The organism is Lentimicrobium sp. L6, assembly GCF_013166655.1.
Taxonomy (GTDB): domain Bacteria; phylum Bacteroidota; class Bacteroidia; order Bacteroidales; family UBA12170; genus UBA12170.
Window position 1 is genome coordinate 1 of the sequence record NZ_JABKCA010000015.1, and the last position, 57,671, is coordinate 57,671.

Genomic DNA, 57,671 nt, shown 5'->3' on the forward strand with positions numbered 1-57,671 from the left:
AGTCTAAACTGTGATAATTATTGATGAATACAAAATCAATTCCCCCAGAATTTTGCCTTGACCTGTAGAACATCTCTCAAATATAAACAAAAAAAGCTATAAAACTTTACGTTTTGTAGCTTTTAGTACTCAAGGCGGGACTTGAACCCGCACGATCGCGATGATCATTGGATTTTAAGTCCAACGTGTCTACCAATTCCACCACTTGAGCATCGAGAATCTAAAATGAAAACCTGTAGACCTGTTTCCATTATATTTAAAGAACGTATTCTAGAGTTTTTACTCTAAAAAATAAAAGCTTTTGTTGATACAAAAGCTCTGAGAGCGAAAGACGGGATTCGAACCCGCGACCCTGACCTTGGCAAGGTCATGCTCTACCAGCTGAGCTACTTTCGCAGTGTGTACCCAGGGCGGGACTTGAACCCGCACGATCGCGATGATCATTGGATTTTAAGTCCAACGTGTCTACCAATTCCACCACCTGGGCATTAGATTTAACCTGTGTGGTGGGAGCTCGTAAACTCGGTTCCACCACCTGGGCATCTACCTTTATATTCTGATGGAATCGGTAAACTTATTCCATCTAAGGCCATATAAAAGAACTTTTGAGCGAAAGACGGGATTCGAACCCGCGACCCTGACCTTGGCAAGGTCATGCTCTACCAGCTGAGCTACTTTCGCGTTTTGCGGTTGCAAATATACATAATATTTTATTTAGTAAACAAGAAAAAATGAGCAATTAATTTCCTAAAAGCTTTTTGATCTCATTTAGCTTCATAAGGGCTTCCACTGGGGTTAACGTATTAATGTCCGTCTTTAAGATGTCTTCTTTAATTTGGTATAATAACGGGTCGTCCAATTGTATGAAACTGAGTTGATAATCGTCTTTCTTCTTTTTCTTGTTTGCCAATTTCTTGCTCGTACTCTCTAATGCTCCTTGTTTTCTGGTCTCCTCTAGCTGTTCTAAAATTTCATGACTTCGGTCTAAAACCCAGGTTGGCATTCCAGCCATTCTAGCTACATGTATTCCAAAACTATGCTCACTACCTCCTTTTTTCAGCTTCCTCAAGAATAAAACCGTGTTCTGAACTTCTTTTACAGTCACGTGAAAATTCTTGATTCTTTTCATGGTATTGGCCATTTCATTCAGTTCATGATAATGGGTGGCAAATAAAACCTTTGGATGATATAGCGGATGTTCGTGTAGGAATTCCGTAATAGCCCAAGCTATACTGATTCCATCATAGGTGCTGGTTCCGCGGCCAATCTCATCGAGCAAAATCAGGCTTCTATTACTGATATTATTCAAGATGCTAGCGGTTTCGTTCATTTCCACCATAAATGTAGATTCTCCCGATGAAATATTATCGGAAGCGCCAACACGTGTAAATATTTTATCTACCAAACCAATATTAGCAGCCTTTGCAGGAACAAAACTGCCAATTTGAGCCATTAAGACTATAAGCGCAGTTTGTCGCAAGAATGCTGATTTACCACTCATATTTGGCCCAGTGATGATCATGATTTGTTCACTCTCATGGTCTAGATAAACATCGTTAGAAATATAATCAACACCGGGTTCTAATTGTTGCTCAATCACCGGGTGCCGACCTTCCTTGATATCAATGTTAAGAGAATTATCAATAACAGGTTTGCTATAATTATTCTCATCTGCAATTTGAGCAAAGGCTAATAAAACATCTAGTTGGGCCAGAAGAAAAGCATTATTTTGTATGGGTTGAATATAATCGTGTAGCGCAAGAACAAGATTATGATAGAGCTTGAATTCAATGGCTAAGATTTTCTCTTGTGCAGAAAGAATTTTTTGTTCTAATACTTTTAATTCTTCGGTAATATAGCGCTCCGCATTGGTTAAAGTTTGCTTTCGATGCCATTCCTCTGGAACTTTGTCTTTATGCGCGTGAGTGACCTCTAAATAATAACCAAACACATTATTGAAACCGATTTTCAAACTCGTGATACCCGTTCGCTCACATTCTCTTTCTTGAATGCCTTTGAGGATGTCTTTGCTTTTAAAAGCCAACTGGCGATATTCATCGAGCTCCTCACTAACGCCATCTGCAATGACATTCCCTTTGATAATAAGTGCAGAAGGATCGTCTTTTATTTCTGTTTCTATCCTAGTTCTTAGGTTAGGACAAAAGTTAAGCTGTTCTCGAGTTTTCTCCAATGCTGGAATCGGAATTTCTTTAATCAGTTCTTGGATTTTCTCCACTATAATTAAACCATTTCTAAGCTGTAAAACCTCTCTGGGATTTATTTTCCCTGTGGCCGCTTTTCCTACTAATCTTTCTAAATCACCTAATTGATTGACTTCATGAAATAAACGGTCTCTGAGTTTCTGATTATTATAAAAATAATCAACTATTTCTAAACGCTCCTCAATCGGTTGCTGATTTTTCAAAGGAAGAACTACCCAACGTTTGAGCATTCTGGAGCCCATGGGAGAAACAGTTCTGTCAATAACATCGAGTAAGGTTTTAGCATTTTCGTGAGGAGAATGTATCAATTCAAGGTTTCTAATGGTGAACCTATCTAGCCAGACATAGTGGTCTTCCTCTATTCTAGTGACCTTATTAATGTGTTCCACCTCTCGGTGATGGGTTTCGAAAAGATAATGCATAGCCGCTCCAGCAGCAATGATTCCATGGGCCATATTTTCTATACCAAAACCTTTGAAAGAAGTTATTTTGAAATGTTTGAGCAAAATATCGTTGGCAAAATCTTGAGAAAAAACCCAATCATCAAAGGTAGTAGAGTAATACTTACTACCAAAAAGTCCGTTAAACTCGGTCAGCTTATTTTTCTGAACGATGATTTCATTGGGTTGAAATCCTTGAAGTAATTTATCGATATATTCATTATTTCCTTGAGCGATAAAAAACTCACCAGTACTCACATCGAGAAAGGAGATACCACTAGTCTTCTTATGGAAATCGATGGAAGCCAAGAAATTATTTTTCTTGTTTTCTAGAACCTGGTCATTATAAGAAACGCCAGGAGTAACGAGTTCTGTAACGCCTCTTTTTACGATGGTTTTGGTGGTTTTTGGGTCTTCAAGTTGGTCGCAAATGGCGACTCTTTCACCAGCTTTCACCAGTTTTGGTAAATAAGTATCTAAAGAATGATGTGGGAAGCCAGCTAAGTCCACATAAGCCGCTTTTCCATTGGCTCTTTTGGTAAGAACAATGCCAAGAATTTTGGAAGCTCTTACTGCATCCTCATTAAAAGTTTCGTAAAAATCGCCCACACGAAAAAGTAATAAAGCCTTTGGGTATTTCGCTTTTATGGCATTATATTGTTTCATTAATGGTGTTTCTGCAACTTTCTTCGACACTTTTCCTCCGTTTTTTTTAATAGCCGATAAAATTACAGAATTGTTATGGAATAGCAATCTTTAAATTGTCATACATTTGTGGCAAATAATTAGAAAAATGCATATCATAGACTTAAGTCATAAGATTGAGAATGGAATGCCTGTATTTCCAGGGACTCCTGAAGTAAAGATTGAGCAATTATATAGTGTGGAAAAAGATGGCTTTGCAGAAAAAGCTTTAGGCTTGGTCACCCATGTGGGAACACATATGGATGCACCTGCGCATATGATTGGAGGAGGGAAGACCTTAGACGATTACCCCATTTCTAAATTCTCTGGTAAAGCTTGTCTCATTCCTTTTTCTTGGGAGGATATAGATGAACAAGCTCAGGATGAGTATTTGAGTGAATTTGAGTCTATTATTAGAGATTGTGACTTTGTTATTCTTAATACTGGCTGGTCGGAGAAGTGGGGAAGTCCAGCGTATTTTAAAAAATATCCAGCATTAGATATAAAAGGCGCCGAATATTTATCAGGTTTTAGACTAGGTGGAATCGGAATTGATGCTATTTCTATTGATCAAGAAGAGAATACGAAGTACGAAGTTCATCATGAAGTTTTAGGAAATGATATCGTTATTATTGAAAACCTTTGTCACTTAGATACCATTAGGTCTCAAATATTTCGTTTTAGTGCTTTTCCACTTTTTATTAGCGATGCTGATGGTTCTCCGGTTCGTGCAATTGCTGAGTATTAGGGTGTTTAATGATTGAATGATAGAATGATAAAATAGTTTGTTTCTTCTTCGATTTGATATTTCTGCCATTCCTTAGACTTTCGTCCTATTTTGTTTAGATTGATGTTTTTTTTGCTCCCTTTAGGGTCGGGGCAAACAAAAAAAAATAATAAACAGGGTTTTGCAATTAATTAATTCGATTTAATTTAAGTATTATTTGAACACCTCAAAATAATTTTTAGCACGCTATTGATATTTTACAATTCTTTCCTACCCTTTACAATTTCTTACAACACTTTACTTCTTTTCCTTTGCTTGGCCATTTCAAGCTCGAAGAAGGTGTTCTTTTTCAATTTGTAGATTCCTAAAATACGTTAAATCCAGATTTATTTTTGATTCCCATTAAACTTTTCTCTTTCATCTTTATCAAAGAAGCAAATAAAAAAACAACATTAAAAAATTGATAATATGAAAACAAGAAAATTAATTGCCCCCGTATTAGTACTTTTAATCTTTGCTGGGAGTTTCCAAGTATTTGCTCAGAATGGAAATAGAGATGGAAATAGAGATGGAAATAGAGATGGCAGAAATTACAGAAATGCAGATCGTCTAGCCTGTTTAGATTTAACAGCAGAACAAGATGAACAAGCAAAGGCTATTTTCACAGGCATCATGGATAAAACAACACCTATTAACGCCGAAGTAAAAGTAAAGCAAGCTGAATTGGACAAATTGATGATTGCTGATAGTCCAAATGAAAAAGCCATTTATGCTAAAGTTGATGAAATTAGTCAGCTAAGAACAGAGGTGCAGAAACTTAGAATTGAAGGCAAGCTAAAAGTGAGAACTATTTTAGATGATGAGCAAAAAGCGAAATTCGATGCCAATCAGGTAAGAGGAAAAAAAGGAAATAAAGGCAAAGGTCAAAGGTCTTCAAGGGGCCAAAGAGCAGAATGTAAAAGGTAGATTTTAGGATGATGAGATGATGCGGTATTCTATAAAGAATCCGCATCCTCGTTTAAAGGAAAATCATTACGCAAGGTTCGGAATATTTTTCTAGCCTCATTGGTATAAATACTCGCTGGATAATCGGTGAGTATTTTTTTATACCATTCACTTGCCTTTTCTTCATTATTAAAATGAGACCATTCAATATCTGCTAAAGCCCATATCGCATCGTCGGCCAGCAATCCATCAGGATATTGGTCAATAATCTTTTCTAGAAGTTCTTTGGCTTCCTCGTATTTGTATGAAGCTAAGAGAATCTCAGATTGACGCATCCAAACATTATCAAAAATATCATGATATAGGCTGAGCATAAAAATGCTATCTAGTGTTTGCAGAGCCAAGCTGTCTTTTTTCCTTAAATAGAGAAGGTCAGCTTTTCCATAATATTCTAAAGCTCTAGTACTGCTATCGGCATCTAAATTCTCAGCAATGAAAAGTGATAAATTCATCGCATCGTTGGCAATTCTTTTTCCAGTGGCCGCTTTTAAAATATCCAATTGTGCCTTTGACCAATCAAACTCTCCAATATAAAAAGAAAGTTTGGCATTTTTTAGTCTGGCATCGAAACCAATTTCATCGTTTTTAAAATCCTTTTCCACCTGAGAAAAGAGGAGGGTAGCCTCCCAAGGATTGTCGTTTAATAAATAAATATCACCTAATAATAATTTCACTGGAGCCTTTTCGGCCTTATTGAGGCCAGGATGTTCAACAAGTATATTGAGTTCTTCAATCGCTTTTTCGGCTTCGTCTTGATAATAGGTGAGTAGTTCCGCATAATTCATCACCATGGGTATGGTAAATCTAAATCTACCCATATCATCTAATGTACTTAAGAATTCTTGGCTTAGTTTGTCAACTTCTTCATCACTAGGATTGTTTTTAGATCTCAAATCGCCATATTTAGCAGATAAAAGAGACTGTCTGGCTTCTGGATAATAAACTTGATCTTTAGCTCCTGTTCTTGAAACGATATAATCTAAAGCTGAAATACTTTGTGTATAGGCTCCATTATTCATCATCACCTTTGCTAAATCGAAAACTCTGAAATACTCTCCGCCATCTCGTCTATCTAAAGCTTTGGCTTGTATTACTGCTATATTAAAATCTTTTCGTTGGATACTTAACCATAATAGGAGCTCACTATATTGATTGGCATCCTCATTCTTTTTAATCCTTGTCAGTAATTCTTGTTTTAAATATGGATAGATTTGGTCCTCTTTATCTCTTCTAAAAGCGGTTTGAATGCGGTATTGAACAATTTTCATTTGCTCGGGCTTTATCTCTAGAAGATCGAGATAAGCATCGGTCATTTTATCGTATTGTTCCAAATAATAGTAAAGATATCCCAGTTCACTTTCGAAGCCATATTCTTCTCCTAGCAATTTTTGTCCAGCAAAATAGGTTTCTTCAGTCAAATCAGATTGTCCTCTGCTTCTGAAATCATTGGCAAGTTGTAGGATGGCTCCTTTGTTGGCTGGTAATTCTTTAATGGCTTTAGCAAATAGCTTATTGGCTTTTTCTACATTGCCCTTTTTTTGCTCAATATAACCCATATCTGAAAACTCTTTATAGGCTTTACCGCTTTCTTTTTTGGCCGTTTTAACTAAACGTTCTGCCTTACGGAACTCTTCTAATTGCACATAACAATAGAGTAGGTATCTGTAATAATAATCGCTGGGGTTTTCTTCGTAGAGCTCCTCAAAAACCTGAGTTGCTTTATTGTATTCTCCATCTATATAAAACTCTGTAGCTAGTTTTTGTTTGGTCTTTTTAGGTTTTTTCTGACCACTAGTGGCAGGATCAAAAAGTTTTAATTCTTGGCTATAGGATTCTATATTTATTCCCATGAGGAACAAAACAAGAAAAGTGATATATAATGCGTTTTTCATCTGAATGCAAATTTAATCATATGTTTGAATCCATTGACTTTTTAAAATCATTTAGCATTTCGGAAAGGAGACTGTATATGAATGCTAATTATTTAGGTAGAAATAAAAAAAATGACTATTTTTATTCTTCGGAAATACAAAATACAACTATATGAAATTCAATAGAATACTTTTAAAATTAAGTGGTGAAGCATTGATGGGTGAGCAGCAATATGGTATCGACCCTCTTCGTTTAGGCGAATATGCTTCAGAGATAAAAGAAGTGGTAGATGCTGGAAAAGAAGTTGGAATTGTAATTGGAGGAGGTAATATTTACCGCGGATTACAAGGTGCTGGTGAAGGAATGGATAGAGTTCAAGGTGATTATATGGGGATGCTGGCTACGGTTATCAATTCCATGGCATTACAAGGTGCTTTAGAAAAAACAGGATTAAAAGTGAAATTGCTTTCTACATTAACTTTGAAACCCATGGCGGAGGCCATGAGCCGAAAAATTGCCGTTGATTATTTAAAACAGGGCTATGTGGTAGTGATTGCTGGAGGGACTGGAAATCCATTTTTTACCACTGATACCGCTAGTGCATTAAGAGCAGTAGAGATAGAAGCCGATGTGATTATGAAAGGAACGCGTGTAGATGGCATTTATACTGCCGATCCAGAAAAAGATCCAACCGCCACAAAATACAGTGAGATTTCATTTGATGAAGCCTATGAAAAAGGATTAAAAATTATGGATTTAACCGCTTTTACCCTCTGTAAAGAGAATAGTCTTCCTATCTATGTTTTCGATATGAATACCAAAGGCAATTTATTGAAAATTGTAAATGGTGAGCATTTGGGAACTATTGTGAGGTAGCTGGTTTAACTGAAGAATAAAAAAAGGATGTTATCACTTCATGTGATGACATCCCTTTTTTATTTCTTCATCACTTCAGTTTAATTTCGAACATCTTAGGCCAATTTTTACCTGTGATAATGAAAGTCTCATTTTTGTGATGATAAGCGATGCCATTTAATACACCGTGGCTTTTATAAGGTTCACAAATATCCTTTAAGTTAATGATACCCAATACTGCACCATTTTTAGGATTAATCTTAATTATTTTATCAGATTCCAAGATATTGGCATAGATATAATTGTCAACATACTCCAATTCATTTAAGAAGTTATATACTTTTTTATAGCCTAAGACTTCTGTTTTTCTGGATACTTTTGATAAACTTTCTTCTTCAATGAAATAGATTATATGACTACCATCGGATAGGATTAGTTGCGTCCCATTTGTTGTTAAGCCCCAACCTTGTTTGATCTGCTCTGGGTATAAAAACTCTCTAGTTTTCTCAAATGAACTTTTCTCATAAATAAACCCTTTTCGATTGAGCCATGTTAACTGATATATCCTTCCATTTAAACTAGCAACACCTTCACCAAAATAGTTATCTGATAATTTTACCTCCTTAATATTGGCTTCACTTCCTAAATTATACTCAAGCAATTTGGAAGCTCCAAATTCACCTGTACTTTCAATTATATTGCCTTCTTTGTTACATATTAGGCCTTGGGTGAAATGTGATGGGTCATGAGGGTATTCGTTTATAATTTCATATTCAATATCTTCTTCCATAGTGGAAGGATGAATAGTTATAACACTTCTATAGGTAATATTTCTATTGCGATAGTCTTTTGTAAAATAGACTTTTTGAATGATTCTGTTTTTTCCATATTTAAGATCAGTTGAATCAAGTAGTATATTTAGTGGACCAGAAATTCTTTTGTTTCCTATTTTGGTGACTATGGAGTCAATCGTATATGGAGAATTTGTATTTATTTTCAGAGAGTCTCCAAAATGATATATTTCATTAGTGATGCTATCGAAATTGGAACTTAAATTTTTTGTACTTTTTTCTGAACATGAGAACTGAAATAGCAAAATAGTCAAGATCAACACTAAGGTTTTTATTTTCTCTAGTATCTGTTTTTTCATATTTACTTAAATTGGATTAATACCTAAGGATTAAGTATGTTATCAATCGCTTCCACAAATATATTGAAAGAATTTTAGAAAGGAAGAAAAGGAAATAGAAAAAAAGGATGACATCACTATAAGTGTTGCCATCCTTTTTTATATTTCTTAGAAAGCAATTATCCTAAAAACTCAATGTTCAAGCCGTCATCAGTTTTAGTGACTTTAGCTAGTTTGTTTTTGGTGAGTCCTTTGATAGCGGTATCCCACTTTTTATTACTTAAACCAGTTTTCCCTTTTAAGTCAGCTAGTTCTACTGGAGATTTAGCTTTCAATAAATCAAAAACGATTTTTTCTTCTTCAGTCAATTCTACTTTTTTCTTCTCTGGTTTCATCTGAGGGAAGAATAATACTTCTTGAATAGAAGAATTATCGGTCATAAACATCACCAAACGGTCGATTCCAATTCCCATTCCCGATGTAGGAGGCATACCATATTCCAAAGAACGAACAAAATCCATATCAATAAACATGGCTTCATCATCACCTCTTTCGGCTAGTTTGTTTTGGTCTTCGAATCTTTCTAACTGGTCAATGGGGTCGTTCAATTCAGAATAAGCATTGGCCAATTCTTTACCGTTTACCATCAACTCGAAACGCTCAGTTAAACTCTCATCATCTCTATGTCTTTTACAAAGAGGAGACATCTCAACAGGGTAATCAGTTATAAAAGTAGGCTGAATATAAGTATGCTCACATTTCTCTCCGAATATTTCGTCTATGAGTTTTCCTTTGCCCATATAATCATCTACAGCGATTCCCATTTCACGAGCAGCTTCGCGAATTTCATCCTCAGTTTTACCATTTAAATCATGGCCTGTATGGGTTTTAATGGCTTCTAAAATAGGTACACGAGCATAAGGAGCCTTAAAGTTGATATCGTTTTCACCAAATTTTACTGTTGATTTACCATGCACATCATTGGCAATGGTTTCCAACATTTTTTCGGTGAAATTCATCATCCACTTATAATCTTTATAAGAAACATAAATCTCCATTTGTGTAAACTCAGGATTATGTGTTCTGTCCATTCCCTCGTTTCTGAAGTCTTTGGCAAACTCAAAAACACCTTCGAAACCACCAACGATGAGTCTCTTTAAGTAGAGTTCATTGGCAACTCTCAAATACATTGGAATGTCGAGAGAGTTGTGGTGAGTGATAAAAGGACGAGCCGATGCGCCACCTGGAATAACTTGTAAAATTGGGGTCTCTACTTCTAAATATCCATGAGAGGTAATGAAATTACGCATGCTCTGGATAATCTGACTTCTTTTGATAAAGACATCACTTACCTGGTCGTTTACAATTAAATCTACATAACGCTGGCGGTATCTTAATTCAGGGTCGGTAAAAGCATCATAAGTTTTTCCATCTTTTTCCTTAACAATAGGAAGTGGTCTTAAAGCTTTAGATAAAAAGGTAAATTCACTGGCATGAATACTAATTTCACCCATTTTAGTGATGAAAACACGACCTTTAACTCCAACAAAGTCACCAATATCAGAATACTTCTTAAACACGTCATTATAAAGAGATTTGTCATCTTCTTTACAAATTTCATCACGTTTTAAATAGACTTGAATTCTAGAGGTGGAATCTTTTAACTCAATAAAAGAAGCTGCTCCCATGATTCTGCGGCCCATAATTCTACCGGCCAAACTTATATCTTGAAATAAGCTATTATCATTAGGGAATTTTTCTTTTATTTCAGCTGCGGTTGCATTCACTGGAAATTCTTCTGCAGGGTAAGGATTTATTCCAAGCTTCCTCAACTCATTCAACGAATTACGTCTTATTTGTTCTTGTTCGCTCAGTGCCATATATTTTAGTTTTTATCGTTTTCAAAAATTTTTGCAAAGATAGTTTTTATTCTCATTTGACTGAGCTTCATCGAGTAACATTTCTAATGTAACCAAATTTCAATAAAATAGTATAATAGCACTAAGTATAAGTATGTTATATTAGAATTGCCTTTTTTGATGAATTGAATATGAAGAATTAAAAATAAAAATATGAAACGATTATTTCCCTTTTTGTTAGCTTTATTGAGTTTGTGGGCATCAGCGCAGGCTCCCGAAGGTATAAACTATCAAACGATTGTTAGAGCTGAGGATGGCTCAGTGATCAGCTTTCAGAGTATGGACTTTAAGGTTTCCATATTACTAGGAAGTACAAGTGGTACTGCGGTTTATTCCGAAGAACATAGTGTAGCTACTAATGCGAATGGACTAGCCTCTTTCAGAATTGGTAAAGGTGAGGTTTTAACAGGAAGTTTTTCTGATATTAGCTGGGGTAGTGATGCTCATTTTGTAAAGCTGGAAGCTCGACAAACGGGAACCAGTACTTATAATTTGATGGGAATTGAAGAATTTGCATCGGTTCCTTATGCTTTCTATGCTGAAACTACTGCAGCAAGTGAGGGTATGTGGCAGCAAAATGGAAACGACATTTATTTTATGGATGGTAATGTGGGCATTAAAACAGATGAACCTACTGAAGCTTTAACTATTGGTACTAATAATAGAATCCAGCTGAGCACGGTGAAAAATTCCTTGACTTATGGTGCAGTGATGAATTTAAGATGGAATAGCCCAGATGCTAAGCCAGGAATACATTTTCAGGATGCTAGCGGGGATTCCAAAATTGCATTATCAGCCTATGAGTATGAGACTTATCCAAGCGATCAGGCCCGAAAATTTAGCATTGCAACAAGCAATCTTTCAGGAGACTTGGTAGAGCGGTTTAATGTGCCTTTTGGTGAGAATGAAGTGGACATTAGTATCACTGATGCCAATTTGAAACTCATGGATGGAAATACTTTCCAAGTGGGAACAGAATCGAATAGTGGATTAGCACTATACTATAGCGATGTTTTTATTCATGGAACCAAAAAAATGGGAATAGGGGATAAAGATTGGGAAGAAGAAGGAACATGGGAAAATGCCCAGCTTGAAATATATCGTGCCAATAGCAATGTAGAATTGTTAATTCATGATGATGCAGGTACCAATGATATTGGTCTTCACTTAAGAAATGGAGAAAATGATTGGAAAATGACTCATGATGGTGACTTTAATATTATTCATGAATCCTCTAATTTCTTTAAAATTACTGGTGATGGTGATGTGGGAATTGATGTGGATGAACCTATTGCTAAATTAGATGTGAATGGAAATATTAATGTTTCCAGTGGTTTTGCCTATTTGGTAGGTGGTGAAGGAAAAGGTTCATATTTACCTGTAAACGATGATGTCACCAATGGCGATGTACTAGGTTTGAATCCTAGCACTGGTCAGTTAAGAAAATTTGAAAGTGGCGATATATACATGGGAATTGCAAGCGCTAAAGCAGGTTTTGTGAGTAATTATGAGAAAGGCCGTGAGGAGGACTCCGGATTTGCATTGGTGGTTTCAAAAGGACAAATAGAAGCAAATTTAACACAGCTTCAGGTGAATGGTAGAATGGTTTTCACAGTTGATGGAGAGTCGATTGGAGTGCTATTAGCAAATGGAAAATTATATTTAAAATAGAGAGCTATGAGACGACTATTATTAATAAGTCTGTTCTTTTGCGCTATAATAAGCGTATGGGCTCAGGCACCAGAAAAAATAAACTTCCAGACGGTATTGCATTATACTGAAGGTTCAGTGATTCCAAATCAAGAAGTGAAACTGATTGTGAATATTCTGGCTGAGGAGCCAGATGGAGATATCGTGTATCGTGAAGAACATAGCATAGAAAGCAATGATTATGGATTAATAAATCTAAAAATTGGGGATGGTGAAGTGCTTTATGGTCAGTGGTCTGATATTGCTTGGAGTGAGGAAGATCAGTTTATCATGTTAGAATTAGATAGCTCCGGAACTGGCTCGTCCTTTATGGATATGGGAGTGACCAAAATGCTTTCTGTACCCTATGCTTTATATGCTGAAACAAGTACTGTCAACGATATCTGGAATGAAAACGACTTAGGTGTTGATTTCGATGGAGATATGGGGATTCATACAGACAACCCTTCGGAAGGTATTGAATTGGGAGAGGATTCTGAGATATTTGTTTCTTCTGATATGACTAATTTGCTGGATAACGATTTAATAAAAATTGGGATGAATGCAGATTCTGCTCAAGCCAATATCAATTGGAGAAGTGCAGATGAAGAATTTGGAGCAGCTTTATCGGCTCGTGAATACACCACCGATCCACTTACATTGAGAAAACATTTTTTGATATCTACGGCTGATGAGAATTCCTCTCGTAATTATAGAATGGAAATAAAGTATGATGAGGATATTGCAGATATTCTTTTTAATAATAGTAATTTAATTATAGATGGAGATTTTATTGTGGGTGATGAATCTCAAAGTCCTAAAACTATTTATTGGTCACATAATTGGGTAAAAAATGAACATGTGTTTGGTTTGGGGGATAAAAACTGGGAAACGATGGGTGTATACGGTGATGCATCAGCAGAGATATATTCCATGGCCTCCTCAAATTTTGTGCTATTACACTCTGCAAGTGAATTAAAGAGAGCTCAATTAAAGTTGCGAAGAGGAAATTCGGAGTGGATTGCTGGAGTGGAAGATATTTTTTACTTCAAGCGTAATGATTCCAAGAAAATGAAAATAATGCCTGATGGGAAAGTGAAAATTGGTTCTAACGATCCTAATTATAAGCTCGATGTTTATGGCGATATTAATATTCCACTGGGATATTCCTATTTGATCGGAGGAGGGAAAAGTAATAAGTATGCGGAGTATTTTGAGTCGGAAGAGCAAATAGAAATAGGTGAACTAGTAGGAATTAATCCTGAAACTGGTTTAGCAAGAATATATCAAAATAATGATGTTTTAGTTGGTATAGCTTGTGAGTCAGAGGGTTTTGTTGGGAACGCTGAGTATGCGAAATATGACAATTATACATTGGTAGGCCTTGAAGGCATGATGGATTTTAAATCCAATAAGGTACAAAGAAGCGGTGTAAAAGTTTATACCCATGATGGACAATTTATAGGAGCCATCATGAATAATCAGATTTATATAAAATAAGATATTTTGTGCTCTTTAGGAGCATTTAATAAATTGAGAAAAGTGCAAAGGCAAAGAACCTGGAATTAATTTCCAGGTTTTTTGTTTTTACTGCTTAAGCTCAATAATGTTAATCCTAAAATGGCAGAAATAAATGAAGCGGCAAAAATTCCGATTTTAGCAGTTTGAATAACATCTTTATCGTCAAAGGCTAATTCTGCCACAAAAATACTCATGGTAAATCCAATACCCGCCATCATAGAAGCTCCAATAAGTTCTTTCCATCCGCTGCCTTCTGGTAGTCGAGCTAATTTGAATTTAATGGCAATCCATGAAAATCCAGTAATACCAATGGTTTTACCTAAAACTAATCCTGCCATAATTCCTAGTGAAACAGGGCTAAATAGTAAATCTACTAAGCTACCTTCTATTTTAATTCCTGCATTAGCCAGTGCAAATAGCGGAAGGATGAAGAAAGAAGTGATAGGGTGGAGGTGATGTTCCAATTTTTGCAATGGGGTATGTGCGTCCTGGGATACGGTATCAATATCCTCAATACAATGAGCTTGTTTTGCAGTGAGTAAAGAATTGTCATTCGCAAGTTGCTGTTCAAATTTATTAATTTTCATTTTTACTTTAGCCACAAATTCTTTTTCATCGATTTTTGGTCGGGCAGGAATGGTTAAGGCAATGAGAACACCAGCAATAGTGGCATGTACTCCTGAGAATAAGAAAGAGGTCCAAACTCCAAATAATCCAACAAGGGCGTAGAACGCTGTTCTTCTAACTCCCATTTTATTAGCTATAGTAAGTATACTTAAGAAAACGCCAGCATTAATTAGTTCATTTAAATTAATATTTTCAGTATAGAAAACAGCAATAACTAAAATAGCTCCCAAATCGTCTGCAATGGCTAAGGCTGTTAAGAAAATCTTAATATTTATATTGACTTTATCTCCCAATAAGGCCATTAATCCTAATGCAAAAGCGATGTCGGTAGCCATAGGAACACCCCAGCCAGAGCTATATTCGGGATTGGAACCATTAATAAAAAAGTAGAAAAGAGCAGGAATCATCATTCCGCCAACTGCTGCTATGATGGGTAAAGAAGCTTTTTTCATGGAAGAAAGCTCACCTCCCATAATCTCCCTCTTAATCTCTAATCCGATGGTAAAGAAGAATATAGCCATTAAGCCATCATTTATCCAATGTCCAATACTGTGTTTAATATTAAAGTCACCTGCTGTGAAACCCACATATATCTCATGCCAAAAATGATGATAAGAATCTGAATTATTCGCCCAGATGACAGCAATAACAGTGGATAAGATAAGTAGTATTCCTCCAAGGCTTTCTTGCTTAATGAAATGCGATATTTTAAAATTGCTAGTCTTCATAATGATTCGTTTCTAAACTATAAATTGCTACTTTTGTAAAAAAAAACAAAAATAAGAAACTATGAGAACAAAATGGTTAATCCTTTTTGTTATATCACTAAGTTTAGTGTTAACTTCTTGTTATAAGCAACAAGAAACGGCTACCTTAGAGGAATATGACATTACTTTTACTAATTACGATACGGAATTTGATTTTAATAGCTACAGCACTTTCTTTGTTCGAGATTCAGTGATGCTATACTCTGATTATCTTGAAGATGAAGAGATTGAAGAATTCTATACAAATGGCACATCTGATGAAATTAGAGAGGTTATTATTAATAAATTTAAATCATTGGGTTATACTGAGGCTGCTGATTTGGAGTCTTCGGACTTTTTAATTAATCCTTCTATTTTAATGAATACACAAACCACTGTAACTTATTACCCATATTATTGGTGGGGATACCCAGGTTATTGGGGATGGTATGGTGGATACTGGAAGAATACTAATGTAGATAAGGGCACTGATTATTACCCTTATTATGGTTGGTATCCAAGTTGGGGAGCTAGCTATTATAGTTATAATACCGGATCTATGGTTATGGATATGGCTGATGGTGAATCTGTAATGGATTATCGTACTTGGTTAGAAAATGCTGGTCCTAATCCAGATCCTAATGATGCTCCTGCTGTTGTATTCCGTTGGACTGCCAAAATAGATGGAATCTTAAGTAACGATGCAAGTTATAATGGCTCCAGAGCTGTAAGAGGATTCAATGAAGCTTTTGAACAATCACCATATTTACAGAAATAACCTAAAAAAACAGAAAATGATGAAAAGATTATTTATAGTCGCAATACTATTTGCTTTTTTAGGTCTTTCTAATCAAGCAAGTGCTCAAAAACCTGATGCAACAGGATTTATTAAAACTTATGCTCAACCTGGTGGAATGTTGACTTTCGATTGGATTATCGGTGTTCCAGTAGGCCAAATGAGTGATAAGTTCATTAGTAAAACATCTACTAGAGGTTTTGCTATGGAATATAGATATTTATTTAACGACCCTATTTCTGTGGGTGGTGGATTTAGCTGGCAAGGATTCTCTGAAAAATTTGACCGTTCCACATATGAAATGGAAGGTGCCGCGATTACTTCGACTCGATTTAATTATCTATATACCTTCCCTCTTTATGTGAATTTCCATTATTATCCATTGAAAAACAATTATATATATCCCTTTATTGGTGTTAATGCTGGAATGTTTAACATCGAGAAGCAAGATCAGATTGGTCAGTACTATGTAGAAGATAAAAGCTGGCAGTTTGGTTTCCAACCTGAAATTGGAGCTTTATTCCAATTAAACCCAGGTTCTGGATTTGGATTTATTGTTAAAGGAAAGTATACACATATTCTTTATAATAAAGGAGAATATAATAGTTTGTCTCATTTTGATATTCATATTGGTGCAACATTTGTATTTTAATGAAGAGTAGAGAATGATAAAAAAGCGAAAACCAATAGTTTTCGCTTTTTTTTTGGCAAAGAAATTGCTTGATGTCATTGGTTTTAAATATATAGTGAATAAAGAAATAGGTGAGATATTTTGATGTCACTAGTTTTGTTAAATTTGTGTTTTATGAAGATGATCCTGAAGAAATATATGCTCCTGATAAATATTTCACTGCTATTGCTAGTGACTGTCGCTTATGTTATTTTAGGGAATAATAAGTCTGAATCTATTACCAATGTTGCTCAGCAAATTCAAAGTCAAGTTCAGTCGGATCAGGTTCTTTTAGATGGGATTTTATTAGAATTACAAGAGGTATTAATCCTCAATGGAAAAGAAGCATTTGAGATTAAGGCTTTATCCTATCAGGCTAAATATAAAAATAGATTTGCTTTTGCTTTATATGAGGATCAGCAGCTAGAATTATGGACTGAAAACCATATTGTGTTTTCTGAAAGCTTTAATGAAATTGATAAACCAGGGCTTCAGCATTTGGGCTCTTACCAAGTTGTGCTTCGCTATAAACAAGTTCAGCAATTTTCGATTGTTGGAGTTCAGATCATAAAAATCCAATACCCTTGGGAAAATGAATATTTAATGAGCCATCTGGCTAGCTATTTTAGTATTTCAAAGAAATTGATTGTAAGTGATACCAAGGGCTTTCTTGTGGAGGGAAATAAAGGAGAAGAACTTTTTTATATTGATTCTGCTGAGAATAACTCTTTAGGAAAATTGAAATTGCTCCCCTTCTTCTTGTTTATCTTCTCATTTTACTTTTTGGCTCAGATTCTGCAAAAGCTATTAAAGAAATTATCTAAAGAGAAAGAATTAATAGCATTAAGTATTTTTAGTTTAGTCATTTTTACTTGGTATGGAATCCATTTATTCTTTGGGGTGCCAGAGTTTATATTTCAGAGTGAATTGTTTTCTCCTGGCCTTTATGCTCATTTCTGGATTTATAATACTATTGGAAACTTATTCTTTATTAGCTTGATGTTAATGGTAGTAGTGATTTATTATTTTAATCACGTAAAAACTCGCCAACTCAATGTCTTGTTCATCCATATTTACCTTGTTTTTATTTTCCTCCTCTATTATATCTTGGTCATTTTAATCAGGAGTTTGATTTTCGATTCCCAAATTGGTCTAGATTTGTTTCAGCTAGCCTCATTAAATATATATAGCTATTTAGTAATATTGATTATCTTTATTCTGCAGTTTTCTTTATTTTTTGCTGTTTATCGTTGGTTGGGACATTTCATCAATTGCAAAAAAGTAGAATATCATATATGGATCTTTCTTTTAGGAATAGGCGTTTTACCTCTTGTCACCTCAAGCGATTTTTTAATCTCTTTTTGGTTGATACATCTTTCTATTAGTGCCATTATTATTTTGACCTTTTATTGGCAAAGAAGAAACACAGGTAACAGAAAGCTTGGTGAAGTTTTGTTTTTTCTGGTATTTTTTACTTTCCTAACCACTTTTTATCTCAATTACTTAAACGATCAGAAGGAAGGTCTTATCAGAGAAACATCAGCATTAACCTTAGATTTAGAAAATGATCCTTTTTTAGAAGAACAGTTTATTTCTTCTATTGAGAAAATTCAAAATGATGAGTTTCTTATTGAACTCACAAAGGGACAGCAGATTATTGATAATGATGACAGTCTCCTCAACTTTATTTCGGAAAAGTACTTTGAATCTTTTATGCAGTTATATCATATCAACCTGATACACTGCGATGAGGAAAGTATGATTATGATTATGCCTGATAATTTCGAAACATCATGTTATCAGTATTTTAGTGAAAGGATAAAAAATAGCAAATCAATTATTCGAGAGGATACTTTGTATTTGATTCAAAGTTCATTTCAGTACAGGAATTATATTGGAAGAGTTCCTTATCAGTTAGATTCGGTTCATAAATCTTGTATTTTTATTGAATTTGTATCTAAAGTAAAACCTAAAGAAATGGGACTTCCTGCGATATTAGAGAAATCCCATATTTATCAATCAACTTTATTAAGAAATTATTCCTACGCAGTATATGGTGATGGAGATTTAACTGATGTTTATGGTAAGTTTGATTATAAGCAAAAGCTGGAAGATTATAGATTGACTTCTTATCATGATACTTATTTCGATAAAAATAATTATCAGCATTATATTTATTCCAAGAACAAAGAAAATGTATTGATCATTAGCTTAGAAAAACCAGGCTGGTTGCAGCGGTTAGCTTCTTTCGCATTTATTTTCTTGTTCTATAGCTTATTCACTTTCTTGCTTTACTTTCTGTTTAATACTGCTTCATTACAAAATTCGGTAAGTAGTTTCCAAGGTAGACTTCAATATTCCATGATCATACTCCTCTTATTTTCGTTTATTCTAATAGGAGTTTCTAGTTTATATTATATCATATATCTGAATCAGGCAAAAAATGCTGATAGTTTGATGGAAAAAGCCCATTCCGTTTTAATAGAATTAGAGCATAAATTGAGTGGTATGGAGGAGTTCACATCTGCAGATCATCAGTATGTAGAAAGTTTGTTGATGAAATTCGCAGAAGTATTTTTTACCGATATCACCTTGTATAACAAGAAAGGCGAGTTGTTAGCAAGCAGTAGACCAGAAATGTTTAGTGCCGCATTATTATCGAATAGGATGGAAGCCAATGCTTATTATGAATTGAAATTTCTTAAGAACTCTTTCTTCATTCAGGAAGAAAAAATTGGCTCTCAAAACTATTTATCGGCTTACCTTCCATTTAGGAATCAAGACAATCATTCTGTTGCCTATCTGAATCTGCCATACTTTGCCAAGCAGTACGAATTGGAAGAGGAGGTCTCTGGATTCATCGTAGCTTTCTTAAATATCTATTTATTCCTATTGTTTATTACTGTAGTGATAACCCTTGTGGTCTCTCGATATTTGAGTAAACCTTTGCAAATGATTAAAGAAAAAATGGGGAAGCTAGATTTGCAAGATACTAATGAGAAGATTGAGTGGAATAAGGATGACGAGATTGGTGAGTTAGTTAAAGAGTATAATAGAATGGTGGAAGAATTGAGTTTAAGTGCTCAGAAATTAGCCATTACCCAAAGGGAATCGGCTTGGCGTGAAATGGCTCAGCAAATTGCTCATGAGATTAAAAATCCACTCACACCCATGAAACTCAATGTGCAGTATTTAGAAAGGGCTTGGGACGATCAGGTGGAGGATTTTGAAGTGAGGATGAAGAGGATTACCAAAGGATTACAAGAGCAAATTGACGTGCTAAGTGAGATTGCTGGACAGTTTAGTACCTTTGCAGCAATTGATAAAATCCAAGCTCAACAATTAGATATCAAGAGCATTATTATAGACGTGGAAAGCATTTTTAAGGGCAATGATCATGTGGCCTTCTCCCATGAATTTATGGAGGAAGATATATTAGTTTCGGCCGATAAAAATCAATTGATTAGAGTATTTAATAATCTGTATAAAAATGCGGTTCAAGCCATAGGACAAAACTCATCGGGCGCTATTCATACTAAATTAACAAGGGTGAGTGAAAGCCTAGAGATTCGAATTAGTGATGATGGCTGTGGCATTGCTGATAGCGAACTTACTCATATTTTTGAACCACGATTTACCACAAAAACTAGTGGAATGGGACTAGGCTTGGCATTGGTAAAAAAGATGATAGAGAATATCGGAGGAACTATTCGAGTGGAAACCATCCTCAAAAAAGGGACTAGTTTTATTATTAAAATTCCTATTGTTTAAAAGAATAGTAAAATATGAGGACTAAAATATTAAAAACGGAGAAAGATTATAATGACGCCTGTGAGCGTATTTATATACTTATTCACAGCAATGAAAATGCAATTGAACCAGCAAGTAGCGAAGGCGAGGAGATAGAATTATTGTCTCTACTTATTGAAAAATATGAGCAAGAGCATTTTTCAATTCAAGCTCCAAGTCCTATTGAAGCCATTAGATTTAGAATGGATCAGATGAATTTAAAGCAAGCAGACCTTGCACCTTTGTTTGGTGGGAAAACACGAATTTCGGAAGTTCTAAATGGAAAAAGACCATTAACTTTGAAAATGATAACATTATTAAACAGATATCTGGGAATTCCCTTAGAATCATTGGTTAATGGTAATAAAGATATAAAACTAGATCCTGAAAAGAGAGAGAAAATATTGAGTATAGATTCCATCAAAGATTATTTTACAAAAAGTGGTAGAGTGGCAGTCTTATAAGTTTTTAGGATTGTCAAAGGCTAGTCCTGATAATATTCCTCTTTAAAATTCACCAAGTATAGTTTTTTAGTAGCACGAGTAATGGCAGTATAGAGCCAACGACCAAACTCCACATCCATTTTATCATCGGGAAGCCAAGGTTGCTCCAAAAATACCACATCCCATTGCCCGCCTTGGGTTTTATGACAGGTTAAAGCATTGGCAAATTTTACCTGTAAGGCATTAAAATGGCGGTTGTTTTTTACCGCATCTACTCTGGCTTTCTTGCTACTTAAATCGTAATAATCTTTCATCACCTCCTGAAATAGCCTATTGTTTTCTTCATAGGTTAAGGAAGGACTCTCAGAAGTTAAGGTATCCAATAGTATCAAAACATCAAAGCTAGGTTCATCAGGGTAATCAATCATTTGCACTTCTACTTCAGCAAATTCAAAGCCATATAAATCAGAATATCTTTTCAATTGTACTATTTCTACTATATCTCCATTTGCTATAAAACCCGCTTGTGATTTTTCCTCTAACCAATAGTAATTATTTCTCACCACCATTAATAAATCGCCACCTTCAATGCGGTTCTCTTTATAAAGAATTCTGTTCCTAACTTCGCGATTATATATATTGGCTCTTTTATTACTTCGAGTAATAATCACCACATTTTCTTCTCCAAATTCAGAAAAAGCATCTGACAATTCATCAGCTAATTCCATACCTCCAATTCTATAAACATCTTTAAAATCACTAATGGAAAAAATGGGGTTCTCTATACTTCCTTCACCGATGAGATTACGGATGTGAGTAGCATTATATAAAATTCCAGATTCAGCAGCTTGTCTAACCACCTCTTTAAGTTCATATTTAAAAATATCGAAAGGATAATAACTTTTTAAGCCTTCAGGACTCAAAGCAGGACTTATTTCTAATCCCACTGGAGGAAGCTGAGCCAGATCGCCAATCAGCATTAACTGACAATGGTCACCTGAATAAACATAGGTGATCAGGTCGGCGAGTAAATCTTGATGGGAAAAATGAGCATCCGAAGTAGAGCCAGAAATCATGGAAGCTTCATCAACAATAAACAGGGTGTTCACATGGAGATTTTCTTTCAATCGACTTTCCATATACCCACTTTTATCCATACTGGTGAAATATATTTTCTTATGTATGGTGAGGGCTTTTTTATGGGCATAGGCCGAAAGGACCTTGGCAGCTCTTCCTGTAGGAGCCAAAAGTACTGTTCGCTTTCTGATACCAGGTAGAGTAGAAACAATGGATTGCACAAAACTGGTTTTTCCGGTTCCTGCATAGCCTTTCAAGAGGAATACTTTTTCTATAGAATCGTATGCTAGAAACTTTACAAATTCCTCAAATAGCAATTCCTGATCAGTAGTTGGCTGATGCGGAAATTTTTCCTTTAATATTTTTAAAACTGGTTCAGGGTTCATAAAATGAATTAGGTGATGCTTTTTTAAAGACATCGCAATTTAGAGAATATAAGTTGAAATAATGAAGAAAATTAAGCTGAACAAAAGACAATAGGATTTATTTATTAACAATTCCTCAAAATTGGGATTAAAAGCTTTAAACCCATAATAAAATCAAGATGTGAAAAGAGTTACTATGTTCTAGTATTTGCTTTTTTTCGTATCTTGTGGTCATAGAAATAGAAAGCATATGCAAGTACAAATTAAGAGGGAAAAACCAAAGGATATTGAAGAGGTTAATTTGTTGTTTAATTTGGCTTTTCAAAAGGAAGATGTTAACGCCTTGATTAAAGATTTTAGAAAAACGAATCACTTTATTCCAGAGTTATCTCGTGTAGCACGAATAAATGACCAAATTATTGGTATTATTATGTATGCAAAAGCCGAGATAGTTAAAGGTAGAAAGAATGTCCCTAGTATTATTATGGCCACCATTGCAGTATTACCTTCCTACCAAGGTTTAGGAATTGGACAGGAACTGATAGCTAATTCTTTTCAAAAAGCTCGTGATTTAGGTTATGTTTCAGTATTGGTTGTTGGTCAAGAGGAATATTTCCCACGCTTCGGCTTTAAACCAGCATCTGAGTTTGATATTACCACAAGCCTAGAAGTTTCTGAAGAAGAATTTTTAGCCATAGAATTAGTTCCTGATGGATTAAAAAATGCCTCGGGTAAACTTAAAAATCAAGAGCTTTTACCTGAATTAGTAAAATATAGTATTTAGATACTACTTTTCTTCTTTAGCTTTCAAATATTTGTAAGTTTCTAACTGTGATTGATGGAGTATTCCATCTTGTGGAATTAGGTATTTATTAATATCCCTACCCTGTAAATTCCTTGCTTTCATATTGTCTTGGAGCTGAATGTCGATTAAATCTTGGATTTCTTTTTGATGTTCTGGAGAGTGTATAGGGCAAACTACTTCCACACGGTGGTCAAGGTTTCTAGACATTAAATCAGCAGATGAGATATAATACTTTCTGTCTCCTCCATTAGCGAAAATAAAAATCCTACTGTGCTCTAGGTATCTATCTACAACACCAATGGCTTCAATATTTTCATGAGTAAAGTTCTCTCTCAAAACACAGATCCCTCTGATGATCAGCTTGAATTTCACTCCCGCATCTGCAGCTTTGTAAATCTTTTTGATGATACCCATATCTACAAGGTTATTAATCTTGATGATACAAAATGCTTCTTTACCTTCTAAGGCATTATGGGTCTCAATTTCAATTCGCTTATAGATAAAATCTCTGATTTTGAAAGGTGCGACTTTTAAGGCTTTAAAAGTGGGGCGATTGAACTTGGTTTCAAATAATTGAAAAACATTATTTACATCTTTACAAATATCGTGATTGCTGGTCATTAAACTGGTGTCGCTATATACTCTGGCTGTGGCTTCATGGAAATTCCCAGTACTCACATTGCTATAATACACGTTTGCCCCTGCTTCTTTTCTACGAATGAGGATTAGCTTGCAGTGAACTTTAAACCCTGGTATAGTGGGGATGATTTTTACACCTTCCTCTTGTAAGCGCTCTGCCCAATAAATATTATCCTCTTCATCAAACCTAGCTTGGAGTTCCATGAAAACGGTAACAGCTTTTCCGTTTCTAGCCGCATTTATCAATCCTTTCATAAGAGAGCTATTTCTAGAAACTCGATAGAAAGTCATTTTAATGGCTCTTACATTTGGATCAACGGCAGCTTCCCATATTAAACTAATGGTACTTTTAAAGGAATGATATGGATAATGAAGTAAAATATCTTTTCTTCGAAGAATATCAAATTTGCTTTTGTTTGCTGGCAATTCAGGATGAATAAAAGGCTGAATAGGTTTGTAAAAAAGTTCTGGATCTAAAGAAGGAAAGTCCATAAAGTCTTTTAGATTATGATATCTTCCACCAGCTCTCAGGTTATCATTGCTTTTAATTCCAAAGGTATTTAAAACTACCTTTAGGAGCTTTGGAGAGATGGACCTATCGTATACAAAACGAATAGGAGGTGCTTTCTTTCTTTTCTTCACACTATCACTCATGAGTTCTAAAAAACTTTTTAAAACGTCATTATCAATATCCAGCTCAGCTTCTCGAGTTAGCTTAACCATATGAGCTACAAAAATATCATAACCTAAAATAGAAAATATAGCATGGAGATTAAACCTCACCACATCATCTAAAAACATGATGTATTTCTTGTCGCCAACAGTAGGGAGTTTCACAAAACGAGAGAGAATGTTGGTTGGCATTTCAATAAGAGCATATCTATCTTTGAGGATTTTTTTGGAATCTTTCATCTCAATAGCTAAATAGACTGTTTTGTCTTTGAAATTTTTGTATTTCTGATTGTCGCCTAACATTAGAGGAAATACATGTTTTCTTACTTCTTCGTCAAAATATTGACTAATATATTCTTTCTGTGATTCGTTGATCTCATTTTCATCTATCAAGAAAACATTATTCTCTCTTGCTTCTGCAATAAGTGAATGATAGGTTTCATTATAAATCTCTTCTTGATGTGCTACTTTCTGCTGAAGTTCTAAAAAGGTATTGGTCAGGCTTTTCTTTACAGCATCAGTCACCTTTTTGTGAATCCTCATTCTGTTAATGGTAGCAACCCGAACTCTAAAAAATTCATCTTTATTATTGGAAAATATACCAAGATATTTAAAACGTTCTAATATGGGGTTCTTTTTATCAATGGCTTCTTGTAGCACACGGTAATTAAAATCAAGCCAACTTAATTCCCTATTGATATATTTTATTTCATTTTCCATTACTACTGAATTGATTTTGATTCTTTGCGTTTAAATATTTTTTCAAACATTTTTTTATAAGTATCAGCATCAAACAATGGTGCATCGGAAGTAGCTTTTAGGGTAAGGAAAATCCCAATCGGTAAAAATATAGCAGAGGCCATCCAAACCCCAATCCAAAGGTTCATAGAACCTGCTTTTACTGCTCTTTCCCCTGTCATGGTTAGAATATGATAGGCAATAAAGAATAGGGTAGACATGACCACCGGTAATCCCAATCCACCTTTTCTGATGATGGCTCCCAATGGGGCACCTACAAAAAACAAGATGAGGCATGCAATTGAAAGTGTAAATTTTTTGTGATAGGCAATATCGTGTTTTCTAATAGTATTCTCTCTATTTGTATTTTCATCATTCATGCCTACCACGCTTTCCTTTATATTTCGAGTTCTATTCAAAGCGCTTTCGATTATCTTGTTCCTATCGAGTACATGTAAATCAAAAAGGATACTGGTGTATTCAGAAACCATTAAGGTGTCTGAATACAACTGCTTATTAAGTTTGAGTGAGTCTACTCTATGGTAGTTTTTGTATTTTCTGATGAGGTTTTGACCAAAATCAGTATTTCTTCTCTTTAATAAAATATTTAGGGAGTCTTTTGATTTGGTCAACTGACTTAAATCCATCATATGATAACTGTGTTTGAACAGGTTTTCATCAGTTCTACTGAGTCCATTATCGATGGTGAATCGTATTCTTTCTTCAGAAAACTGAGTGGTTTGGAATGGTCTAGTAACTCTATAGTTTTTTTGATCTGTTTTCTCTTCATAGTTATACCCATTGAAAAGGGTAAATTCAATAGCATCGCCACTAAGGCTTTGTTTCATAGTCCCCGATTCCGCTACACTCACCTTGGTATTCCCATTTCTTCCAGAATGGTCGTAAATCATTACATCGTAAATAGTTTCCCCATCTTCGGCTCTCCCACCAATCCGTAAGGTGTAATCTCCTAAATCTTTATTGAAAATACCTTCTTTTATCTTGAAGGCTAGTTTTTTCTGCTGAACGTCGTATAGGAGGCTTCTGAATTTTAAATTAGCCACTGGTAATACATTATTAGAAAAAAGAAAAGCCAAGCCACTAATAAATATAGATAGAATGATTAATGGTTTCATGATTCTTTTCAATGAAATGCCTGATGCTTTTAGGGCTACCAGTTCATAATGTTCACCCAGATTGCCAAAGGTCATCAAGGAGCTTAATAAGATAGCAAGTGGCAGAGCCATAGGAACAAAAGTGGAGGAGGCATAGAAAAGCAATCGAAGAAGGACGTGCCATTCCAATCCTTTACCCACTAAATCATCCACGTATAACCAAAGAAATTGCATCAATAAAATAAACAATGCAATAAAAAAGGTTAATATCAATGGCCCTAGATAGGAGCGAATTATAAAAAGGTCTACTTTTTTCAAAGAATTCTATTTTTTAGCAAAGATAAGATATTAGCAATTTTGAAGACTTAAAAAATGCTAATTTTAGAGGATTCCTTTTTATCAGGAATTCAGGTGTTAATATCAGTTGTGAATAAGCTTAAATACTTGCGTTTGCTCATCTGCTATTTTAACGAAAATAACTCCTTTATTTGTATTTTCAAGATCAATGTGTATATAATTTAGTCCATCATTTAGTGTGATAGACTCCTCCCGTAGTATATTCCCGTTAGAGTTGTAAATTAACATTTTAGCTTCTTTCATTTTTCCGCTATAGTAGTATTCCAATATACTATAATCTATGGCGGGATTAGGGAAAATAATAGATTCCTGTTCTATTGATTCTGACTTCAAATGGCTTCGCCCTTTTCCGTTTACAATCACCATTTGTGATCTTGCCTTAACTCCGGTGATATCCGCGTTAACAAGGTAATGTCCACTTGAAACATGATCGAAATAATAATCACCATTAGAATCTGTAGATTTGTAATCGATGAGTTCTTCTTGAGTATTATAAAGATAGACCATAGGATTTCCCTCTATGTTTTCAGTGTTGAGAATATCAAAAATAGAACCAGAAATTTCTGCTGTGCCTGATTTATTATCTTTTTTCTCAACCATACTTAGGTCTTCTCGGAATTTATCCTGTGCTAGATTAATAATTTCTGCTTCGTCCCATTGAGTTGTATTTCCAACATAGGTAGGTGCGTATTGCCTGCTATGATTAGAATTTTCAGTAAAATGGGTTTTAATGATATAATAGGATTTCAATTTTGCAGCAAACCAAAAATATCCAAAATCCACAAAATAATTGGTATCAATAGGGATGATGTTATTCTTATCCATTCTGTACAAATAGGCGATTCCTGTATCTCCAGTTGGGTAGGGGTTATTCATTAACGAATCACCAAAAAACACTTGTCCGCCTAAATTATAATATTCTGAAGTAGTTAGTCCTTGACAGGTTATTTTTTGTATGGTAGATGTATCATTGAAATAATATTTTGCTGTTAAACAAACTTGATAATCAGTGTCTTGGTATGTGTAGCTATGTGTTGTATCTTCCACATTTGTTAATACACCTTCGCCAAAATCCCATAATAAGTAATCATAACTTCCTTCAATTTCACTTGCAAAATGGAAGGTGTTTGGAATGTGGTAATTACTATCGAGCTTAAAAGTAAAACTGATTTCCAATGGGACTTCTATGTTTACTTCTTTACTGATTTCATCTTGCGTAAATTCATTTGAAATACTTAAGGTCACAATAAAGTTCCCTGCTTCTGGAAAATAGTGAAAAGGATTACTTGCATTACTAGTGCTGCCATCTCCAAAGTTCCACAAGTAATCAGTAGGGTTTCCTGTTGATAAGTCTTTAAATTGAATAACACTAGGTTTCCCTATGGTTATAGATTCTTCAAAGGAGAAATTAGCGACACATAAGGTATCTCTTTGTGCAATCGTTATTTGGCTTATGATAGCCAAGAATCCGATAAGTATAAGTCTGAAGGCTTTTTCTATCTTTTTCATAGGGCTATCTATTAAATTTGTATTTAATCCCTATTTGCAATCCAAATGCAAATGGGCCATTATTGGAGTTTCCTTTTATTTCGTAAGGGCTTTTAACATAATAGTTGAGCCTTGGTTCTGCATAAATCCACCAATTTGGTAAAATACTAAAGTTATTTTCCAAACCTATTCCCACTTGTAGATAGGTGTCGTTATGCTTTATTGTAATATTCTCTAATTGATAATATCCTGCTAGGGCACTGGACATATTATTGCTTTCGGTATAATTTGACCATCCCAAATTAGCAGATACTTTTGCCATTAATTCATACTTTGGCTTTCGATAAAGTCGATAAGAGAAGTCTATTGGGATAAATATCCATCTTCTTTTTTGGTCTGGGCCTTGAACTTCAGATTGATTATCAATGGAGTCGAAAAGGCTTCTTATAGTATAGTGAATGATAATAGAGTCTGAGGAATTTGGTGCTTGTTCGTAATAATCAATATCATAAAAGAATCCAACGCTATCGTAAGTGGAATAATGAGCCATAAACCGGCTTGGAGTTTTTTCTGTTTTTACTCCAATACCAATACTCATAGACCATTTTTTATACTCTATACCAGCCTTAACTCCAAGTTGGTGATTGTTTACATACATCTCTTCGGAAGAAATAGGCCATTCTGGAGTATAATTTGCTCCCACAAACCAAGTCAGATTTGTTGGCTCTTCATCAGCTAAATCCTTTATTTCATCATCAGTAATGACTGGAGCAATTATTTTTTGATGTTTAGAGGATGTTTCACTATTTAGTTCTTCCTTATTTGCTGGAGCTGGCTCAGACTTAGTGTTTTCTTCTTTTGTATTTTGAGTAGCCGTTTTTTCTTGAGCTACCGGAGTAGTTGTTAAGCCATATTCTGTAGTTGAATTTGAATTTTCATCAGAAATATTATCTATGGATTCAGCTTTGTTTTCATCAATATCATCTGTACTATTAGACTCGTTTTCTTTAGGTTCTATATTTGAAACTGGAGCAGAAATGTCAGTTACAGGATTGGGTTCGATTTCCTTGTTTTGTACTTTACTCTTTTTTCTAATAATAGAAGCTTTAGTAATGTCTTGTTCTTTATCTATTTCATCAATGGGTTCCAATTCTGTAATAATCTCAGTTTCTGCACTAGAATTCACCTCGTCTTCAGTGAGTTGGTAAGTTTCCTTCTGGTCAGCTTTTACTTCTTCGGTATTAGATGCAATGATGACTTCAGTAGTCTTAGGCGTTTCAGAGGGAGAATCTTCTTGGTTCATTTGGTAGATGGTAAATCCTGCGAATGCGGTTACGGCAGCTACACCTGTGTATAGCCAAGACTTTCCGATATTCGAAAAGTTTAATCTGATGAGTTCTAATAGGATCAATTTTTTGGAAACTCCTTTCCAAACATTTTTAGAGGGAGCCATCTCTAGATTACCTAGAGAGTCTCTCAAAAAATTGTCCATATTTTGTTTTTCTTTTGCCATTAATCAGTGGGGCCTATTTGGCGGTTAAAAAATTCCTTCTTAAGTTTCTTTCTTGCTTTCAATAATTGCGTTTTCGATGTGTTCACAGAAATATTTAACTCTTCAGCTATCTCTTTATGTGAGAATCCATCAAAAACATATAAGTTCAAAACCATCCTATATCCTTCAGGAAGTTCTTGAACAGATTTTAATACCATTTCGGGTGAAACATGAGGCAAATATTCACTTTGCTCTTCTTCACCATCAACAATTTGTATATCATCAATGTCCTGACTATAATAATGCTTCAGGTTTTTATGATAAGAGTTGATAGCTGTATTTATCATAATGCGTTTCATCCACGGTTCTAACGAACTCGATTTTTCTAATGATTTAATCTTATTAAATATTTTAATAAAACCCTCTTGCAGAATATCTTCTGCTTCGTCTCTGGATTTACTATATCTCATGCACAGCCCTAATAGACTAGAAGCGTACTTTTTATAAAGCACAGCTTGTGCCTTACGCTTGCCTATTTTGCAGTCGTGTATGAGGTCATCCAAAGCTTTCATTCAATCAAATTCGTTTGTAAGACAGCATATATGAAATGTGGTTGCCTATTGTTTTAATGAAGGATAAAATTACATATTTAATAAATACTAGTAGATATATAATCTACAGAAATCTAATTATTTATATGTTTTATTTATAATGTAAAAGGGCAGCTTTAATTTTTAAAGCTACCCTTGGTATGTGTTTGAATTTCAGGTTAGAAAGTCTGATCGATTTCTGCAGTAAGCTTTTTTGAAATTCTTAAGTAGTCTTTTAAAAAACCAGGATCACTAAAGCGGTTCTTAAATTTGGGCATCATTTCTTCCATTTGGGCTGGAAGATGAACTAGAGCATCATTATCTTTAAATTCTCTTCCCAATTCTTTCTCAGCATTAATCTCTTTGATATAGGATTCCACCCATTCATTAAAGTCCTTAAGCAATTCTTTATTTGATAAATGATCCCAATTTTCTTCGTTTAAACTATTGGAAAATAATGGTTTGCTTGCACCAAGTACTGGGATAGCAGCAGCGGTAACTACCGTTTTTTTAAGAAAGTTTCTTCTAGAGTTGCTCATGATTTTATTTTAGGTCAAAATTAGGATTGTTCCACTTAAGAAAAAAACAGTTAGACCTAAAAAGTGTGAATCAAATGTTAAGAAAATAATTAGTGGCTAATCACTAATTTTTGAGTACTGGCAAGTGATCCATCAATCAGAATCTCTAGGATATAATATCCATTTTGCCAATCTCCAACTGTTAAGGTATTTGAATAATCGCTAGAAGTCAGTTTAGCCGATTCTTCAAAAACAACCCTACCACTAAGGTCTGATATTCTAGTTTGAATATTTTTGTTTCCACTGGTATTGAATTGAATATTGATAAGACTAGAAGCAGGATTTGGGAAAAATCTAAAAGATTCTTCGCTAATCAATGCTTCATTAATGGAACTACTGATATAGCCATCTTCTATACTGATTTCTATTTCCTGGTGCACCGCATGCTCAGGACTAATTATTATTTCAATTGGGTTGGTAGTCATACCAATAATTTGAGGAAATAGTACATAGGTACCATATTCTAGATTTTCAAAATTAAATTGTCCAAATTCATTTGTTGGGTAATGAACTACTGATTCCATGTTTTCATCAAAAATGATAACATCAACATCAGCTACAAATGGTTTCCCACTAATTTGGAATATAGTACCACTTATTTTCCCGGGTCCATTGGGAGAACCTTCAGATTGTTGAACAACCATATCAATATCATATTCCCAGGATGTTTCGGTAAGATGAATAACTTCTGCTTCTTGCCAAAATGCATTATTTGGATAGTAGGTAGATGAAAATGCGCTAAAATTTGGATCTTCAGGAAGTAATCTTGCTAAAACAAGGTAGTCGCCAGCAGGTTTTCTATAAAAATAATAATAACCTAAGGTATCTATATTGGCATCATCAAGTCTTTCATTTGTTAAGGCATTATATAAAACAGCTTGACCTATTTTGATCGGGAAATCTTTGGTAAACACATGTCCACCAAAGCTATACCTTTCTTTAGCTTGTTCAGCTTTTTGTGCCATGATATCTTCCGAAAAAGAAATCAAGCTCAGTAAAAAACCAATGACAAGTATATATTTTTTCATTTTATTCCTTTATTTTAAAACGTATTTAAAACCAATTTTCACTCCCAAACCATAAGGGTTTCCGCTGTTGTTACTCTCTACCAATGACTTGATATAATATCTAGCATTGGGTTCTAAACCGAATCTGAAATTTTCAGTAATGTGATAATTAATGCCCACATTAATTTGTGCTTGTAAATTCCAATCGGTTCTTTGATGGTAAAGAGGAGTAGTTTTAATAATGGTATTCAATTCTCCTTCAATGCTTGGAGTTGGAATATCTTGATAAATTAAGATACTTGCATTCAAGCCCGTTTTGGCATAGAAACTAAATTTCTTTCCAAGAGGAGTATAGTAACCAATATTAATCGGTATGTTTAAATAAGCGTAAGTATTTTTATTTTCTGTTATTGTTGCCTTGTCGAGGGTATCGTATATATTGACCAATTTTGTGTAATATGTAGGAACTGGAGTTCCGCCTGAAGTATCAAAGGTCACATTATAAACATCTTGATAGGAGCCTTTAAAAACTGCTTCTTGATAATCTACATGATAGATTCCATCATCTTTACTTAATGATGCACCAAGTCCTGTTTCTAAGAATAATTTACCAATATGATATTTAGCAGATAGATCTAAACCATAAGATTGGATATTATTGTTGTTATCTGGAATAGTCACCCATTCAGGAGAAAATTCTAAACCTAATTCCCAATATTTCTCCTGACGGTGTCCTTGAGTCATATCATCAAGAGCGTCCTCGTCGAAGAAGTCATAGCCAGCTTTTGTTGGCTCTGTATTAGAGATCTCTTTATTAATATTTGTTTCAATAGGAGTATTGTTACTGATTGCTTTACCTTCTTTAGATACTATTTCTTCAGCAACTTCAACTTGTTCTTCTGTTTCTACTTCTATATGCACTTCTACAATAATAAAATTTTCTTGTAATTGGCTTTTGATTTCTTGATTAGACTCCTCTATGAGTTGTTCTTCTTTTTCTTCTGTTTTATCTATTTCACTGTTCGATTTTTCTTCAATAGGTAGTTCCTTTTCTATTTCAGAAATGATTTCCTCTTCTGTAAGATCTAAGTCCTTCTCAAAAGAAGGGGAGGCCATATTAATAGGCTTTGTTGTAGAATTAGATTCGTTATAAGGAGTTGTAGGAGCTACTGGAGTAGATTCGTCTATCGAATTAAACTCGTCGTCTCCTAAATAGAAATATCCAGCTGTACTCAGAAGTAGACCCAATAAAGAAGCAGCAGCCCACCATCTCCATTGAGATGATTTGCCGGCAGCGCCGCTCAATGCTTCCGCTTGAACGCCAGTCCAGATATGTGCAGGTGGTGCCACTTCATGATTCTGAAGCTTATCCCTGAAAATCTGGTCAAATTCCTTATGTGTATTATCTTCCATTATTTTTTTACTACTCTTTTTTGCAAATATGCTCTGGCTCTCGCCAATTGCGATTTACTTGTGTTTTCTGATATATTTAGCATGTCGCCAATTTCTCGATGGGTATATCCTTCAATAACATTGAGGTTGAATACCGTTCTATATCCATCGGGTAACTTGCTGATAATCCCTAAAAGCTCATTTTCTGACATCTGATCAATGACAGAAACGGTATCGCTTTTTTCAAAAATCATTACAGTATCTAAATCATTATAATTTCTATGCTTTAGATTTTTTTTGTAATAATTGATAGCGGTGTTGACAATGGTTCTTCTAATCCATCCTTCGAGGCTTCCTTCGTTTCTATAGGATGCTAAATTTGAGAAGACTTTTACAAATCCTTCTTGAAGGATATCATTGGCTTCATCTACATCTTTAGCAAACCTTAAAGATACAGAATACATTTTCGATGCGTATTGATCGTAAAATGCTTTTTGAGCTCTAGGATTTCCTTGAATAACCTTTTTTATAAGTTTATCTTGTTGCATATAGATTGTAAATGCCCGTATTGTTTTCGTGCGGTAAATTTAGAAATATATTTCACTAACGAAAAGCAGAACTGAAAATCTATGCAGAATAAATATAAATATGTCAAATTATCATGCTAAATAATTCAAAGAACGATATGCGATTAAATCAAAAGAGAATAATGGTCTGTGATGCAAAATATATAGACAAAAATGTGTCCAAAATAGTTGCATAGGTTCATTATAATTTTTGATTAAAAATCGCTTTGTTTTAATTTAAAGGAATAGATCCTCTTGATGTTGACTAAGAGACCATTATATGATCAATAAGGTTGCGTGGAAGATGGAAAAAAACACTAATTTAGAAGGTCACATATTTAACGTGCTTCGGAAAGGGTTAAGTTGCATTAAATCAAGGTTTAGTAGTTTTTTTAAGGCTTTGTCTTTCTAGCTGAAAGATTAAAACCAACAATACCAAAGTTATCGGTATGTTGTGAATGAAGAATGATTTTGATTTTTAATAATCCGTCGCTTTTTATTTTAAGGTCTTGCTTAAATGTCACAGGAAGTTCAAAACCATTATCTGCCTTTTTTCCCAAGGCTTGATATTCAAAATCAAGAATTCTTATGGTTTTGTCTTCCAATCTTTTTCCACCTTCAGGCAGGTATAGGTAAAACCCAAGTTCCATTTTCCTATTTTTATAGTTGGAATCAGTGATAATAGTTCCATCGAAACTATAGTTTTGACCAGCATCTACTTCAATTTCATAATTAAATTCATCAAATTTAAACCAGTTGTTGTCTTCGAATCTCTGTTGGGTTTCAAAAACAGTAGAATTAGTACAAGAGTAGGCTATAATAGATAATAAAAATATGAAGATTGTGTTTTTCATTGTAATTATAATATTAAAATGCAAAGATAAAAAAAGACGGATTGGTGGGGCCAATCCGTCAATGAACAAAGCAGATAAATATTTTATTGTATACTTATCTTGCTTGAATAATATTTACTTGAAGTCTTTAGTTTTAAGACATAGCTTCCAGTAGAATAGTTGCTTAGGTCAACAAAATTATTTTTTAGGGATGTTGAGGATTCAAAAACCAAATCCCCCTTCATGTTAAAAAGTTGTAATTGCTTTATTGTGCTTTCGTTGTCAGGAAGAACAATGTTAATCTTGCCGTTTGAAGGATTTGGATAAACAGTGAAGCTTTCCGTGTTTTCCAATTCATTTTGTCCTACTGATAATAAATCATATGTACAAGTATATAGACCTCTACCATGTGAGGCGGCGATTACTTTTTTATCACTTTCTCTTATTCTTAGCATATCAACTCTTACGTTGGCCATCCCCTGAATAGCAGGAGACCAGCTTGGGTTATTTGCACTTAAATCAGAGGCTTGCCATACGCCTAGCTCAGTTGCGAGAAGTGCTTGTTTACTTGAGTTTGGATGGTATAGCGCCCATCTGATTGGCATATCTGGTAGGTTTCCTTCAATTTCTTGCCAGTTATTACCTCCATTATAGGTTTGCCAAACCGAACTCACTCCATAGTTACTGAATGTTACTAATAAGGTATCTTCCGAACCTCCGATAGCAATACAGCTAATGGCTCCCGTTGGGAAGTCTGAGCTTCCTATTTCAGTTGTATTTGCTATAGCTTGTGCATTACTAATTTTAAACAAATGCCCCGCATTGGAGCCCATAAATATGGTAGAACTTCCTAGCTCAGCATAAGGAGAATTTGTAACTGCAGTAAACCATGTGTTTATATTTGTACCTGCATCTATTAATTGTTCTGTTGGGTTGTTGGGCAGGTTTTTCACTCTAAACATTTTGTTTGCATCTTGTCCAAAAAAACCAACTCCATTTGCAAATAGAATATTGTTTTCGGAATCAAGATCCGCAGGACAAAGAAATGTTCCAGTACTATTATTTCCAACCCAAGCCACTTGATTATCTCCATTAAACACGGTGTATCTATTATAATAATAGGATGCTAATGAGATGTTTGGCTCATTTTTATCATAGAAGCAATAAGCACCATCTCCTCCAACAATCATATCGAATATAGTTAAGTCATTGCCTGTATATTTTAATGTTCCATTATCTTGAAGACCACCTAAATATTGATCTTCTCCAGTACTAGGATGAATGTCGCAGGTGTAAAATTGTAAACTTGAATAATGATTATTTCTTTCTTGAAAAACTGGGTTGGAAGCGCTTGCATTATTTGTATAAAAGACGCCGCCATCTGTTCCAAAAATAACTTCATCAGAAGAACCAGGTTTGAATTTTATCACATGTTGGTCAGCGTGAATATAATAATCCCCACCACCACTATACATAGCTGCCCAATCGCTTACATGAAAGTAAGTAGAGCCTTCGTTCAATGAATGATATTGGTCTAGGCCTCCAATATAGAAATGGTTTACTTCCACTGGATCAACAGCTATAGAGAAAGCATGCCAGCTTAAGCTAGCCCATGTTGGATCGTTATTTGGAATGTTTAACTCTTCCCAATCTTCACCACTATTATAAGATTTTAATACGAAATTCCCATGATAATAACCAAATCCGTTTTCGTATCCAGCTCCGATTATTGCATATACTTCAGAGTTATCTGATGCGGATGTTCCAAGCATCACTCTACCAGGTAAGCTATATTCACCAATTCCATCTTCAATAATTTCCTGGTAATCATCATTCTCTACCCAGGAACCACTAGTTCCCAAATCAGAGTATAGAATAACGGCGCCACCTTCTCCATCAATATTTCTCATGGTTCCTATATAAATTCTTCCATCAGGACCAATTTCAATATCTGCAGGTGTATATGGAATCTCATTTGAAATATATGGTAGCACTTGTTCCCATGAGTCTCCACCATTATCGGAGCGATATAATCCATCAGAAGGAAGTGAAACATGATCGGCTCCCATATATTGGCCCGAAGCCACACCGGCATAAATAACTGATATACCTTCTTCATCTCTTACTTCTATATCGGTGATGTAGGCAAAGTTTTGACTAGACTCAATAATGCTCCAAGTACTACCTCCGTCTTCTGATTTCCAAATACCAACACCTCTACCAGAGGATTCTCTATAGGTGATTATGGCAGTTTGCGCTTCACCAGTTCCTGCATAGAAGGTTTGAGTTTCGTTAGGATCGTAGGTCAAACAACTGATAGATAAGGAAGCCATAAAATCATCAACAGGATGCCATTCAGAATTATAATCTGTGATGTCTTCGTTATACCAAATACCACCAGTAACGGAGCCTGCCCAAACTCTGTTGCCAGTATTACTGTTAGGATCCCACATTAATGCTCTGGTTCTTCCACCCATATTGCTATTAATATTCTCCCATTCTAATTCTTGAGAATTCTTGAAACTTGAAGCTTCTAAGATTGCTTTAGTCTCCTTATTAGCTTTTACAAGTCTTTCTTGTGGTACTCGTTTTTCTACAGGATCCATTACCTGATAATATTCTTGTAGGGCTGCCATATCAGGTTGCCCAAGTGCCTTTTCATCAGTGGACTCCTCAGGTAAGCTTTTTTGAAAAGCCATGAGTTCTTTATTGATGGAATTAGCGTATGTGTCACGCGGATTTTTATTCTCGAATATAAAGACAATTGCAATTAGCACAATAATTGCGATAAATGGGAGTAAATAGTTTTTCATGATTATGATTTTTATTTAAGGACAAAGCTATTTATATTATGGTTGTTTTACAACTCATAGTTTTTAGATATAAAATAAGAAGCCCCAACTAAATAAGTAGCTGGGGCTGTAATTATATTTTGAGATGGCTTATGCCAAAAAGCTCAATAGGATACCAGCGGCTACGGCAGAACCAATAACACCACTTACATTGGGGGCCATGGCATGCATAAGAAGGTGGTTGGTCGGATCGTATTTTAAACCTTCGTGTTGTACTACACGAGCACTATCTGGAACAGCACTAACACCAGCTGCACCTACTAGAGGGTTGATTTTTTCTCCATCTTTCAAGAATATATTCATGAATTTTGCAAAAAGGATTCCTCCTGCGGTTGCAATGATAAATGAAGCAGCTCCTAGTCCGAAAATCATTAAAGAAGTTCCTTTTAAGAATACAGTAGCTTGAGTAGAAGCTCCTACAGTGATACCCAAAAGAATAGTTACGATATCGATCATTGGATTTCGAGCAGTATCAGCTAATCGTTTAGTTCTTCCACTTTCTTTTAGCAAGTTACCAAAGAATAGCATACCTAATAATGGTAATGAACTTGGAGAAATAAAACCTGTTAGCAATAGTCCAATAATAGGGAACATAATTTTCTCTAATTTAGGAACAACTCTAGGAGGTTTCATTCTAATAACACGCTCTTTATCATTCGTTAATAAACGCATGATTGGAGGTTGGATTACAGGTACTAGGGCCATGTATGAATAAGCAGCAATGGCAATAGGGCCAATTAAGTTTAATACAGTCTCTCCGTTATATAAGTTAATACCATTTGCTAATTTAGACGAAAGAAAAATCGCGGTAGGGCCATCTGCTCCACCAATAATTCCAATAGCACCAGCTTCTGGTGGATTAAATCCTAAAGCAATAGCTCCAAGGAAAGTAAGGAAGATACCAATTTGAGCAGCAGCTCCTAAAAGCATCAATTTGGGATTAGAGATTAATGAAGAGAAATCTGTCATGGCTCCAATTCCTAAGAAAATTAGAGGAGGGTATATACCAAGTGTTACACCATAATATAGATAATTCATAACACTACCTTCCTCATAAATACCTAATTTTAAACCTGCTCCTTCCATAAAGGGGATGTTGCCTATTATGATACCAATTCCTATAGGAATTAAAAGCAAGGGTTCGTAATCGTATTTAATGGCTAGGAAGATAAAGAATAATCCGACGAAAAGCATCACAAGGTGACCTGTTGTAACATTATTAAAGCCAGAGTATTCGTAAAACTTCATTACTCCGCCCATTCCAGACATTCCTGTTACGCTTTCTTCATCGTGTCCCATATCGGAAGTGACTCCGGTACTTTTCTCTACTTGAGAAGTTTGCTCAACATCAGTTGCTTTTTCATACAGTTTGAAGCTGCTTGAAACCAATGCTATAATGGCAATTGCTCCTATTATTGTTAATAGTTTTCTTATCGCCATTTTTATTTCATTTCAAGTAAAACATGATCTTGAAGAACGGCCTCACCCACTTGAACTTTAATAGAGGTGATGACTCCATCTTTTTCTGCTAATACTGTGTTTTCCATTTTCATGGCTTCGTACATCAGTAAAGTATCACCTTTTTTAACTTGGGCTTTTTCTTTTACTAAAATACTCATGATATTACCAGGAAGAGGGCATTTAACCTTAATTATTGCACCATCTCCTTTTTTCTTAATTGTTTTGTGAGTTGGTACAGCCTGTCTTACCATGGTTGGTGTTTTGGACTGACTCACTTCGCGGTCAAGTTCTACTTGGTAGGAAGTACCATTTACTTCAATATCGAAAAGATTACCTTCGGTACTTTTTATATCTACTTCGTATTCGTTGCCTCGTATTTTGAATTTATATGATTTCATTGTTCAATTTTTAAAATCTTGAATTTAAACCTCCCTGAATGGTGTATATCTTAGAACTCCATGGAGAATATCGTTTTGACAATTTTTTAGCTGTGATTTTACCACTTTCAATATCATGCTTTTCGTTCATGCAAAGATATATAGCCATACTAATAGCCGCATTTACTTCTCCTGAATGACCAATTGTACTTTCTTCTGCATCTTTTTTACCAGCTCTTCTCATTCTAGAACGTGTATACATATCTAATAATTTGGGTATTAGTAAGTATACTAGGAATAAGAAAATAAGTGCAGAAAGAACAATTAGATATCCAATTAAAGTAACTGTGATTCCGAAGTCCATGGTGCTATTAAGCAATATTAAATTTAGATGTTCCATTTTCTTTTCTTTACAAAGGAATGTTTCCGTGTTTCTTTGGAGGATTCATATCCTTCTTGTTTGTTAATGTTCTGAAAGCTCTAACAATTCTAAATCTAGTATTTCTAGGCTCAATGACATCGTCAATATAGCCATATCTTGCTGCATTATAGGGATTAGCGAATTGTTCTTTGTATTCGTCCTCTTTTATAACGGCATATTTAGTAGCTTCTTCAGGAGTCATAGTCGACATTTTTCTGCCTTCTAATACTTCGATAGCACCTTTGGCGCCCATTACAGCGATTTCTGCAGTTGGCCACGCGTAATTAACGTCTCCTCTTAATTGTTTAGAGCTCATTACATCATGTGCACCACCGTAGGATTTACGGATTGTAATTGTTACTTTTGGAACTGTAGCTTCACCATAAGCAAACATTAACTTAGCACCATGAGTAATAATTCCGTTATGCTCTTGTTTGCTACCAGGTAAGAAACCAGGAACATCAACCAATGTTAAGATAGGAATATTGAAAGCATCGCAGAAACGTACAAAGCGAGCAGCTTTTCTACTGGCGTTGATATCTAGTACACCAGCTAAATAATTAGGTTGATTGGCAACAACTGCAGTTGGATTGCCATTTAATTTAATAAAACCTGTGATGATGTTTTTAGCAAAATGTCTTTGGAACTCAAAGAATTCATTATTATCTGCTAAACTCCAAATGATGTCCTTCATTTCATAAGGCTGATTTGGGTTTTCTGGAATGATTTCATTTAATACATCATCAATACGATCAAGAGGGTCGTTACAAGTAGTTTGAATGGGGTCTTCCATATTATTGTTAGGAAGATATTCCATCAGTTTTCTAATTAACATTAAACCTTCTTCTTCATTTTCTGCTTTGTAGTGAGCAACACCTGATTTGGAAGTATGAACATCTGCACCACCAAGGTCTTCGGTAGTGATATCTTCTCCAGTTACTGTTTTTGTTACTTTAGGGCCAGTAACAAACATATAACTAGATTCTTCACTCATGATGACAACATCAGTAAGAGCTGGAGAATATACGGCTCCACCAGCACAAGGACCAAAAATTGCAGAGATTTGAGGAATAACTCCTGAAGCCATAATGTTTCTTTGGAAGATCTCAGCATAACCAGCTAAACTATTTACACCTTCTTGAATACGTGCTCCTCCGCTATCATTGATGCCGATAACAGGTGCTCCTACTTTCATAGCCATGTCCATTACTTTACAAATTTTCTCAGCGAAAGTTTCTGATAAAGAACCTCCAAATACCGTGAAGTCTTGAGAGTAAACGTAAACAATGCGACCATCTATTGTTCCATGACCTGTCACTACACCATCTCCTAAGAAATGCTGCTTATCCATGCCAAAGTTAGTACATCTGTGAGTTACAAACATATCAAACTCTTCGAAACTGCCCTCGTCGAGTAAGATGTCAATTCGCTCACGGGCTGTGAATTTCCCTTTGGCGTGCTGGGAGGCTATTCTTTTTTCTCCTCCGCCAAGGGCTGCTTCTTCCCGTTTTTTGATGAGCAAGTCTATTTTATCTTGTATTGCCATTATATATAATTATTACAAATGAATGTTATTATTTTTTACCACAAAACTCTGTAAGAACCCCACCTGTTGATTTAGGATGGAGGAATCCGATTCTTAAACCTTCAGCACCGCCACGAGGTTCTTTATCAATCAAACGTACGCCTTTTGCTTCGGCATCATTTAAGGCAGTAGTTACATCATCCATTGCAAAAGCTATATGGTGAACGCCAGGGCCTTTTTTATCTAGAAATTTAGCAACTGGGCTATCATCAGCAGTAGCTTCTAATAATTCGAGTTTTGTTTGACCTACCATAAAAAAAGCTGTTTTTACTTTCTGGTCTGTAACTTCTTCAACAGCATAGCATTCTAATCCTAAAACTTCCTCGTAGTATTTAATGCTCTCTTCAAGGTTGCTAACTGCAATTCCTATGTGCTCTATGTGGGTTGGTTTCATATATTGAAATTTATTATTATTACTTGAAAATATTACTGCAAAAGTATTTGTTTAGCTGTTAACTAAAAAACAATAAAAGCAAAAAATATCACCGTATTTTTTGCTTAAACCTAAAGTTTTTGTAAATATGGAATCGCCTGATATAGAGAATTATACAAAATTAATTTGAACAAGTTTTAAATAAAATCAGTGCAGATTAGATTTTGTTAAACTAAATAGGGCATATTTATTTATGCTTGCATAATAATTGCATGAGTGAAATGGTCGTATTCTCATTATTTTGTTGAGAGTTTTCTTTTTTTATTGTCTTTGGGTTTTGCCGTTAAAATCACTACTACACCAATTGCAGGTGTTAAAAACACGCTTAAAATAAAAACACCCCAGAAACCAAGTTTTGTGTTTTTACCAATCAAACCAAAAACAATGGCTAGCATGAGGTATGTAGACCAAAAATATATACTATAATTTTCCATAATATTATTGTTTAGGCTAAAATAATAAAAAAATGACTTCAATCAACGTCTTTAATTCTTCTATTTTAAAGCTGATCTAATATTAATTGATTCAAGAAATAATCATCACCCATATGTGCTATTCATTTTGTACTTTTGCAAAAAAATAATACAGCATGTTCGAAGAGAGAAAGAAAAGAACCGAAATATCCGAATTAGGTGAGTTTAGATTGATAGAAATTTTAACTAAAGATTTTGAGATTAAACAAGAGAGTACTCTCACAGGAATTGGTGATGATGCCGCTATTCTTGGTTTTAAGGAGGATGAAAAAGTATTGGTTTCTACCGATTTATTAGTGGAAGGAATTCATTTTCACTTGTCATATGTTCCATTAAAACATTTGGGTTATAAAGCTGCTATTGTAAATTTTTCTGATATGGCTGCTATGAATGCACTTCCTACTCAGATAACTGTTGGAATAGCATTAAGTAATCGCTTTTCTTTAGAGGCTGTGCAAGAAATATATGAGGGGATAAAGCTTGCTTGCGACAAGTATAATGTTGACTTAGTGGGTGGCGATACTACTAGCAGCACTAGTGGTTTGGTGATTTCAATAACTGTTATTGGAAAAGCAAAAGAGGAGCGTATTGTTAAAAGATCTGGAGCCAAGGAAAAAGACTTGTTGGTTACAACTGGCGATTTAGGAGCAGCATATGCTGGGCTTTTATTGCTGGAAAGAGAAAGGAAAGTGTTTGAAAAAACACCTGAAGTACAACCCGAGTTTTCTGGTTTTGAATATGTTATAGAGCGTCAGTTAAAGCCAGAGGCGAGAGTGGATATTGTGAAAAAGTTAGAGGAGTTAGATGTTATTCCAACATCAATGATAGACATTAGCGATGGCTTAGGTTCTGAAATTCTTCACCTTTGTAAAGCTTCAAAATTGGGCTGTCATCTCTATGAAAATAAAATTCCTTTGGATGTTCAAACCCATCAGGTTTCTGATGACTTTGGGATTCATCCGGCGACCTTAGCATTAAATGGGGGGGAAGATTATCAGCTTTTGTTTACCATCTCTCAAGATGATTATGAGAAAATTAAGGATGATGATTCTTTTATCATTATTGGTCATATGATGGATGAAGGGACAGGAGCACAGATGATTACTGAAATTGATAAGGCCATTCCTATTAGAGCTCAAGGTTGGGATGGCTTAAAAGCTGAACAATAGTTTTTTCTATGAATGAAGCTCATGAAGCCATAAAGAAGCAGATTAGAACTTTGCCTCACCAGCCAGGGGTTTATCAATATTTTGATAAAAATGAGCAGATCATTTATGTAGGTAAAGCCAAAAACCTAAAGAAACGCGTTTCTTCTTATTTTGCTGGGCTACAAAATCATAGCGGAAAATTAAAGGTTTTAGTCAAAAAAATAGTAAGCCTTAAATTTATAGTGGTGGAGACAGAGGTGGATGCGCTTTTATTGGAGAATAATCTTATCAAAAAGTACCAGCCTCGTTATAATATCCTCCTCAAAGATGATAAGACATTCCCATGGATTTGTATTAAAAATGAAGCGTTTCCTAGAGTCTTTTCTACGCGTAAAAAAATTGATGATGGTTCTCAGTATTTTGGCCCTTATGCTTCTGGTAAGATGATGAAAACCATATTGGAACTGATTCGTCAATTATATCCCATTCGTACTTGTGCTCATCATCTTTCACAAAAGAATATAGAAGCTGGTAAATTTAAAGTTTGTCTCGATTACCATCTTGGTAATTGTCTGGGGCCGTGTGTTGGAAAACAACGCACAGAGGATTATGATGGAAATATAAAAGAGATAGCAAGGATTTTAAAAGGAAACATAGCCAGTTTAATTCAAGAGTTGAAACAAAAGATGATGAGCTATGCCGAAGCAATGGAATTTGAAAAGGCACAAATGCTTAAAGAAAGGTTAGAAGTTTTAACTAGCTATAGAAGTAAATCTATGGTGGTGAATCCAAATATAAAAAATGTGGATGTATTTTCCTTTTTTGAAGACGAGGAAGCTGCTTATATCAATTTTATGAAGGTGATTGATGGGGCCATTGTTCAAACCCATACTCTCGAGTTAAAGAAAAAATTAGAGGAAAGTCCTGTACAATTATTAGAAATGGGAATAGCTGAGATTAGGCAGACTTATGGATTGGAAGCTGAAGAGATGTTATTGCCATTTGAAATAAGTTTAGCATTCGATAATATCTATATCACTATCCCGAAAATTGGTGATAAGAAGCATCTTTTAGAATTAAGTGAGCGTAATGCTAAGTATTATCAGTTGGATAAGAAAAAGAAAAAAGATTTAATAGATCCAGAACGTCACGTAAAAAGAATACTCGATAAAATGAAAGAGGAATTGAGGATGAATGAACTTCCTCGTCATATTGAGTGTTTCGATAATTCCAATTTTCAAGGAGATTATCCAGTTGCTGCCATGGTGATGTTTAAAAACACCAAACCTTATAAAAAAGGATACAGACATTATAATATAAAGACTGTTGTTGGTCCCGATGATTTTGCCTCCATGGCCGAAGTCATATACCGACGCTATAAAAGATTGCAAGAAGAAAATGCCGATTTACCTCAACTGATAGTTGTGGATGGAGGTAAAGGACAATTGAGTGCTGCTGTTTCAAGTCTTGATAGGTTAGGGCTTCGCGGAAAAATCACCATTGTTGGGATTGCCAAAAAGTTGGAGGAAATCTATTTCCCTGGTGATTCTTTACCTTTGTATATTGATAAAAAATCGGAGACATTAAAAATCATACAGCATACAAGAGATGAGGCGCACAGGTTTGGAATTACGCATCATCGAAGCAAAAGAGATAAAGGAACATTAAAAACTTCATTAACTGAAATTAAAGGTATTGGTCCACAGACCACCGAATTATTGCTGAAGAAATTTAAATCGGTTAAGAAAATTAAAGAGCAAGATTTAAAGACCTTAGAAAAAGAGGTGGGTTTATCAAAAGCTCAATTATTGATAGAATATTTTAAAACTCATTAAATGAAAGTTTTATTTATAGATACTACTCATGAAATCCTGCCTCAAGAACTAGAGGAAATGGGCTTTCAATGCGATTATTTTGATGATTATAAATATCAGGATTATCTAAATTGTATTGCTGATTATGATGGAGTAGTGATTCGTAGTAAAATTAAAATGGACAAGCATATTCTGAAACAAGCCAAAAAACTAAAGTTTATTGGTAGAGTTGGAGCGGGAATGGAAAATATTGATGTAGAATTTGCCCAATCTTTAGGAATCGCTTGCCTCAATTCTCCTGAAGGAAACCGCGATGCTGTTGCTGAACATGCCTTAGGAATGATTCTCGCCTTAAGAAATCATTTGGTTAGAGTTAATCAGGAAGTTAGAAATGGCATCTGGATAAGAGAAGAAAACCGAGGCTTTGAGCTAAAAGGAAAAACATTGGCTATAATCGGATATGGAAATATGGGAAGAGCTTTTGCCCAAAGACTTCTAGGTTTTGAGATGAAGGTGATTGCCTACGATAAATATAAAAGCAATTTTTCTGATGAATATGCCCAAGAAGTAGCTTTAGAGGAGGTTTTTAAACAAGCTGATGTCATCAGTTATCATGTGCCTTTAACCGAAGAAACTCGCTATATGTTCAATGATGAATTTATTTCGCAAATGAACAAACCATTCTATCTCATCAATACGGCTCGTGGACCAGTTGTAAACACAGCTGATTTAATGAAAGGGATAGAAGCTGGACAAGTATTGGGAGCAGCATTAGATGTTTTGGAGTTTGAAGGTGTGTCTTTTGAGAAGCTAAAAGAAGAAGATTTACCCGAAAGTTTCCAAAAATTAATCTCCTCCGATCAGGTTTTATTGAGCCCTCATATTGCTGGTTGGACCATGGAATCTAATATAAAACTATCCTCTTTTATTGTGGAGAAGATAGCAGCTTTAAACCTACTATAGGTTCGAGAATACCCATATAAAATCCTTTATTTATCCTTGATTGTACTAATTTTAAATAGCGTTCAAGCCTGTCTTTAGCATCCTTGTATATTTCCCCAAAAAACTTACTTTTGTGCTTCGTCAATTATATATTTAAAATACAATACTTATGAAGAAGATATTAGTGCTTGTACTAGTGGCTTTCACGGTGGTCTTTTCAAGCCATCAAGCTTCCGCTTGTACCAATTATTTGATTACTAAAGGTGCATCTACTGATGGTTCTACCATGATTAGTTATGCCGCCGATAGTCATGTATTATATGGTGAATTATATCACTGGCCTGCTACAACATGGGCAAAGGATGCGATGTTAGATGTTTATGAATGGGATACAGGAAAGTATCTTGGAGAGATTAAGCAAGCTGCCAAAACTTATAATGTGGTTGGTAATATGAATGAATTTCAGTTGGCCATAGGAGAAACAACTTATGGTGGACGTTCAGAATTGCGTGATCCAAAAGGAATCATGGATTATGGTAGTTTAATATATATCACCTTACAAAGAGCAAAAAATGCTCGTGAAGCGATTAAAACTATCGCTGGTTTAATGGCTGAATATGGATATTATAGTTCTGGTGAATCTTTTTCTATTTCTGATCCTAATGAGGTTTGGATTATGGAATTGATTAGCAAGGGACCTGATAATAAAGGTGCCGTTTGGGTAGCACGTCGTATTCCTGATGGATATGTTTCTGGTCATGCCAATCAAGCTCGTATTACTACTTTCCCTTTAAGTGATGGAAAAACTTCTATTTCTTCTGATGAAATGGATAAGATTTTCAATAAAGAAGTAGAAAATGTTTATGCTGCTGACGTTATCACTTTTGCTCGTGAAAAAGGATATTTCTCCGGTGCAGATAAAAACTTTAGTTTCTCAGATTCTTATGCTCCAGTTGATTTTGGAGGGGCGCGTTTCTGTGAAATTCGCGTTTGGTCTATGTTTAATGAAATTACTGATGATGCCAATAACTATTGGGAATATGTAAAAGGTAATATTGAGCATGGTAAGAAATTAGCCAATGGTGATGAGAATAAAGATCATTACCCAACCAATCGTATGCCTTTATGGGTGAAGCCTAACAGAAAAATATCTGTTCAAGATATGATGTTCTTTATGAGAAATCATTTAGAAGGAACAGAATTAGATATGAGTAAAGATATGGGAGCTGGTGCTTTTGAAAATCCATACCGTTGGAGACCATTGACATGGAAAGTAGATGGCGAAACTTATTGTAACGAGCGTGCTACTGCTACTCAACAAACAGGTTTTTCTTTTATTTCTCAAAGTCGTTCTTGGTTGCCAGATCCAGTTGGTGGAATTATTTGGTTTGGAGTTGATGATGCCTCTAGCTGTGTTTATGTTCCTTTGTATTCTAGTATTACCAAAGCCCCACGTACTTTAGAAAGAGGAAATGGTAAAATGATGGTTTGGTCTGATGATGCTGCTTTCTGGGTATTTAATCAAGTGACAAACTTGGCCTATACTCGTTATAATGAAATTCATCCAGAAGTTGAAAAGAAACAACAAATGTTTGAAGATCAATTTGTGATGCACACTGATATGGTTGACCAACGTGCTGTAGCTCTTTATGAAAAGAATCCTCATTCTGCTGCTGAATATTTAACTCATTATTCTTGTTCACAAGCTGATATGGTTACTTATGCATGGAAAGATTTTTATAAATACTTATTTATGAAATACATGGATGGTAATATCAAGACTGCTAATCCTGGACATCAAAACCCAAATATGAAACAGCCAGGTTATGGTGATAAGTGGTATAAGAAAATCGCAGATGAGACAGGTGATAAACTAAAAATGCCTGCTAGCGGAGGTCATTAATTATCATTTAATTAAATAATAAAAGAGGCTCAAATTTATTTTGAGCCTCTTTTGTTATATTAAGTTTTGTATGATAAAGAATCAGGTCCCCTTAATTATCATCTTAAATGCCTTGTTTGATTATAACATATTCCTATTGAATTGGAGAACAGCATTTTTATAAAATAATTAAATGATATTGGATTTTATTCTCAAAAACTGACTTATGGATGCAATAAAAATCTAATTTTGCGAATTATGCAAAACCAATTTGGCAAAATATTATCAAAGGTTAATTTACCTACAGATTTAAAGAATCTTACAGAAGAAGAATTGCAAGTATTAGCTTCTGATGTTAGAAGATGTATTATTGATGTGGTAGCAACTAATCACGGCCATCTGGCTTCTAGTTTGGGGGTTGTCGAATTAAGTATTGCTTTACATTATGTATTCGATACTCCTTATGATAAATTAGTTTGGGATGTTGGTCATCAAGCCTATCCGCATAAAATATTAACAGGCCGAAAAAGCGAATTTCATACCAATAGAAAGCTATATGGGATTTCTGGTTTCCCAAAAATCAGTGAAAGTGAATATGATGCTTTTGGTGTAGGACATTCCTCTACTAGTATTTCTGCTGCTTTAGGTATGGCAGAAGCTTCGCGTTTAAAAGGCGAAATTGATAGGCAGCATATTGCAATCATTGGTGATGGCTCCATGACGGCTGGTATGGCTATGGAGGCACTTAATAATGCTGGTGTTAGCAATTCTAATATCCTTGTCATTCTAAATGATAATGGAATCGCCATAGATCCAAGTGTGGGTGCTATCCATAAATACCTAACTGATGTTTCAACCTCCAAGACTTATAATAGATTGAAGGATGATATCTGGAATATGTTGGGGAAGATGGATAAATTAGGTCTGGCTTCTCAGAAAATTGCAAGTAAAATAGATTCAGCCATTAAAACTACCCTCCTCAAGAGTAGTAATATGTTTGAATCGATGAACTTTAGATATTTTGGTCCGGTGAATGGTCATAATTTGCCAAGATTGGTTAAGGTATTATCTGATTTAAAAGATATTCCTGGCCCCAAAGTATTGCATATCATAACGAAGAAAGGTAAAGGGTTAGCTACCGCGGAGCAAGATCCAATTACTTTTCATGCTCCAGGTACTTTCGATAGCAGGACAGGAGAATTGATAAAAAGTATAGAGGTAGCTGACAGTATCCCGCCCAAATTTCAAGATGTTTTTGGGAAAACATTACTGGAGTTAGCTGAAATAGATGAAAAAATCGTTGGGATAACCCCTGCTATGCCCACCGGTTCTTCATTTAATTTTATGATGGAGAAATATCCTGAGAGAGTATTTGACGTTGGGATTGCAGAACAGCATGCTGTTACTTTTGCTGCTGGATTAGCTATTTCTGGAATGAAACCATTTTGTAATATTTATTCTTCTTTTATGCAAAGGGCTTATGACCAGGTGGTTCATGATGTAGCTTTACAAAAGTTACCTGTAGTTTTTTGTTTGGATAGAGCAGGCTTGGTAGGAGAGGATGGGCCAACCCATCATGGTGTCTTTGATTTAGCTTATTTTAGAGGAATCCCAAATATGATTGTCGCAGCTCCACTTGATGAATGGGAGTTACGGTATATGATGAATACCGCTAAAGATTATAAAGAAGGTCCATTCTCTATCCGTTTTCCAAGAGGACGTGGTTCACATGTGGATTGGGCTTGTGAATTGGAAAAAGTAGAAATTGGTAGAGGTCGTCAATTAAGAGATGGAGAAGATTTAGCAATTTTGAGTATTGGAACTGTTGGTGTAGAAGTTTTGAAAGCTATTGAAAAAATTGAGTCGGACAAGAAGCCTGCAGTTTATGATTTACGTTTTCTCAAGCCTTTAGATGAAGAATTGGTCAAGGAGGTTTTTGAGCGTTTCGATAAAATTATTACCATAGAAGATGGTGCTTTAATAGGTGGTCTTGCTTCGGCAATTTCCGAACTAAAAAATAAATTACAGTTTAAAGGGGAAATCAAAAACCTTGGAATTGCTGATGAATTTATTGAACATGGAAAACCTGAGGAATTAAAAGCTATTTGTGGTTATGATTCTTCCGGAATTATAGCTTGCATCCAGTCTTTTTATTAAATTCGCCCTAAACTTTTAGGATGAATCCAATTAAATATTCAAGTTTAGTCTTTTTATTTGCCCTATTCTTTCTTTTAGTGGGAAAAGTTGAGTCCGTTTCTTCTCAAGAAACTACAGCTTGGTCTGTTGAGAAACCACTCATCATAATGCAGGGAATTGAACTAGATTTTCCTATAAAAGTAAATGCTTCAGATTCTTTTCTTGATGTTTATGTAAATGGGAAAGCTGAAACACTGGAAATCATAGATGGATATGCATACCTACCCATTAAAATTGATGTGGAATCTATTATTAAGCTTGAATCCACCCACGGTGTTATTGAAGTAAAAGTTAATCCGATACCACTTTGGTTTAGTATTATCCCTCCCCTTGTAGCCATCTTTGTGGCTTTAGTTTTTAAGGAAGTTTTTACTGCTTTATTTATGGGGATATTTATTGGAACCACTACCATTCAATTTTTCTATGGAGAGTCTTTCTTTGCTGCTATTTATAAAGGCTTTTTCAGTATTATAACTGATTATATTATTGGAGCCTTAAATGATCCAGGGCATCTTTCAATTATTGTCTTTTCTATGCTTATAGGGGGGATGGTGCATATTATTACCAAAAATGGAGGAATGGCGGGAGTAGTAGCTTTTCTGAGTAAATATGCTAAAACTAGAAAATCTGGACAGTTTATCACTTGGTTGCTAGGAATATCAATATTTTTCGATGATTATGCCAATACTTTGGTGGTCGGGAATACCATGCGTCCGGTAACAGATCGTTTAAAGGTTTCGCGAGAGAAACTAGCTTATTTGGTTGATTCTACTGCAGCTCCAATTGCTTCAATAGCCTTAATTACAACATGGGTAGGGGCTGAGTTAAGCTATATTCAGGATGGGATAAAACAATTAAATATACACGAGACTCCATATGTAGTTTTCCTTAATTCTTTACAATATTCCTTTTATCCCATATTTACTCTTGGGTTTGTTTTGATGGTTATCTTTACAGGTCGCGATTTTGGTCCTATGAGGAAGGCTGAAATAAAGATCAAACATATAGTGCTGAAGGAAATCGAAAAAGAAACCCCGCTTGATGATTCTTATCAGCCTAAAAAAGGAGTGAAACCTCACGCTTTTAATGCATTAATTCCTGTTCTTGTTGTAGTTTTTGGTACTATCGCTGGTTTAGTGATCACAGGATTAGAATCCTCTACTTGGTCGAGTGAATTGAGCTTCTATCGTAATTTGAGTGGTGTCATTGGTAATGCAGATTCCTATGTAGCTTTGTTATGGTCATCTTTGGCTGGTGTTTTTATTGCGGTAATCCTTAGTGTTTCTCAAAGGTTATTAAACCTTAAAGAATCTATGGATAGTATGGTTGATGGCTTTAGGATCATGCTCACTGCTATTTTAATTTTAACTTTGGCTTGGGCTTTGGCAGCATTGACAGAGAATATTCATACTGCTGAATTTATTTCAGGTAGTTTAATCGATTTACAGATTAGTCCATATTTAATCCCTGCTTTGGCATTTGTTTTAGCTGCCTTGGTAGCTTTCTCTACTGGTTCTTCTTGGGGAACGATGGCTATTTTGTATCCATTAATGCTTCCTGCAATTTGGTTGTTAGCAACAGAAGCAGGATTATCCTATGATGAATCTATTGTCCTTTTCCATAATGTCGTCTCTGTAATTCTTGCTGGTTCTGTCATGGGTGATCATTGTAGTCCAATCTCCGATACAACTATTATGAGCTCCTTAGCTAGTCAATGTAATCATATTGAACATGTTAGGACGCAATTACCTTATGCGCTTTCTGTAGGAGGGGTTTCTTTATTACTAGGGACACTTCCCGTGGCTTTTGGCTTTCCTATTATACTTTCTTATATTTTGGGTTTTGGCTTGTTGTTCATGGTCATTAGGTATTTCGGCAAAACCACCTAATCATAGCATCTTATATATTTGAATATCTTTCTAAAATTCATGAATATATGAGGTAACCTTAATATCAAAGATAAATGAAAGACTATTTACAAAGCAGGCCCGTAATTCTGTATTCCTATTAAAACTCCTACCAATATGATTAAAATAATAATGAATATCTTATACCATAATATGACGTTTCCCTTTTTATCGGCTCTAATGTGATTACAAATATTGCCAAGAAGGTGATTGATTCTAATAAGAGCGGTATCTCCTTTAATTACGTAATCGTAGGCACCATTTTTCATCGTCTCAATGGCTACATTAATATCGTCTGATGCTGTGAGGAAAATATTTTGTGTACTAGGACTAATTTGCTTAATTTTTTTTAAAACATCTAGTCCAGTGGTTTTGCCTCCCAAATGATAATCCAATAAACTAATATCGGGTTTCTTTTCTTTAACAGCTTCTATGATGTCTTTAGCGTTACTAAATGAGCGTACATTTTTATATCCCTGTTTTTCTAAATCATGAGATACCACTTTTAAATAGATTAAATCGTCATCAACAAAATAGATCAATGTATTTTCGTTAGCCCTATTCTTTAAATTGTTCGGTTCCATATCAATCTTTTTTATGTAAATATAATAAAACTATTTTTTATAAGCTAGTCTAAAATAAAAAAAAGAGTCTTGAAATGCAATTGTTTAGATTGGAAAAGTATAGAAATATTACAGTTTATAAATCGTTTATTCGATAAGATCCATAGTTTATTCAATATGTCCACACGTTTGTTCATTGGTAGTGACAAAACTAAATGAATCTATTAAATTTGTTGCTGAAAGTGATTCCTATATCACTTTATCCTTATTGATGTAACACAAAGGAATAAATCTCATCTTCCATTCCTTAGCAAGCTTTTCCTCAAAGAGCTTGCTTTTTTTTGCTTTAAAATTAGCTAGTGAAAATTATTTAATTTTGTTTATTGTTGTCGTTTCAACAGTAACATAGAATGATCAAAAATTACGTTTATTCAATGAATGGTTACTTTTAAACATGTATATCGAACGTTTATTTGAGGATTGTTTTGTGGTGTTATTTAGTGCCAGGGATTCATTGAAATCTCTCTGTTCTGTCTCACAAGAAATCGATGATAATAATATTTTTGGTCTACTGAGGGTTAGATAAATGAATTCTAATATAATGAGAGTTTGGTTATAGTATTTGAAAGGTCTATTAAAATGAAAAAAACCATTCTTACATAGGTAAGAATGGTTTTTATATAAAAAAACACTTAGTTTAGGCTAAAGCAAAACGTAAGAAATTAGATACAGTTAAATCTTTGTCTAAATTCTTAGCATAAGTTTCAACATCTATCTTAGAATCTTTAATGAAAGCTTGGCTTAATAAAGTATTTTCCTTGAAGAATTTGTTTAGTTTACCAGTAGCAATTTTTTCGAGCATGGCTTCTGGTTTACCTTCTTGGCGTATTTGATCTTTAGCAACTTCTAGTTCTCTTTCGATAACAGTTTTGTCCACTAAATCTTTATTTAAAGCAACAGGGTTCATAGCAGCAACTTGCATAGCTATATCCTTACTTACTTCATCAACACCATCAACGTTCTTAGACATTGCTACTACGGTAGCAAGCCTATTACCTGGGTGGATATATGTTTTAACATAAGCACCATTAAGGCTTGCAAATTTACCGATCTCAATTTTCTCACCAATTTTACCAACTTGGTCAAGAATTAATGCTTCGATTGTTTGACCACCAATAGTTAAAGTTTTTAAATCTTCAACTGTAGTAGTCTTGTTTTCAATTGCAACATCTAAAATTGATTTAGCAAAAGCAACAAAGTCGTCATTTTTCGCAACGAAATCAGTTTCACAGTTAATCATAACAACAGCACCAAAAGAGTTATCAGCATTTGTTCCTGATAGAATAGCACCTTCAGCCGCGTCACGATCAGAACGCTTTGCAGCTACTTTTTGTCCTTTTTTGCGCAGGTAATCAATTGCTTTTTCGATATCACCATCGTTTTCAACTAGGGCGTTCTTGCAATCCATCATACCAGCTCCGGTTTGCTTTCTAAGCTTATTTACTTCAGCAGCAGTAATCTTTGCCATCTTTTTTCTTATTAAAATATTATTAATTTTATTACGCTTCAGACTATTTAGAAAGTCTTTTTCTTGGTTTTTTCTCACCAGAATCATCGCCTTCAGCTTTTTCAGTAGCTTCTTCAGAAGTTACTTTTTCAGCTTTCTTGCTTTGTTTTGCTGCTTTTTCATCAGCTTGATTCTTTTCTCTTTCCATTTTTCTTTCTGTAAGACCTTCTTCAATGCTCTTTGTCAAATATTCAACAATAGTAGAGATTGATTTTGAAGCATCGTCATTACCAGGAATTGGAAAATCGATAAGAGTAGGGTCTGTGTTGGTATCAACAATTGCGAAAGTGGGTATGTTCAATTTTCTAGCTTCTGCAACAGCAATGTGCTCTTTGTTGATATCAACGATAAATACCGCTGAAGGTAATTTGTTTAAATCTTGTATGCTACCAAAGTTTTTTTCTAACTTCTCTCTTTCACGAGTGATTTGAAGTCTTTCTCTTTTTGATAAGTTCTTGTACTGTGGAGTACTAGCCATCTTATCAATAGTCACCATTTTCTTAACCGCTTTACGAATGGTAACAAAGTTTGTTAACATTCCACCGGGCCAACGCTCAGTAACGTAAGGCATGTTAGTTTTTTTAACGTGCTCAGCTACTATTTCTTTAGCTTGTTTTTTGGTAGCTACGAAAAGAATTCTCTTTCCGCTTTTGGCAATTTGTTTCATGGCATGAGCTGCCTCTTCTAATTTTGCCTGTGTTTTGTAAAGGTCGATGATATGGATACCATTCTTTTCCATAAAGATATATGGAGCCATACTTGGGTTCCACTTTCTTCTAAGGTGTCCAAAATGAACACCAGCATCGAGTAATTGATCAAAAGATACTTTTTCCATCTTTAATTTTTGTTTACATTCTTTAATTCTCAATCAAAAAGTAGTCCTCTGAGGAGTCTAATTGATTTAGATACTAAACAATATTTGATAATAATATTAACGTTTACTGAACTGGAATTTCTTACGAGCTTTAGGCTGACCTGGCTTCTTACGTTCCACCATACGAGGGTCTCTAGTCATTAAGCTCTTAGTTTTCAATTTAGCACGGTTTTCTTCGTCGAATTTAACCAATGCACGAGCAATACCTAAACGTAAGGCTTCTGCTTGACCATTGATTCCACCACCATCTAAATTAGCAACTACGTCAAATCTATCAGCTAATTCTGTAAGTTCCAAAGCCTGACGAACTACATACTGTAGTGTACCAGTTGGGAAATATTGTTTGTAATCTCTTTTGTTAACAGTAATTTGTCCATTACCTTCTTTGAGATATACTCTTGCGATAGCTTTTTTTCTTCTACCTAGTGAATTAATAATTTCCATGGCTACAGAATTTCATTTAAATTAATAGTTCTGGGGTTTTGTCCTGCATGAGGATGTTCAGTTCCAACATATACATTAAGATTCCTGTATTGTTGTGCTCCCAGTTTATTTTTCATTAACATACCTTTAACGGCTTTTTCAACCATGAAAAATGGCTTTTTTTCCATCATTTCTTTGGCTTTCATAACAGTTTGACCACCTGGATATCCTGAGTGACGGATATAGGTTTTTTGATCCCACTTTTTACCGTTTAAAATAAATTTATCTGCGTTGATAATGATAATATTATCACCACAATCTACATGAGGAGTGTAATTAACTTTGTGTTTACCTTTTAAAAGGTAAGCTACTTTTGAAGCTAATCTTCCCAAAACCTCATTCTCTGCATCAATGAGAAGCCATTCTTTAGTAACGGTCTCTTTGTTTGCACTTACTGTTTTGTAACTTAAAGTATTCATTTACAATTGTTTTACTTAATTGAACATATCCATTTTCAAAATGGGCTGCAAAAATAGAAACAATTTCTTGTTTAACCAAATTTATATCAAGCTTTTAGACAATTGGTGTGAAGCTTTCCAATTTGCCTTTTGATATCTTTGTTTTGTGAAGCACCGTCAAATAACGGATATGGTCAGGGTTCTAATTAATAATTTTAACAAATTAATAATCAGGGGTGTTGTTGTACTAAGGGCGGCAAAATTACGCTTTATTTTAATATCACAAAGCGAAAAAAAGAATTTCTATTGAAGATTGTTGAAAAGACCATAACGGATTGGATTATTAGCCCTAGTAGAGACTTCTATATTATGTATTTTGAAGCTTTCTTTATCTTTATTCCAAATATAGAGGTTCAAGATACTGTTGTTCCAATCATTTTTGGTTACCAGTATCTTTGAATCGAGAGTTTGGATTGCTTTATAGTGGTTCTTTTTTGATGTAGAGATTAAAGACATAGGTGCGCCACGCCATATGGTTTCGCCTGAGGTGGTCTGGATTGTACCTACTAATAATGAATTAAGGTCATTTGTATCGCATATAACTTCAGCAATTACTTCAATTATGACTCCATGTTTTATTTTAAGTTTGCTGATGGAATCGGAATAACTTAATCCCCACTCGTCTTTCTCCTTAAACTCATAGGCCGAATTAGCCAAGCTGTCTTCTACGAATCGTGCATCATTAAACTTCCAACCTGTTTTGTTAGATTCCTCTGAGAATGTTGTTATTTCTTGATTTTTTAAGATATTGGGAATGCGTGATTTACTAAAAAGATAGTTTTCTACTGTATATCCATCGACTCTTTTAGTCAAGTTTGGATAATACTGTTGTATGATGGGAATGTAATTGCTTGGAACTCCACTAGCTAATATGAAGTCTTCTTTTCTTGCACTGATTATCTGACTAAATTCTTTGGAACTTATTTCCTCTTTATAAACATTAAAATATGCTGGGTTTTTAATTTCGTATTTGGCGAAATAGAAAGTCTGGTAATCTTCTATAGTGTTGAAAATAATGAATGTCTCGCCCTCTGTTAAATTGTTATTCTCATTGAGCATCTGAGCTGTGATATCAAATGGTTGTTTAAAAATGATTTCGTAATGTTTTCTGTTTTCTATTAAATTAAATGTATTCAGAATAATAATAAGGAGAATGCTAGGATAAAAAGACCACCATTTCATTTTTTCAATACCTGAGCCAATTAATAATAATAAATAGGGGAAGCTATATATTAGCATAGAGTATTGTATCACTGGGTTAATGTAAAGTGAATATCCTAGTCCGATAGTTATAGGCAGTAAAAACCAAGAAATGAGGAGGGTGTTTTTTGTAGTTTTTCTAGTCGATATAGTGCTTTTGTCTCCGAAAATAGAATAAGCAAAGAAA

General features: G+C 34.8%; 45 protein-coding genes and 4 tRNA genes (1 of these 49 running past the window's edge). 16 read left to right on the top strand and 33 right to left on the bottom strand.

Annotated elements, in window-relative coordinates; all coding sequences use genetic code 11:
• Positions 1-126 precede the first annotated feature (126 nt).
• From HNS38_RS05415 to mutS, 5 genes are all read right to left on the bottom strand, one after another.
• Positions 127-211, bottom strand: a tRNA-Leu gene (locus tag HNS38_RS05415).
• A gap of 112 nt (positions 212-323) precedes the next feature.
• Positions 324-396: transfer RNA gene (locus HNS38_RS05420), tRNA-Gly, on the bottom strand.
• Between the two features lie 6 nt (positions 397-402).
• Positions 403-487, bottom strand: a tRNA-Leu gene (locus tag HNS38_RS05425).
• Positions 488-608: 121 nt separating this feature from the next.
• A tRNA-Gly gene (locus HNS38_RS05430) sits at positions 609-681 on the bottom strand.
• Positions 682-739: 58 nt separating this feature from the next.
• Positions 740-3,358, bottom strand: coding sequence for a DNA mismatch repair protein MutS (gene mutS, locus HNS38_RS05435; protein ID WP_371742916.1), 2,619 nt, complete (start codon positions 3,356-3,358; stop codon positions 740-742).
• Positions 3,359-3,455: 97 nt separating this feature from the next.
• Between mutS and HNS38_RS05440 the strand changes: the two genes are divergently transcribed.
• Positions 3,456-4,094: a cyclase family protein gene (locus HNS38_RS05440; protein ID WP_172346120.1), complete on the top strand. Its 639-nt coding sequence runs from the start codon at positions 3,456-3,458 to the stop codon at positions 4,092-4,094.
• A gap of 447 nt (positions 4,095-4,541) precedes the next feature.
• Positions 4,542-5,039 (top strand): Spy/CpxP family protein refolding chaperone, encoded by a 498-nt coding sequence (locus tag HNS38_RS05445; protein ID WP_172346121.1) that lies wholly within the window; start codon positions 4,542-4,544, stop codon positions 5,037-5,039.
• 29 nt (positions 5,040-5,068) lie between these two features.
• Here HNS38_RS05445 and HNS38_RS05450 read toward each other — a convergent pair whose 3' ends face one another.
• Positions 5,069-6,970, bottom strand: a complete 1,902-nt coding sequence (locus tag HNS38_RS05450) for a tetratricopeptide repeat protein (RefSeq protein WP_172346122.1) — start codon at positions 6,968-6,970, stop codon at positions 5,069-5,071.
• Between the two features lie 151 nt (positions 6,971-7,121).
• On the opposite strand from HNS38_RS05450, the gene pyrH reads away from it, so the two are divergent.
• Positions 7,122-7,826: a UMP kinase gene (pyrH, locus tag HNS38_RS05455; RefSeq protein ID WP_172346123.1), complete on the top strand. Its 705-nt coding sequence runs from the start codon at positions 7,122-7,124 to the stop codon at positions 7,824-7,826.
• Positions 7,827-7,896: 70 nt separating this feature from the next.
• Here pyrH and HNS38_RS05460 read toward each other — a convergent pair whose 3' ends face one another.
• Both HNS38_RS05460 and lysS read right to left on the bottom strand, forming a co-directional pair.
• The gene (locus tag HNS38_RS05460) at positions 7,897-8,955 is read right to left on the bottom strand and encodes a glutaminyl-peptide cyclotransferase (protein ID WP_172277409.1); all 1,059 of its coding nucleotides are present in this window, start codon (positions 8,953-8,955) and stop codon (positions 7,897-7,899) included.
• Positions 8,956-9,113: 158 nt separating this feature from the next.
• The gene (gene lysS, locus HNS38_RS05465) at positions 9,114-10,814 is read right to left on the bottom strand and encodes a lysine--tRNA ligase (RefSeq protein ID WP_172277406.1); all 1,701 of its coding nucleotides are present in this window, start codon (positions 10,812-10,814) and stop codon (positions 9,114-9,116) included.
• A gap of 192 nt (positions 10,815-11,006) precedes the next feature.
• Here lysS and HNS38_RS05470 point away from each other — a divergent pair, with 192 nt between their 5' ends.
• Complete coding sequence (locus HNS38_RS05470; protein WP_172346124.1) at positions 11,007-12,524, top strand: hypothetical protein; 1,518 nt, start codon at positions 11,007-11,009, stop codon at positions 12,522-12,524.
• A gap of 6 nt (positions 12,525-12,530) precedes the next feature.
• Complete coding sequence (locus tag HNS38_RS05475) at positions 12,531-14,042, top strand: hypothetical protein (protein WP_172277400.1); 1,512 nt, start codon at positions 12,531-12,533, stop codon at positions 14,040-14,042.
• Between the two features lie 65 nt (positions 14,043-14,107).
• On the opposite strand, the gene nhaA is transcribed toward HNS38_RS05475, so the two are convergent.
• Complete coding sequence (gene nhaA, locus HNS38_RS05480) at positions 14,108-15,418, bottom strand: Na+/H+ antiporter NhaA (RefSeq protein ID WP_172277397.1); 1,311 nt, start codon at positions 15,416-15,418, stop codon at positions 14,108-14,110.
• 61 nt (positions 15,419-15,479) lie between these two features.
• Here nhaA and HNS38_RS05485 point away from each other — a divergent pair, with 61 nt between their 5' ends.
• The 4 genes from HNS38_RS05485 (at position 15,480) to HNS38_RS05500 (ending at position 21,155) form a co-directional block, all read left to right on the top strand.
• Positions 15,480-16,214: a DUF4136 domain-containing protein gene (locus tag HNS38_RS05485; protein ID WP_172277394.1), complete on the top strand. Its 735-nt coding sequence runs from the start codon at positions 15,480-15,482 to the stop codon at positions 16,212-16,214.
• 16 nt (positions 16,215-16,230) lie between these two features.
• Positions 16,231-16,884, top strand: coding sequence for an outer membrane beta-barrel protein (locus HNS38_RS05490; protein ID WP_172277391.1), 654 nt, complete (start codon positions 16,231-16,233; stop codon positions 16,882-16,884).
• 153 nt (positions 16,885-17,037) lie between these two features.
• Entirely contained in the window at positions 17,038-20,673 is a 3,636-nt protein-coding gene (locus HNS38_RS05495; protein ID WP_172277388.1) for an ATP-binding protein, read from the top strand.
• Between the two features lie 14 nt (positions 20,674-20,687).
• A complete protein-coding gene (locus HNS38_RS05500) occupies positions 20,688-21,155 on the top strand; it encodes a type II toxin-antitoxin system HigA family antitoxin (protein WP_172277385.1) in 468 nt (155 codons plus the stop codon).
• A 20-nt stretch (positions 21,156-21,175) separates the two neighbouring features.
• Here the strand turns inward: HNS38_RS05500 and HNS38_RS05505 are convergent, their stop codons facing one another.
• Positions 21,176-22,597 carry an ATP-dependent RecD-like DNA helicase gene (locus tag HNS38_RS05505; RefSeq protein ID WP_172346125.1) on the bottom strand — a complete coding sequence of 474 codons (1,422 nt, stop codon included), beginning with the start codon at positions 22,595-22,597 and terminating at the stop codon, positions 21,176-21,178.
• A 229-nt stretch (positions 22,598-22,826) separates the two neighbouring features.
• Between HNS38_RS05505 and HNS38_RS05510 the strand changes: the two genes are divergently transcribed.
• Complete coding sequence (locus tag HNS38_RS05510; protein ID WP_172277379.1) at positions 22,827-23,360, top strand: GNAT family N-acetyltransferase; 534 nt, start codon at positions 22,827-22,829, stop codon at positions 23,358-23,360.
• A 3-nt stretch (positions 23,361-23,363) separates the two neighbouring features.
• Here HNS38_RS05510 and ppk1 read toward each other — a convergent pair whose 3' ends face one another.
• The 17 genes from ppk1 to HNS38_RS05595 form a co-directional block, all read right to left on the bottom strand.
• Complete coding sequence (gene ppk1, locus HNS38_RS05515; protein ID WP_172277376.1) at positions 23,364-25,412, bottom strand: polyphosphate kinase 1; 2,049 nt, start codon at positions 25,410-25,412, stop codon at positions 23,364-23,366.
• Between the two features lie 2 nt (positions 25,413-25,414).
• Positions 25,415-26,863 (bottom strand): LptF/LptG family permease, encoded by a 1,449-nt coding sequence (locus HNS38_RS05520; RefSeq protein ID WP_172277373.1) that lies wholly within the window; start codon positions 26,861-26,863, stop codon positions 25,415-25,417.
• A 102-nt stretch (positions 26,864-26,965) separates the two neighbouring features.
• On the bottom strand, positions 26,966-28,411 hold the full coding sequence (locus HNS38_RS05525) for a PKD domain-containing protein (RefSeq protein WP_172346126.1): 1,446 nt from the start codon (positions 28,409-28,411) through the stop codon (positions 26,966-26,968).
• Positions 28,412-28,415: 4 nt separating this feature from the next.
• Entirely contained in the window at positions 28,416-29,903 is a 1,488-nt protein-coding gene (locus HNS38_RS05530; protein WP_172277367.1) for a hypothetical protein, read from the bottom strand.
• Complete coding sequence (locus HNS38_RS05535) at positions 29,903-30,454, bottom strand: RNA polymerase sigma factor (protein WP_172277364.1); 552 nt, start codon at positions 30,452-30,454, stop codon at positions 29,903-29,905. Before HNS38_RS05535 ends, HNS38_RS05530 begins: the two co-directional genes overlap by 1 nt.
• A gap of 197 nt (positions 30,455-30,651) precedes the next feature.
• Positions 30,652-31,011 (bottom strand): hypothetical protein, encoded by a 360-nt coding sequence (locus HNS38_RS05540; RefSeq protein WP_172277361.1) that lies wholly within the window; start codon positions 31,009-31,011, stop codon positions 30,652-30,654.
• Positions 31,012-31,100: 89 nt separating this feature from the next.
• A complete protein-coding gene (locus tag HNS38_RS05545; RefSeq protein ID WP_172346128.1) occupies positions 31,101-32,078 on the bottom strand; it encodes a T9SS type A sorting domain-containing protein in 978 nt (325 codons plus the stop codon).
• Positions 32,079-32,087: 9 nt separating this feature from the next.
• Positions 32,088-33,470 (bottom strand): hypothetical protein, encoded by a 1,383-nt coding sequence (locus HNS38_RS05550; RefSeq protein WP_172346129.1) that lies wholly within the window; start codon positions 33,468-33,470, stop codon positions 32,088-32,090.
• Positions 33,470-33,997: an RNA polymerase sigma factor gene (locus HNS38_RS05555; protein ID WP_172346130.1), complete on the bottom strand. Its 528-nt coding sequence runs from the start codon at positions 33,995-33,997 to the stop codon at positions 33,470-33,472. Before HNS38_RS05555 ends, HNS38_RS05550 begins: the two co-directional genes overlap by 1 nt.
• A 410-nt stretch (positions 33,998-34,407) precedes the next feature.
• A complete protein-coding gene (locus HNS38_RS05560) occupies positions 34,408-34,869 on the bottom strand; it encodes a hypothetical protein (protein ID WP_172277349.1) in 462 nt (153 codons plus the stop codon).
• 83 nt (positions 34,870-34,952) lie between these two features.
• Complete coding sequence (locus HNS38_RS05565; RefSeq protein ID WP_172277346.1) at positions 34,953-37,661, bottom strand: T9SS type A sorting domain-containing protein; 2,709 nt, start codon at positions 37,659-37,661, stop codon at positions 34,953-34,955.
• Positions 37,662-37,790: 129 nt separating this feature from the next.
• On the bottom strand, positions 37,791-38,969 hold the full coding sequence (locus HNS38_RS05570; protein ID WP_216663646.1) for a sodium ion-translocating decarboxylase subunit beta: 1,179 nt from the start codon (positions 38,967-38,969) through the stop codon (positions 37,791-37,793).
• 173 nt (positions 38,970-39,142) lie between these two features.
• On the bottom strand, positions 39,143-39,559 hold the full coding sequence (locus HNS38_RS05575) for a biotin/lipoyl-containing protein (protein ID WP_172277343.1): 417 nt from the start codon (positions 39,557-39,559) through the stop codon (positions 39,143-39,145).
• Positions 39,560-39,569: 10 nt separating this feature from the next.
• Entirely contained in the window at positions 39,570-39,938 is a 369-nt protein-coding gene (locus HNS38_RS05580) for an OadG family protein (RefSeq protein ID WP_172277340.1), read from the bottom strand.
• 10 nt (positions 39,939-39,948) lie between these two features.
• A complete protein-coding gene (locus tag HNS38_RS05585) occupies positions 39,949-41,505 on the bottom strand; it encodes an acyl-CoA carboxylase subunit beta (RefSeq protein WP_172277337.1) in 1,557 nt (518 codons plus the stop codon).
• Between the two features lie 28 nt (positions 41,506-41,533).
• Complete coding sequence (gene mce / locus HNS38_RS05590) at positions 41,534-41,938, bottom strand: methylmalonyl-CoA epimerase (protein WP_172277334.1); 405 nt, start codon at positions 41,936-41,938, stop codon at positions 41,534-41,536.
• 275 nt (positions 41,939-42,213) lie between these two features.
• Positions 42,214-42,411 (bottom strand): hypothetical protein, encoded by a 198-nt coding sequence (locus HNS38_RS05595; RefSeq protein WP_172277331.1) that lies wholly within the window; start codon positions 42,409-42,411, stop codon positions 42,214-42,216.
• A 155-nt stretch (positions 42,412-42,566) separates the two neighbouring features.
• Between HNS38_RS05595 and thiL the strand changes: the two genes are divergently transcribed.
• From thiL to HNS38_RS05625, 6 genes are all read left to right on the top strand, one after another.
• Entirely contained in the window at positions 42,567-43,619 is a 1,053-nt protein-coding gene (gene thiL, locus HNS38_RS05600) for a thiamine-phosphate kinase (RefSeq protein WP_172277328.1), read from the top strand.
• Between the two features lie 8 nt (positions 43,620-43,627).
• Positions 43,628-45,433, top strand: coding sequence for an excinuclease ABC subunit UvrC (gene uvrC, locus HNS38_RS05605; RefSeq protein ID WP_172346131.1), 1,806 nt, complete (start codon positions 43,628-43,630; stop codon positions 45,431-45,433).
• Positions 45,434-46,375, top strand: a complete 942-nt coding sequence (locus HNS38_RS05610) for an NAD(P)-dependent oxidoreductase (protein ID WP_172277321.1) — start codon at positions 45,434-45,436, stop codon at positions 46,373-46,375.
• 148 nt (positions 46,376-46,523) lie between these two features.
• Positions 46,524-48,257, top strand: coding sequence for a C69 family dipeptidase (locus tag HNS38_RS05615; protein WP_172277318.1), 1,734 nt, complete (start codon positions 46,524-46,526; stop codon positions 48,255-48,257).
• Positions 48,258-48,491: 234 nt separating this feature from the next.
• Positions 48,492-50,393: a 1-deoxy-D-xylulose-5-phosphate synthase gene (gene dxs, locus HNS38_RS05620; protein WP_371742917.1), complete on the top strand. Its 1,902-nt coding sequence runs from the start codon at positions 48,492-48,494 to the stop codon at positions 50,391-50,393.
• A gap of 20 nt (positions 50,394-50,413) precedes the next feature.
• A complete protein-coding gene (locus HNS38_RS05625; RefSeq protein WP_172277312.1) occupies positions 50,414-52,321 on the top strand; it encodes a Na+/H+ antiporter NhaC family protein in 1,908 nt (635 codons plus the stop codon).
• A gap of 86 nt (positions 52,322-52,407) precedes the next feature.
• Here the strand turns inward: HNS38_RS05625 and HNS38_RS05630 are convergent, their stop codons facing one another.
• The 6 genes from HNS38_RS05630 to HNS38_RS05655 form a co-directional block, all read right to left on the bottom strand.
• On the bottom strand, positions 52,408-52,923 hold the full coding sequence (locus HNS38_RS05630) for a response regulator (protein WP_172277309.1): 516 nt from the start codon (positions 52,921-52,923) through the stop codon (positions 52,408-52,410).
• Positions 52,924-53,599: 676 nt separating this feature from the next.
• Complete coding sequence (gene tsf / locus HNS38_RS05635; RefSeq protein WP_371742913.1) at positions 53,600-54,517, bottom strand: translation elongation factor Ts; 918 nt, start codon at positions 54,515-54,517, stop codon at positions 53,600-53,602.
• Positions 54,474-55,304: a 30S ribosomal protein S2 gene (gene rpsB / locus HNS38_RS05640; RefSeq protein ID WP_172277306.1), complete on the bottom strand. Its 831-nt coding sequence runs from the start codon at positions 55,302-55,304 to the stop codon at positions 54,474-54,476. The genes tsf and rpsB overlap by 44 nt, the downstream gene beginning before the upstream one ends.
• 96 nt (positions 55,305-55,400) lie before the next feature.
• Positions 55,401-55,787, bottom strand: a complete 387-nt coding sequence (gene rpsI / locus HNS38_RS05645; protein ID WP_172277303.1) for a 30S ribosomal protein S9 — start codon at positions 55,785-55,787, stop codon at positions 55,401-55,403.
• A gap of 2 nt (positions 55,788-55,789) precedes the next feature.
• Positions 55,790-56,245 carry a 50S ribosomal protein L13 gene (gene rplM / locus HNS38_RS05650; protein ID WP_172277300.1) on the bottom strand — a complete coding sequence of 152 codons (456 nt, stop codon included), beginning with the start codon at positions 56,243-56,245 and terminating at the stop codon, positions 55,790-55,792.
• A gap of 282 nt (positions 56,246-56,527) precedes the next feature.
• Positions 56,528-57,671, bottom strand: partial view of a glycosyltransferase family 39 protein gene (locus HNS38_RS05655; protein WP_172346132.1) — the 3' portion only. Its footprint extends 788 nt past the window's final position; 1,144 of the gene's 1,932 nt are visible here — the last part of the coding sequence; its start codon lies off the right edge, out of view — the gene reads right to left on this strand; its stop codon occupies positions 56,528-56,530.

Coding starts and splice junctions, on each gene's coding strand:
- rplM (WP_172277300.1), bottom strand. CDS start 56,245: ATGAATACTTTAAGTTACAAAACAGTAAGTGCAAACAAAGAGACCGTT.
- rpsI (WP_172277303.1), bottom strand. CDS start 55,787: ATGGAAATTATTAATTCACTAGGTAGAAGAAAAAAAGCTATCGCAAGA.
- HNS38_RS05475 (WP_172277400.1), top strand. CDS start 12,531: ATGAGACGACTATTATTAATAAGTCTGTTCTTTTGCGCTATAATAAGC.
- HNS38_RS05490 (WP_172277391.1), top strand. CDS start 16,231: ATGATGAAAAGATTATTTATAGTCGCAATACTATTTGCTTTTTTAGGT.
- nhaA (WP_172277397.1), bottom strand. CDS start 15,418: ATGAAGACTAGCAATTTTAAAATATCGCATTTCATTAAGCAAGAAAGC.
- HNS38_RS05585 (WP_172277337.1), bottom strand. CDS start 41,505: ATGGCAATACAAGATAAAATAGACTTGCTCATCAAAAAACGGGAAGAA.
- HNS38_RS05495 (WP_172277388.1), top strand. CDS start 17,038: ATGAAGATGATCCTGAAGAAATATATGCTCCTGATAAATATTTCACTG.
- HNS38_RS05535 (WP_172277364.1), bottom strand. CDS start 30,454: ATGAAAGCTTTGGATGACCTCATACACGACTGCAAAATAGGCAAGCGT.
- HNS38_RS05575 (WP_172277343.1), bottom strand. CDS start 39,559: ATGAAATCATATAAATTCAAAATACGAGGCAACGAATACGAAGTAGAT.
- HNS38_RS05460 (WP_172277409.1), bottom strand. CDS start 8,955: ATGAAAAAACAGATACTAGAGAAAATAAAAACCTTAGTGTTGATCTTG.
- HNS38_RS05570 (WP_216663646.1), bottom strand. CDS start 38,969: ATGTCTGGAATGGGCGGAGTAATGAAGTTTTACGAATACTCTGGCTTT.
- HNS38_RS05500 (WP_172277385.1), top strand. CDS start 20,688: ATGAGGACTAAAATATTAAAAACGGAGAAAGATTATAATGACGCCTGT.
- thiL (WP_172277328.1), top strand. CDS start 42,567: ATGTTCGAAGAGAGAAAGAAAAGAACCGAAATATCCGAATTAGGTGAG.
- HNS38_RS05595 (WP_172277331.1), bottom strand. CDS start 42,411: ATGGAAAATTATAGTATATATTTTTGGTCTACATACCTCATGCTAGCC.
- HNS38_RS05545 (WP_172346128.1), bottom strand. CDS start 32,078: ATGAAAAAATATATACTTGTCATTGGTTTTTTACTGAGCTTGATTTCT.
- HNS38_RS05610 (WP_172277321.1), top strand. CDS start 45,434: ATGAAAGTTTTATTTATAGATACTACTCATGAAATCCTGCCTCAAGAA.
- tsf (WP_371742913.1), bottom strand. CDS start 54,517: ATGATTCTGGTGAGAAAAAACCAAGAAAAAGACTTTCTAAATAGTCTG.
- HNS38_RS05450 (WP_172346122.1), bottom strand. CDS start 6,970: ATGAAAAACGCATTATATATCACTTTTCTTGTTTTGTTCCTCATGGGA.
- HNS38_RS05550 (WP_172346129.1), bottom strand. CDS start 33,470: ATGGAAGATAATACACATAAGGAATTTGACCAGATTTTCAGGGATAAG.
- HNS38_RS05485 (WP_172277394.1), top strand. CDS start 15,480: ATGAGAACAAAATGGTTAATCCTTTTTGTTATATCACTAAGTTTAGTG.
- HNS38_RS05615 (WP_172277318.1), top strand. CDS start 46,524: ATGAAGAAGATATTAGTGCTTGTACTAGTGGCTTTCACGGTGGTCTTT.
- HNS38_RS05525 (WP_172346126.1), bottom strand. CDS start 28,411: ATGAAAAAGATAGAAAAAGCCTTCAGACTTATACTTATCGGATTCTTG.
- HNS38_RS05630 (WP_172277309.1), bottom strand. CDS start 52,923: ATGGAACCGAACAATTTAAAGAATAGGGCTAACGAAAATACATTGATC.
- HNS38_RS05505 (WP_172346125.1), bottom strand. CDS start 22,597: ATGAACCCTGAACCAGTTTTAAAAATATTAAAGGAAAAATTTCCGCAT.
- HNS38_RS05440 (WP_172346120.1), top strand. CDS start 3,456: ATGCATATCATAGACTTAAGTCATAAGATTGAGAATGGAATGCCTGTA.
- HNS38_RS05445 (WP_172346121.1), top strand. CDS start 4,542: ATGAAAACAAGAAAATTAATTGCCCCCGTATTAGTACTTTTAATCTTT.
- HNS38_RS05510 (WP_172277379.1), top strand. CDS start 22,827: ATGCAAGTACAAATTAAGAGGGAAAAACCAAAGGATATTGAAGAGGTT.
- lysS (WP_172277406.1), bottom strand. CDS start 10,814: ATGGCACTGAGCGAACAAGAACAAATAAGACGTAATTCGTTGAATGAG.
- HNS38_RS05625 (WP_172277312.1), top strand. CDS start 50,414: ATGAATCCAATTAAATATTCAAGTTTAGTCTTTTTATTTGCCCTATTC.
- HNS38_RS05560 (WP_172277349.1), bottom strand. CDS start 34,869: ATGAAAAACACAATCTTCATATTTTTATTATCTATTATAGCCTACTCT.
- uvrC (WP_172346131.1), top strand. CDS start 43,628: ATGAATGAAGCTCATGAAGCCATAAAGAAGCAGATTAGAACTTTGCCT.
- HNS38_RS05470 (WP_172346124.1), top strand. CDS start 11,007: ATGAAACGATTATTTCCCTTTTTGTTAGCTTTATTGAGTTTGTGGGCA.
- HNS38_RS05540 (WP_172277361.1), bottom strand. CDS start 31,011: ATGAGCAACTCTAGAAGAAACTTTCTTAAAAAAACGGTAGTTACCGCT.
- HNS38_RS05555 (WP_172346130.1), bottom strand. CDS start 33,997: ATGCAACAAGATAAACTTATAAAAAAGGTTATTCAAGGAAATCCTAGA.
- rpsB (WP_172277306.1), bottom strand. CDS start 55,304: ATGGAAAAAGTATCTTTTGATCAATTACTCGATGCTGGTGTTCATTTT.
- mce (WP_172277334.1), bottom strand. CDS start 41,938: ATGAAACCAACCCACATAGAGCACATAGGAATTGCAGTTAGCAACCTT.
- HNS38_RS05530 (WP_172277367.1), bottom strand. CDS start 29,903: ATGGCAAAAGAAAAACAAAATATGGACAATTTTTTGAGAGACTCTCTA.
- pyrH (WP_172346123.1), top strand. CDS start 7,122: ATGAAATTCAATAGAATACTTTTAAAATTAAGTGGTGAAGCATTGATG.
- HNS38_RS05565 (WP_172277346.1), bottom strand. CDS start 37,661: ATGAAAAACTATTTACTCCCATTTATCGCAATTATTGTGCTAATTGCA.
- HNS38_RS05580 (WP_172277340.1), bottom strand. CDS start 39,938: ATGGAACATCTAAATTTAATATTGCTTAATAGCACCATGGACTTCGGA.
- ppk1 (WP_172277376.1), bottom strand. CDS start 25,412: ATGGAAAATGAAATAAAATATATCAATAGGGAATTAAGTTGGCTTGAT.